The 56,771-nt window shown below is 66.3% G+C and carries 50 protein-coding genes and 1 riboswitch (1 of these 51 running past the window's edge); of the genes, 18 read left to right on the plus strand and 32 right to left on the minus strand.

Features of this window, described 5'->3' with window-relative positions:
* Nucleotides 1-44: 44 nt before the first annotated feature.
* The 5 genes from N7573_RS11595 to N7573_RS11615 all read right to left on the minus strand — a co-directional run bounded on the left by N7573_RS11595 (nucleotide 45) and on the right by N7573_RS11615 (nucleotide 4,727).
* Nucleotides 45-1,469: a sensor histidine kinase gene (locus tag N7573_RS11595; RefSeq protein WP_032128221.1), complete on the minus strand. Its 1,425-nt coding sequence runs from the start codon at nucleotides 1,467-1,469 to the stop codon at nucleotides 45-47.
* Nucleotides 1,470-1,494: 25 nt separating this feature from the next.
* Entirely contained in the window at nucleotides 1,495-2,178 is a 684-nt protein-coding gene (locus N7573_RS11600) for a response regulator transcription factor (RefSeq protein ID WP_004136763.1), read from the minus strand.
* Nucleotides 2,179-2,251: 73 nt separating this feature from the next.
* Nucleotides 2,252-2,626: a hypothetical protein gene (locus N7573_RS11605; RefSeq protein ID WP_049399851.1), complete on the minus strand. Its 375-nt coding sequence runs from the start codon at nucleotides 2,624-2,626 to the stop codon at nucleotides 2,252-2,254.
* A 212-nt stretch (nucleotides 2,627-2,838) separates the two neighbouring features.
* Nucleotides 2,839-3,870, minus strand: a complete 1,032-nt coding sequence (gene dusA, locus N7573_RS11610) for a tRNA dihydrouridine(20/20a) synthase DusA (RefSeq protein WP_071229406.1) — start codon at nucleotides 3,868-3,870, stop codon at nucleotides 2,839-2,841.
* Between the two features lie 206 nt (nucleotides 3,871-4,076).
* Entirely contained in the window at nucleotides 4,077-4,727 is a 651-nt protein-coding gene (locus N7573_RS11615; RefSeq protein WP_032128193.1) for a DUF6338 family protein, read from the minus strand.
* A 280-nt stretch (nucleotides 4,728-5,007) separates the two neighbouring features.
* Here N7573_RS11615 and N7573_RS11620 point away from each other — a divergent pair, with 280 nt between their 5' ends.
* A complete protein-coding gene (locus N7573_RS11620) occupies nucleotides 5,008-5,202 on the plus strand; it encodes a hypothetical protein (protein ID WP_279911977.1) in 195 nt (64 codons plus the stop codon).
* A gap of 373 nt (nucleotides 5,203-5,575) precedes the next feature.
* Nucleotides 5,576-6,145 (plus strand): DUF4304 domain-containing protein, encoded by a 570-nt coding sequence (locus N7573_RS11625; protein ID WP_279911978.1) that lies wholly within the window; start codon nucleotides 5,576-5,578, stop codon nucleotides 6,143-6,145.
* Between the two features lie 40 nt (nucleotides 6,146-6,185).
* Here N7573_RS11625 and N7573_RS11630 read toward each other — a convergent pair whose 3' ends face one another.
* A complete protein-coding gene (locus N7573_RS11630) occupies nucleotides 6,186-7,640 on the minus strand; it encodes a SulP family inorganic anion transporter (RefSeq protein WP_279911979.1) in 1,455 nt (484 codons plus the stop codon).
* Between the two features lie 242 nt (nucleotides 7,641-7,882).
* On the opposite strand from N7573_RS11630, the gene N7573_RS11635 reads away from it, so the two are divergent.
* Nucleotides 7,883-8,839 carry a cation transporter gene (locus tag N7573_RS11635; RefSeq protein WP_049399847.1) on the plus strand — a complete coding sequence of 319 codons (957 nt, stop codon included), beginning with the start codon at nucleotides 7,883-7,885 and terminating at the stop codon, nucleotides 8,837-8,839.
* Nucleotides 8,840-8,950: 111 nt separating this feature from the next.
* Nucleotides 8,951-9,376: an organic hydroperoxide resistance protein gene (locus tag N7573_RS11640; RefSeq protein WP_279911980.1), complete on the plus strand. Its 426-nt coding sequence runs from the start codon at nucleotides 8,951-8,953 to the stop codon at nucleotides 9,374-9,376.
* 75 nt (nucleotides 9,377-9,451) lie between these two features.
* Here N7573_RS11640 and N7573_RS11645 read toward each other — a convergent pair whose 3' ends face one another.
* From N7573_RS11645 to N7573_RS11675, 7 genes are all read right to left on the minus strand, one after another.
* A complete protein-coding gene (locus N7573_RS11645; RefSeq protein ID WP_279943159.1) occupies nucleotides 9,452-9,985 on the minus strand; it encodes a hypothetical protein in 534 nt (177 codons plus the stop codon).
* A 142-nt stretch (nucleotides 9,986-10,127) separates the two neighbouring features.
* Nucleotides 10,128-10,787 (minus strand): hypothetical protein, encoded by a 660-nt coding sequence (locus N7573_RS11650; protein WP_279911981.1) that lies wholly within the window; start codon nucleotides 10,785-10,787, stop codon nucleotides 10,128-10,130.
* An 866-nt stretch (nucleotides 10,788-11,653) separates the two neighbouring features.
* A complete protein-coding gene (mmsB, locus tag N7573_RS11655) occupies nucleotides 11,654-12,544 on the minus strand; it encodes a 3-hydroxyisobutyrate dehydrogenase (RefSeq protein WP_004136647.1) in 891 nt (296 codons plus the stop codon).
* A complete protein-coding gene (locus tag N7573_RS11660; RefSeq protein ID WP_279911982.1) occupies nucleotides 12,541-13,716 on the minus strand; it encodes an enoyl-CoA hydratase/isomerase family protein in 1,176 nt (391 codons plus the stop codon). The genes mmsB and N7573_RS11660 overlap by 4 nt, the downstream gene beginning before the upstream one ends.
* Complete coding sequence (locus N7573_RS11665; RefSeq protein ID WP_279911983.1) at nucleotides 13,713-14,510, minus strand: enoyl-CoA hydratase; 798 nt, start codon at nucleotides 14,508-14,510, stop codon at nucleotides 13,713-13,715. Before N7573_RS11665 ends, N7573_RS11660 begins: the two co-directional genes overlap by 4 nt.
* Nucleotides 14,507-15,673: an acyl-CoA dehydrogenase family protein gene (locus tag N7573_RS11670; RefSeq protein ID WP_121505114.1), complete on the minus strand. Its 1,167-nt coding sequence runs from the start codon at nucleotides 15,671-15,673 to the stop codon at nucleotides 14,507-14,509. The genes N7573_RS11665 and N7573_RS11670 overlap by 4 nt, the downstream gene beginning before the upstream one ends.
* Nucleotides 15,674-15,687: 14 nt before the next feature.
* Nucleotides 15,688-17,193 carry a CoA-acylating methylmalonate-semialdehyde dehydrogenase gene (locus N7573_RS11675; RefSeq protein ID WP_049399840.1) on the minus strand — a complete coding sequence of 502 codons (1,506 nt, stop codon included), beginning with the start codon at nucleotides 17,191-17,193 and terminating at the stop codon, nucleotides 15,688-15,690.
* A 115-nt stretch (nucleotides 17,194-17,308) separates the two neighbouring features.
* On the opposite strand from N7573_RS11675, the gene N7573_RS11680 reads away from it, so the two are divergent.
* Together N7573_RS11680 and N7573_RS11685 are read left to right on the plus strand one after the other, a co-directional pair.
* Nucleotides 17,309-18,676: a short-chain fatty acyl-CoA regulator family protein gene (locus N7573_RS11680; protein WP_182267060.1), complete on the plus strand. Its 1,368-nt coding sequence runs from the start codon at nucleotides 17,309-17,311 to the stop codon at nucleotides 18,674-18,676.
* 492 nt (nucleotides 18,677-19,168) lie between these two features.
* A complete protein-coding gene (locus tag N7573_RS11685) occupies nucleotides 19,169-20,122 on the plus strand; it encodes a DUF1028 domain-containing protein (protein ID WP_049399774.1) in 954 nt (317 codons plus the stop codon).
* Nucleotides 20,123-20,195: 73 nt separating this feature from the next.
* Here the strand turns inward: N7573_RS11685 and N7573_RS11690 are convergent, their stop codons facing one another.
* Entirely contained in the window at nucleotides 20,196-22,070 is a 1,875-nt protein-coding gene (locus N7573_RS11690) for a patatin-like phospholipase family protein (RefSeq protein ID WP_279911984.1), read from the minus strand.
* 127 nt (nucleotides 22,071-22,197) lie between these two features.
* A riboswitch (cobalamin riboswitch) is annotated at nucleotides 22,198-22,413 on the plus strand.
* A gap of 175 nt (nucleotides 22,414-22,588) precedes the next feature.
* Here N7573_RS11690 and N7573_RS11695 point away from each other — a divergent pair.
* On the plus strand, nucleotides 22,589-23,260 hold the full coding sequence (locus N7573_RS11695; RefSeq protein ID WP_008264648.1) for an epoxyqueuosine reductase QueH: 672 nt from the start codon (nucleotides 22,589-22,591) through the stop codon (nucleotides 23,258-23,260).
* Between the two features lie 55 nt (nucleotides 23,261-23,315).
* On the plus strand, nucleotides 23,316-23,942 hold the full coding sequence (pncA, locus tag N7573_RS11700) for a bifunctional nicotinamidase/pyrazinamidase (RefSeq protein ID WP_149909491.1): 627 nt from the start codon (nucleotides 23,316-23,318) through the stop codon (nucleotides 23,940-23,942).
* 27 nt (nucleotides 23,943-23,969) lie between these two features.
* On the opposite strand, the gene purU is transcribed toward pncA, so the two are convergent.
* Nucleotides 23,970-24,821, minus strand: coding sequence for a formyltetrahydrofolate deformylase (purU, locus tag N7573_RS11705; protein ID WP_279911985.1), 852 nt, complete (start codon nucleotides 24,819-24,821; stop codon nucleotides 23,970-23,972).
* 114 nt (nucleotides 24,822-24,935) lie between these two features.
* Between purU and N7573_RS11710 the strand changes: the two genes are divergently transcribed.
* On the plus strand, nucleotides 24,936-25,847 hold the full coding sequence (locus N7573_RS11710) for a LysR family transcriptional regulator (protein ID WP_279911986.1): 912 nt from the start codon (nucleotides 24,936-24,938) through the stop codon (nucleotides 25,845-25,847).
* 3 nt (nucleotides 25,848-25,850) lie between these two features.
* Here the strand turns inward: N7573_RS11710 and N7573_RS11715 are convergent, their stop codons facing one another.
* The 3 genes from N7573_RS11715 to N7573_RS11725 all read right to left on the minus strand — a co-directional run bounded on the left by N7573_RS11715 (nucleotide 25,851) and on the right by N7573_RS11725 (nucleotide 28,328).
* Nucleotides 25,851-26,951, minus strand: a complete 1,101-nt coding sequence (locus N7573_RS11715) for an NADH:flavin oxidoreductase/NADH oxidase (protein ID WP_279911987.1) — start codon at nucleotides 26,949-26,951, stop codon at nucleotides 25,851-25,853.
* 113 nt (nucleotides 26,952-27,064) lie between these two features.
* Entirely contained in the window at nucleotides 27,065-27,871 is an 807-nt protein-coding gene (locus N7573_RS11720) for an NAD-dependent protein deacetylase (protein ID WP_279911988.1), read from the minus strand.
* Between the two features lie 55 nt (nucleotides 27,872-27,926).
* Nucleotides 27,927-28,328 (minus strand): acyl-CoA thioesterase, encoded by a 402-nt coding sequence (locus N7573_RS11725; RefSeq protein WP_004153688.1) that lies wholly within the window; start codon nucleotides 28,326-28,328, stop codon nucleotides 27,927-27,929.
* Nucleotides 28,329-28,482: 154 nt separating this feature from the next.
* Between N7573_RS11725 and N7573_RS11730 the strand changes: the two genes are divergently transcribed.
* Complete coding sequence (locus tag N7573_RS11730; protein WP_279911989.1) at nucleotides 28,483-29,118, plus strand: LysE family translocator; 636 nt, start codon at nucleotides 28,483-28,485, stop codon at nucleotides 29,116-29,118.
* Nucleotides 29,119-29,307: 189 nt separating this feature from the next.
* Here the strand turns inward: N7573_RS11730 and N7573_RS11735 are convergent, their stop codons facing one another.
* The 3 genes from N7573_RS11735 to N7573_RS11745 all read right to left on the minus strand — a co-directional run bounded on the left by N7573_RS11735 (nucleotide 29,308) and on the right by N7573_RS11745 (nucleotide 33,051).
* The gene (locus N7573_RS11735; RefSeq protein WP_008264781.1) at nucleotides 29,308-30,327 is read right to left on the minus strand and encodes a ribonucleotide-diphosphate reductase subunit beta; all 1,020 of its coding nucleotides are present in this window, start codon (nucleotides 30,325-30,327) and stop codon (nucleotides 29,308-29,310) included.
* A gap of 138 nt (nucleotides 30,328-30,465) precedes the next feature.
* Entirely contained in the window at nucleotides 30,466-30,624 is a 159-nt protein-coding gene (locus N7573_RS11740) for a hypothetical protein (RefSeq protein ID WP_185749974.1), read from the minus strand.
* Nucleotides 30,625-30,648: 24 nt separating this feature from the next.
* Entirely contained in the window at nucleotides 30,649-33,051 is a 2,403-nt protein-coding gene (locus tag N7573_RS11745) for a ribonucleoside-diphosphate reductase subunit alpha (protein WP_032128210.1), read from the minus strand.
* 530 nt (nucleotides 33,052-33,581) lie between these two features.
* On the opposite strand from N7573_RS11745, the gene N7573_RS11750 reads away from it, so the two are divergent.
* On the plus strand, nucleotides 33,582-34,418 hold the full coding sequence (locus N7573_RS11750; RefSeq protein WP_279911990.1) for a DUF2884 family protein: 837 nt from the start codon (nucleotides 33,582-33,584) through the stop codon (nucleotides 34,416-34,418).
* 75 nt (nucleotides 34,419-34,493) lie between these two features.
* Here N7573_RS11750 and zapE read toward each other — a convergent pair whose 3' ends face one another.
* Entirely contained in the window at nucleotides 34,494-35,594 is a 1,101-nt protein-coding gene (gene zapE, locus N7573_RS11755; protein ID WP_125895454.1) for a cell division protein ZapE, read from the minus strand.
* Nucleotides 35,591-36,262 (minus strand): CocE/NonD family hydrolase, encoded by a 672-nt coding sequence (locus tag N7573_RS11760; protein ID WP_180844599.1) that lies wholly within the window; start codon nucleotides 36,260-36,262, stop codon nucleotides 35,591-35,593. The genes zapE and N7573_RS11760 overlap by 4 nt, the downstream gene beginning before the upstream one ends.
* A gap of 43 nt (nucleotides 36,263-36,305) precedes the next feature.
* Between N7573_RS11760 and N7573_RS11765 the strand changes: the two genes are divergently transcribed.
* Complete coding sequence (locus N7573_RS11765; protein WP_279911991.1) at nucleotides 36,306-37,163, plus strand: EamA/RhaT family transporter; 858 nt, start codon at nucleotides 36,306-36,308, stop codon at nucleotides 37,161-37,163.
* A gap of 319 nt (nucleotides 37,164-37,482) precedes the next feature.
* Here the strand turns inward: N7573_RS11765 and N7573_RS11770 are convergent, their stop codons facing one another.
* From N7573_RS11770 to N7573_RS11780, 3 genes are all read right to left on the minus strand, one after another.
* Nucleotides 37,483-38,925 carry an ExeM/NucH family extracellular endonuclease gene (locus N7573_RS11770; protein ID WP_279911992.1) on the minus strand — a complete coding sequence of 481 codons (1,443 nt, stop codon included), beginning with the start codon at nucleotides 38,923-38,925 and terminating at the stop codon, nucleotides 37,483-37,485.
* A gap of 172 nt (nucleotides 38,926-39,097) precedes the next feature.
* The gene (locus tag N7573_RS11775) at nucleotides 39,098-39,616 is read right to left on the minus strand and encodes a c-type cytochrome (protein WP_005407662.1); all 519 of its coding nucleotides are present in this window, start codon (nucleotides 39,614-39,616) and stop codon (nucleotides 39,098-39,100) included.
* Between the two features lie 205 nt (nucleotides 39,617-39,821).
* Nucleotides 39,822-40,430, minus strand: coding sequence for a TetR/AcrR family transcriptional regulator (locus N7573_RS11780; protein ID WP_005407661.1), 609 nt, complete (start codon nucleotides 40,428-40,430; stop codon nucleotides 39,822-39,824).
* Between the two features lie 161 nt (nucleotides 40,431-40,591).
* Between N7573_RS11780 and N7573_RS11785 the strand changes: the two genes are divergently transcribed.
* The 3 genes from N7573_RS11785 to N7573_RS11795 are packed head-to-tail and all read left to right on the plus strand — an operon-like array spanning nucleotide 40,592 to nucleotide 45,385.
* Nucleotides 40,592-41,755, plus strand: a complete 1,164-nt coding sequence (locus N7573_RS11785; protein ID WP_014645571.1) for an isovaleryl-CoA dehydrogenase — start codon at nucleotides 40,592-40,594, stop codon at nucleotides 41,753-41,755.
* 10 nt (nucleotides 41,756-41,765) lie between these two features.
* Nucleotides 41,766-43,376, plus strand: a complete 1,611-nt coding sequence (locus tag N7573_RS11790) for a carboxyl transferase domain-containing protein (protein WP_279911993.1) — start codon at nucleotides 41,766-41,768, stop codon at nucleotides 43,374-43,376.
* 26 nt (nucleotides 43,377-43,402) lie between these two features.
* The gene (locus N7573_RS11795; protein ID WP_279911994.1) at nucleotides 43,403-45,385 is read left to right on the plus strand and encodes an acetyl/propionyl/methylcrotonyl-CoA carboxylase subunit alpha; all 1,983 of its coding nucleotides are present in this window, start codon (nucleotides 43,403-43,405) and stop codon (nucleotides 45,383-45,385) included.
* Nucleotides 45,386-45,403: 18 nt separating this feature from the next.
* Here N7573_RS11795 and N7573_RS11800 read toward each other — a convergent pair whose 3' ends face one another.
* Entirely contained in the window at nucleotides 45,404-46,600 is a 1,197-nt protein-coding gene (locus N7573_RS11800) for a putative peptide maturation dehydrogenase (RefSeq protein ID WP_182267048.1), read from the minus strand.
* A 120-nt stretch (nucleotides 46,601-46,720) separates the two neighbouring features.
* Here N7573_RS11800 and N7573_RS11805 point away from each other — a divergent pair, with 120 nt between their 5' ends.
* Nucleotides 46,721-47,008, plus strand: a complete 288-nt coding sequence (locus N7573_RS11805; protein ID WP_049462810.1) for an NHLP-related RiPP peptide — start codon at nucleotides 46,721-46,723, stop codon at nucleotides 47,006-47,008.
* Nucleotides 47,009-47,011: 3 nt separating this feature from the next.
* On the opposite strand, the gene N7573_RS11810 is transcribed toward N7573_RS11805, so the two are convergent.
* The 4 genes from N7573_RS11810 to aceB form a co-directional block, all read right to left on the minus strand.
* The gene (locus tag N7573_RS11810; protein ID WP_279911995.1) at nucleotides 47,012-49,501 is read right to left on the minus strand and encodes a putative peptide modification system cyclase; all 2,490 of its coding nucleotides are present in this window, start codon (nucleotides 49,499-49,501) and stop codon (nucleotides 47,012-47,014) included.
* Nucleotides 49,502-49,543: 42 nt separating this feature from the next.
* Complete coding sequence (locus N7573_RS11815) at nucleotides 49,544-50,587, minus strand: GGDEF domain-containing protein (RefSeq protein WP_121503029.1); 1,044 nt, start codon at nucleotides 50,585-50,587, stop codon at nucleotides 49,544-49,546.
* Nucleotides 50,588-51,007: 420 nt separating this feature from the next.
* Complete coding sequence (gene aceA / locus N7573_RS11820) at nucleotides 51,008-52,309, minus strand: isocitrate lyase (RefSeq protein ID WP_004153647.1); 1,302 nt, start codon at nucleotides 52,307-52,309, stop codon at nucleotides 51,008-51,010.
* A 64-nt stretch (nucleotides 52,310-52,373) separates the two neighbouring features.
* The gene (gene aceB, locus N7573_RS11825; protein ID WP_279911996.1) at nucleotides 52,374-54,011 is read right to left on the minus strand and encodes a malate synthase A; all 1,638 of its coding nucleotides are present in this window, start codon (nucleotides 54,009-54,011) and stop codon (nucleotides 52,374-52,376) included.
* Between the two features lie 110 nt (nucleotides 54,012-54,121).
* On the opposite strand from aceB, the gene N7573_RS11830 reads away from it, so the two are divergent.
* Together N7573_RS11830 and N7573_RS11835 are read left to right on the plus strand one after the other, a co-directional pair.
* Nucleotides 54,122-55,090, plus strand: a complete 969-nt coding sequence (locus N7573_RS11830; RefSeq protein WP_024956234.1) for a LysR family transcriptional regulator — start codon at nucleotides 54,122-54,124, stop codon at nucleotides 55,088-55,090.
* Nucleotides 55,091-55,366: 276 nt separating this feature from the next.
* Entirely contained in the window at nucleotides 55,367-56,275 is a 909-nt protein-coding gene (locus N7573_RS11835) for a LysR family transcriptional regulator (RefSeq protein WP_032956221.1), read from the plus strand.
* Nucleotides 56,276-56,357: 82 nt separating this feature from the next.
* Here the strand turns inward: N7573_RS11835 and N7573_RS11840 are convergent, their stop codons facing one another.
* Nucleotides 56,358-56,771 carry the 3' end of an MFS transporter gene (locus tag N7573_RS11840; protein ID WP_279911997.1) on the minus strand. Its footprint extends 843 nt past the window's final position, so the window shows 414 of its 1,257 coding nt (coding positions 844-1,257); its start codon lies off the right edge, out of view; the stop codon is at nucleotides 56,358-56,360.

Consider the following 56,771-nt stretch of genomic DNA (forward strand, 5'->3'; position numbering starts at 1 on the left):
GCGCTGTTGCGCCAGGCGATGCCCGGCGGGCGGGAACGCACGGATTACGGCCCCGGCGGCAGGCGCACTTCGAAACGGGCACCGCCCAGTTCCTCGGAGCGGCCTACAGCCAGTTCACCGCGATAATCCTTGATCAGGTCCTGCACGATCGACAGGCCGATGCCGTGGCCCTGCACGCGCTCGTCGCCACGCACGCCACGCTGCAGCACCTTGCCGATGTCGTCCGGGGCGATGCCCGGGCCATCGTCGTCCACCGCCAGCAGCAGGCCGGCGCGGCGCGCGTTCGGTGCCGGCAGCGGCTGCGCGGTCAGCAGCACGCGGCGGTTGGCCCACTTGAAGGCATTCTCCAGCAGGTTGCCCAGCAGTTCCTGCAGGTCACCCGGTTCGCCGTGGAAGCGCGCGGCCGGGTCAATATCGAATTCGCACAGCACGCCCTTGGAGGCGTAGACCTTCTCCAGGCCACGCACGATTTCCTCGGCGTTGGATTCGATCGGCAGCGGCGCGGAGAACAGCTTGTGGCCCGACGACGCAGCACGTGCCAGCTGGTAGGAGACCAGGTTGTTCATGCGCTGCAGCTGCACGTCCAGCTCCTCGCGCAGCGCACCATCGCCCGCGCCGCTGTCCATCTGCGTGCGCAGCACCGCAATGGGCGTCTTCAGGCTGTGCGCCAGGTCGGCCAGGGTATTGCGCTGACGCTCGAGGTTCTCGCGCTCGCTTTCAATGAAGGCGTTGATGCTGTCGGTCAGCGGTTCCAGCTCGCGCGGGTGGCGCTCGCTCATGCGCGCGGTCTCGCCACGCTGCACTTTGGTCAGCTCGGTGATCACGCGGCGCAGCGGGCGCAGGCTCCACTGCAGGATGACGGTCTGCAGCAGCAGCAGGATCAAGCCGATGCCACCCAGGTAGAACCACACCCGGCCACGGAACACCCGCAGCTGCGCACCCAGCGCGCGCGAGTCTTCCATCACGTAGATGGTGTACGGGAATTCGGTGGCGGGATCGGCGTCGGCGTCCCACACCAGGCCCAGGCCATAGCGGTACACCGAGCCCTGGCTGCCGTCGATCTGGATCATCGGCAGCGGGCCTTCGAACACTTCCTGGCGCGGCGCCAGCAGGCCACCGCCGACGGTGGGCAGCATCGGGCCTTCGGCGGACATCGAATTGCCCTTGCCGTGCGGCATCACCACCTGCAGGTACAGGCCGCTGCCCGGCACATCGAAGCGCGAATCCGGTGGCTGCTCGCGGATGTACAGCGAGCGGTCGCGGGTGAAGTCGATGCCGGCCGCATAGGCGGTGGCGTAGTTCTTCAGGCGCTCACGCAGGTTCGCCTTCGCCGTATCGGCGAAGGCGGCGTCGAGCGCGTAACCGGCCAGCGCCAGGAACGCGACCAGGCCCACGGACGCGGCGAGCATCTGGCGCGCCTGCAGTGAGCGCGGCCGCCAGCGTCGGAAGAACCACAGACGGCCGGACATCATGGTATCGCCAGGGTGAGCCGGCTCAGCCCTCGTTGCGGGGGATCGCGAAACGGTAGCCGCGACCGCGCACGGTCTCGATCGGCTTCAGCTCGCCATCCGGATCCAGCTTCTTGCGCAGGCGGCCGATGAAGACCTCCAGCACGTTCGAGTCGCGGTCGAAGTCCTGCTGGTAGATGTGCTCGGTGAGATCGGCCTTCGAGACCAGTTCACCGGCATGCATCATCAGGTACTCCAGCACCTTGTACTCGTAGCTGGTGAGGTCGACATTGCTGCCGGCCACGCTGACGGTCTGGGCGGCGAGATCCAGCGCAACCGGGCCGCATTCCAAGGTCGGCTTGCTCCAGCCAGCGGCGCGGCGCAGCAGCGCGTTGACGCGGGCCAGCAGTTCTTCGACGTGGAACGGCTTGACCAGGTAATCGTCGGCGCCCTGCTTCAGGCCCTCGACCTTGTCCTGCCAGCTCGAACGCGCGGTCAGGATCAGGACCGGGAACTTCTTGCCTTCGTCACGCAGGGCCTTGATCAGCTCCATGCCCGACATCTTGGGCAGGCCGAGGTCGATGATGCCGACATCGAACGGAACTTCGCGCCCCATGTAGAGGCCTTCCTCGCCGTCCTGCGCAGCATCGACGGCAAAGCCTTCGCGCTTGAGCCGGGCTGCCAGGGTCTCACGCAGCGGGGCTTCGTCTTCGACCAGAAGGATACGCATGAACTCTCCCTAGTGTCCTGGGTGTGGCCCGGAGGCCTGTGGGGTACGGGTTGATAGCGACAACTATCCCTGTTCAGGGGTTATCGCCGCGTAGTGATGACATATCCGACCGCGGCGTGCGCGGCTGTGAACGCGACGGGGCGGGGTCGTCCATGTAGCGGACCCGGCCCCGATCGTCCATGTACTTCACCCGGTTGATATCACGACCATCGAACGGCACGCGCTCGGCGCCGAGGATGTGGCCGCCGGTGGTGCGCTGCACGCGGCGCACGGCATCGGACAGCGAACGCTCGTCGCCACGGTTGCCGCGCTCGCCCCGCTCCATCATCTCCGCCCGCCCCTGGTCGCCGCGCGGCGGCTGTTGCGCCAGCGCCGAAGACAGCGGCACAGCCGACAGGACCACGCAGGTGGCCAGGGCAATGCGGCGGTGGAAGGGAGCGGAAGACATCGATGCGATCCTAGCCGAGCACGGCGATTCGTTCAAAAGTCGTAAATCCGGCGCCGGGTTCGAAACCCAGCGTTTTACAAATCTTTTGCAAATTCTTGGTTTACAGCGGTGAATCCGGTCTGAACTTTTCCGGCCCTGCGCCCGAGTCGTTCAGCTAAGTGAACATTCGGGACGAATCGCCGTCCCTTGTCAAGTCAGGAATGTGACTGCGGTCACGCTGCGGCGCGATCAGCTTCGCGGTCGGTGACCGCCAAGGCCTGTTCGATCAGGCTCCAGCCGGCGCCGGGGCGGTGTGCGCCCTCGCTCAGCACCTGGCGGAATGCGCGCCCACCGGGCTGGCCGTGGAACAGGCCGAGCAGGTGGCGGGTGATGTGCTTCAGCGCCAGGCCTTCGCCCAGCTGCGCCTCGATGTAGGGGCGCATCGCGCGCAGCAGGTCGCCACGGGCCTGCAGCGGGGCGCCGGTGTGCAGCGCCTCCAGCTGATGCAGCAGGTAGGGGTCGTGGTAGGCCGCGCGGCCCAGCATCACGCCATCGACGTGCGCGGCCTGCGCCTGCACCGCCTCGATGCTGGCCAGGCCGCCGTTGATCACCACCGGCAGTGCCGGGCGCTCTTGCTTCAGGCGGTAGGCCCAGTCGTACTTCAGCGGCGGAACCTCGCGGTTCTCCTTCGGCGACAGGCCCTTCAGCCACGCGTTGCGCGCGTGCACCACCACCATCGCCGCACCGGCGGCGACCTGGCGGTCGACGAAGCTGGCAAACACGTCGTAGTCGTTGTCCTCGTCCACGCCCAGGCGGCACTTCACCGTCACCGGGATATCAACCGCGTCGACCATCGCCGCGACGCATTCGGCCACCAGCGCCGGCTCGCGCATCAGGCAGGCGCCAAAACGCCCGGCCTGCACGCGGTCGGACGGGCAGCCGCAGTTGAGGTTGACCTCGTCATAGCCCCACTCGGCGGCGATGCGCGCGGCCTGCGCCAGCAGCACCGGATCACTGCCACCCAGCTGCAGCGCCAGCGGCTGCTCGCTGCGGTCGAAGCCGAGCAGGCGCTCGCGGTCGCCGTGGATGACCGCGTTGGCGTGCACCATTTCCGTGTACAGGCGCGCGCCCGGCGCCAGCACGCGATGGAACACGCGGCAATGGCGGTCCGTCCAGTCCATCATCGGGGCAACGGACAGGCGCAGGGAATCGGCGTAACGGGCGGTGGCGGACGTCATCGGGGCATTGATCGTGGAGACTGGCATTGCCAGTGAGATCAATAGTTTACACCGGGCGGCTGAATGCGCCCGGTCAGCCGCGCGGCGAGCGCCGGTTCGGCCCGGCTCCGGCTGGCGGCCGGGGCGGACTGGGCGGTGGCGGCGGACGCTTCCTGCCCTCGGGGAGCTTGGGGTTCGCGTTCTCCATGGATACGACCAACTGGTCCAGTGGTGGGTTGGAACCCTTCCTCAACTTAGCCATCGTCTGTCTCCTGGAGAATCTCGACCCACTGCACATCCACTGCGTGAATCAGTATGCCATCGAGCTGCGGAAGCTCGACCACGGCGGGGCTGGCCACGGGATCCGCTGCTGGATCGGCACCTTCATCGGGTGGATCCGCATCCACCAGCCAGGCCGGCATCTGCATGTAGAACTGTCCCGCAGCGGGGCTGATCGGCCACTCCTTGGGATAGCCGGTCAATCGACGGCCATCCTTCAATTGCAGCACCACGAAGGCAGGACGCGTACCGAGCACGCAGTACCACTCGCTCGGGTGGGATGTCCTCGTGGTGAAGCCTGCGCGGCGGAGAACCCTGTGGAGGGAATCCTTGTTCGCAGCGAGGGCCAATCCTGCCCCCAGCAGTGCGGCGAGGACAAAACCCCATAGCAGGCTGCTGGTCTCGGTCCAGGTCCCCAGCACAAAGCAGCGACCAGCCAGCAGGAGCATCAGTTCGGTGAACTTGACCAGCACCTGGACCGCGAAGGTGAATACCAGCGCTTCCACGGTCCGTTCGAACTGCGGCGGCTTGGGATGGGATGTCAGCCCATAGAACACCCAGGCTGCCAGGAAGCCCGGCAGCAGAAAGGTCAGCAGCGTGGTGGCGTTGTTGAAGAGCGAATCCATTCCGGCAGAAGTACTCCGTCGTGAGGATCACAACGGAGCACGATCGCGGCGATTCTTCCACCCGATGTGGGGTTCACAGGCTGAAGATGCAGCAACCGCAACAGCGGCCATGGCGTTGCAATGCTGCAGTCGCAGCCTATAGCGTCAATGTGCGCTATCGAACGGCACCTTCCAATGCCCTGCACCGCGTCGCTCGGGAAAGCTCGACCAAGCTGGTGGTCTGCCATGTGAGGTACAGTCCAACGCGTTGCAGGTTGCAAACGCTTTCCTTGGATTCGCAATGAGCAGGCTGAGGACGATTCCCTTCGATCCCGCAGACTATCTGGATGATGACGTCGCAATCGCCACCTATCTGAGCGCAGCGTTGGCGGTTGGTGATGCAAGCCATTTCCAGGAGGCGCTTGGAACAGTCGTGCGAGCGCGCGGCTCACGCGGCAATGCCGAAGAATCGGGTCTTGGCCGCGACAACCTATAGGTAGGCGCGCATCGTGCCCGCTTCGCTCGCCGGGCATCACTCGGCGCTACCCTCGTAACGCTGCAGGTCTTGCAGGATCGGGCCCCCCGCTAGACCGTCTCATCCACTTCCAATCCAAAGCGATTGGCAATGAAAGAAGCTGCAATTTGCGCGGTGCAACAATCCGTGTTGTATCGCAACGTACGAGCTTGGGCGTAGCGATCACATAACTAGCGTCAAATGCGACATGTTCTGACGCCAGCTCCAATTGCACCTTCCTTTTCAGCCGATAGGCTTTAGTACATCGCACCTGCATACCCGCTATTTCATGCCCCCACCTGCAGTCATCTTCCCGCCCATGCTCGCCTCGTGAGGCCCAATGAAAAGGCAAGCTTTGGACACCGCCTACGCCTCAATAAAGGGCGCAGGATTTGTGCGTAACGGGCCGGCTTTCATGAGAGTGCGCGAGCACTTCATAGATGTTCTTTCACTGCAGACCAGAAGCGACGGCAAAGCACTCGCACTCAATGTCGGTGTGCTTGCCCGCTTCATCGCGGGGCGTTGCACGGATCAGACCACGAATCTCAACGAAGCCGACTGCGACGTGAGATGCAGGGCCGCTCCCCCAGGGAAAAGCGACCATTGGATAAGCATTGAACAGGACGCTGATCTGCTCAAGACCGAGGTGGATGCTCTTTTGACAGAGAATGCCCTTCCCTTTTTTTCACAGTTCCAGGACATCGATTCCATCTGTGGAGCTTTGACGGTCGCGGCCATTCAGGCCGACTCGACGCCGGCACACTTCAGTTCGATCACACGCGTCCGCAGGGCCCTGCTCGCTGCCCTTTCATGGCAGGCAAAGGATGGCACCGAGTCTGCCAAGGTGCTGGCCGCATATGGACTCTCCATCAGTAATGGAGCTACCGCACTGAAAGGCCAATTCAGGAAAATTCTGGAGGCTTAGCCGCCTCCAGAATTGACACGGGCATTGGAGCGCTACCGCCTCAATGCCCCCCGCGCGCGCCGCCCACCTGCTCGATCAACGTCTGGCTGGCCGCATTGAGCCCCACCACCGTCACCTCCGCACCATGCGTGGCCAACTTTTCCTGCGCCCGCTCCAGCGCGGCCACGGCAGTCAGGTCCCACAGGTGCGCATCGCGCAGATCAATCTGCACCTTCGGCGCCACGTGCTGGTAATCGAACGCTGCACCCAGCTGCCCTGCCGAGGCAAAGAACACCTGCCCACGCACGCGGTAGACCTGGGTGTCACCGGCATCGTCGCGCTGCACGCCCAGCATGCGGCCGACCTTGCGTGCGAAGAACAGGGCCGACAGCAGTACACCGCTGAGCACGCCCTTGGCCAGATCGTGGGTAGCCACGGTGACCACCACGGTCAGCAGCATCACGGCGGAGGAACTACGCGGATGCGTGCGCAGGTCGCGCAGCGAGCGCCAGCTGAAGGTGCCGATGCTGACCATGATCATCACCGCCACCAGCGCGGCCATCGGAATCTGCCGCACCAGGTCGCTGCCGTACACCACCAGCACCAGCAGGAACACACCGGCCACCAGGCAGGACAGGCGGCCGCGGCCACCGGAAGTCACGTTGATCACCGACTGTCCGATCATCGCGCAGCCGGCCATGCCGCCGAGGAAGCCGGTGACCGTATTCGCCACGCCCTGGCCGACACATTCGCGGTTGCGCTCGCTGGGCGTCTCAGTGATGTCCTCGACGATCTGCAGGGTCATCATCGATTCAAGCAGGCCGACCACGGCCAGCGTGGCCGATACCGGCAGCAGGATGCGCAGGGTCTCCCAGGTGAGCGGTACGTCAGGCAGCAGGAAATGCGGCAGGCTGTCAGGCAACTGGCCCATGTCGCCGACGCTGCGTACGTCTACACCAAAGCCGATCACCACGGCAGTCAGCACCACAATGGCCACCAGCGGTGATGGCACGGCGCGGGTGAGGCGTGGCAGCAGGTAGATGATCGCCAGCGCGGCGGCGCACAACACGTAGACCGCAGGGCCGCGGCCGATCAGCTCGGGCATCTGTGCCAGGAAGATCAGGATCGCCAGCGCGTTGACGAAGCCGGTGATGACCGAGCGCGAGACGAAACGCATCAACGCGCCGAGCTTGAACACGCCGGCCAGCACCTGCAGCAACCCCGCCAGGATGCTGGCAGCGAACAGGTACTGCAGGCCGTGGTCCTTGACCAGGTCGACCATCACCAGCGCCATTGCACCGGTGGCGGCGGAGATCATGCCGGGGCGGCCGCCAGCGATGGCAGTGATGACGGCAATCGAGAACGCGGCATACAGGCCGACCTTTGGGTCGACGCCGGCGATGAGCGAGAACGCGATGGCCTCGGGAATCAGGGCCAGGGCGACGACGATGCCGGACAGCAGGTCGCCACGGATGTTGCCGAGCCATTGCTGGCGCAGGGGGTAGGACGTTTGCATGGGAAAGCTCCGCGCGCAGGCGGGCGTGGCCGCATGGCGCTGCAGTGGAAAGACACGGGTTCCTGAGCCGGGCGGGCCGGCTGCCGATGTGCGGCAAGGGTCAGGGTGGCGTGATCACTGCAGGCGGGCGTCGGTACGTGGGAGGGGCGCAGTCTACGGGAACCGGCCCCACAGGGGTAGCACAGTTGGCCGGCGAAGGCAGCGAAAAGCAGCGGAGCGTGGCTCCGCTCTACAATTGAACCATGGCCGCCAACCGCCCGCAGTTCTTCGACCCCGCCACCGAACAGGGCGTGCTGCGCCTGTCGATCGCCGCCTCGCTGCTGCTGGCCGCGGCGGCGGTGGTATTCGGCCTGCTGGCCAATTCCTCGCTGATCATCTTCGACGGCATCTACGGCCTGATCGACGTGGTGATGACCTGGCTGTCACTGCTGGTGGCGCGGTTGATCGCGCTGTCCACGCAGACCGACGCCCTGCAGTCGCGGCTCAACCAGCGCTTCACCATGGGCTTCTGGCACCTGGAGCCGATCGTGCTGGGGGTGAGCGGCACACTGATGATCGGTGCGGCGCTGTATGCGCTGGTCAATGCGGTGGACGCGTTGATGTCCGGGGGCCGCCACATCGCCCTCGGCCCGGCCATTGCCTTCGCCGGGCTGTCGATCGTAGGCGAAGCCGCGCTGGCCTGGTTCATCCTGCGCGCCAACCGCCGCATCGGCTCGGAGTTCATCGCGCTGGACGCGAAGAACTGGGTGATCGCGGCCAGCATGTCGGCCTGCTACCTGCTGGCGTTTCTCGGCGGCGTGCTGGTACAGGGCACCTCGTGGGCCTGGGTCGGGCCGTACATCGACCCGGCCATCCTCGCCTTCGTCTGCGTGCTGGTGATGATCGCCCCGCTCGGCACGGTGCGCCGGGCGCTGGCCGGCATCCTGCTGGTCACCCCGCCGGAACTGCAGGCCCATGTGGATGCAGTGGCACGCGGGATCGTGGCCAAGCACGGCTTCGTCGAGCACCGCAGCTACGTGGCCCAGGTGGGGCGTGGCGAGCAGATCGAGCTGTTCTTCGTGGTGCCGGAAAACGACCCGCCGCGGCCCCTGGTGGAATGGGACCAGCTGCGCGACGAGATCGGCGATGCACTGGGCGAGGCCTCGCCGGACCGCTGGCTGACCATCATGTTCACCACCGACCGCGAATGGACGATCTAGGCTGGCAGGACGATCGATCAAATTTTTCGTACGCATTGCAACCCAACGTACGCGGAAACCGGGCAAAGTAGGCTCCATCGCAACACCCACCCACCGACCAGGAGCATCCCGATGTCCATCGAAAAGGTTCTGTACACCGCCCAGGCCACCTCCACCGGCGGCCGTGAAGGCCGTTCCGTCTCCTCCGACAACGTGCTGGATATCCAGCTGTCGACCCCGCGCGAGCTGGGCGGCGCCGGCGGCCCGGGCACCAACCCGGAACAGCTGTTCGCGGCCGGCTACTCGGCTTGCTTCCTAGGCGCGCTGAAGTTCGTGGCCGGCCAGGCCAAGGTCGCGCTGCCGGCCGACGCCACGGTGACCGGCAAGGTCGGCATCGGCCAGATCCCGACCGGTTTCGGCATCGAAGCCGAGCTGACCATCAGCGCTCTTGGCGTGCCGCGCGAGCAGCTGGAAGAACTGGTGCAGAAGGCGCACATCGTGTGCCCGTACTCGAATGCCACGCGCGGCAACATTGACGTGACGCTGGTCGTTGCCTGATTAGGTCAACGCACAAAGCCAAATTCGCCGGATCGGATGCTATTCCGAGCTCCGATCCGGCGACTTGTACGACTTTCAACCAGGAACCGTGTACCAGTTCCCATCTGTCGTGTCGGGCTCTCCGATTCCAGCCCAGGAAAAGATGATGCAACTGGCGTCATCGTCGGATTGAAATGGATCGCCAACCTGAGTGGTTGAACTGTAGCCGTCGGTGGAGATGGCCCATGTCATATCGTCGTTCTGTTCCAGAGTCACTGTTTCTGGCTCCATCCAGCGACGGGGCTTGAAGCAGCGTGTGACTGTTGATCGATCTCCGGGAGCCGGCTTCTCTCCCATCTGAATCAACGTTTCTTCCTTGGTATGGGGACGCGTCAACCAGACCACCCCCCTATCTCTCAGCGAGCCAATTCGACAGTCTCCAGCTACCAGGACGGAGGCGGCCTGACTTCCCTTCTCAGTCAACAAAACTCCGTAGGCAGCCATCGATTGCCTGTACTGATGCCGCAGTTCTGTGTGGACCGACTGCATCATCAGTGACACCTCTGCGCCAACGACTGTGGGTGCCCCATACCATGACTGCAACAACCGGCAGACGAGTTCACGTGCCATCCTTCCTCGGGAAGGCGACGACGTGAATTCATCTACTATGACCGCGATTGCTTGGTTACCAACTATTGATAGCCCACCAGCATCGTGATTCCATTCTCGCTCGAGCCCCCTTCGGCTGGTCCAAACGGGCCTCCTTATCCCATTACTCAACTACCTTCTCCATTCTTGAGTAGATGAGATCACGTACTGCCCGATCACTTGCGGCGCTTTCGACTGCGTACTGCAGACCATCACATGCCAGCAGCGCACCGATTTCAGCCCTGATGAAATCCCGTACATCTTCAGGGGCGTCCGCCACCTCCTGTACGAGCTCCGCTCGGCCTTGAAACAAGGTGATCACGTCCTCGATGTCAGTACTCGACCATACATCGCCATTTCCCCTACCCTTGTACGCGTCCAATTTCGTCGCCAGGAAGTACTCCGGCGTTACAAGGCGAATCTCGGTTTCGCCAACCAGGGCTGGCTGTGCGGCAGCCAGCGCTCGTTCGTACCATTGATTCGAGAATCCAAGAATCTCGGCGTCATACGGCATGAAGTCGACCCTCAGATCGCCGAGGAAGAGGGCGCAGACCGGAGTTTGCTCATGCAGCTTGTCGTGAAATCCCTGCGCCCTCAATTTCTCCTGCAGAAGCTGCCAATCCACTCGTCCGATAACCGGCACTATAAGATCTACATCCTTGGTGTGCCTGATGTTATGCATCGCCAGTGGGTCTGTAAGTTGTAGTCCCGTGGTTGATCCACCGATGAATGCAACTTTTGACCGTAGTTCGCTCCCGAGCGCCCTAGCCACCTTTTCAATCATTTGCCTGTGATCCTGCACCGCATACTGATTCACTGGTTCAAAGCCTCGCCTTTTCGGGTAGATTCATGATTGATGCCAGTTGATCTTCCGCAATTGCCCGTTCTCGGGGTAACCCCACTCTCAATGAATCTGTCAACGCAAGCATCGCGTAGAGCAGGGGATCCGATTTAACAGCATGAGGGACCGTGGGAATAAGCGGTTCGATTGACTGCCCATGACTACTTCCTGTCACGCTCGGCCAGACAAGCAAGTGCTCACCAACTGTCGCCAGATGTTCCGCAAGGACAGGGGCGCTCATTGCGGTTGCGATTCCCCGGGTAATCAGCCCAGGGCGGACGGGGAAAATGAATCTGGAAGCGTGCACCAACACCCCCAGAAGAGCCGGCACATTTGTCTTCAGAAGCTCTGTCCTTCGATCAGGAAAGGCAAGCCCATTGTCGAGGCATCGATTCAGAGCCAAGCCAACTTGGCTCTTGCTAATGCCTGTGTCACCTGCCAACTGCCTAACGGTGAAGAGCCCGCGCCAGTGATTCTCGAATCCGGGTCTACTGTGATCCCAATGCCAGTCCTCATGTTGCGCATGCTCCCACCCCTGCCAGTTCCTGGATCGGAGGTGTAGTTGGCTACCCGCGTCAGCCTTCCAAAGGCTGATGAGCCTTAGAAGCAGAACGACATCTTGACCTTTGATCATGAGCCCACCCCAGAGTGTCCCGCGTCCCGGGACTTGGGACACATAAGATCCTGAACAAAATGGATTGTCAAATAAAAATGGGCGGATGCCGGTCGAAACCGAACATCCGCCCATCCCACCTTCGTTGTCCCGCACGGGGGCATGAGGTTGCCGGCCAGCGGCCGGCACTACCAGGTCACTTCTCGCTCGTAATGAGCTGCACGACGCTGGAGAAATCCAGCTTGCCGCGGCCGGCCTGGTGATTCATCGAGTACAGGTTGCGGGCCACTTCGCCCAGCGGGATCGAGGCGCCGACACTCATCGCCGCTTCCACCGCCAGGCCCATGTCCTTCAGCATCAGATCGCTGCCGAAGCCGCCGCTGTAGCCGCGCGAGGCCGGGGCGTTTTCCAGCACGCCCGGCCACGGATTGCACACTTCGGTGGCCCAGCTGCGGCCGGTGCTGACGGCCATCATCTGCGACAGCACCTTCGGATCCAGCCCGTGCGCCACGCCGAGGGCGATGGCTTCGCCGGTGACCGCCATGATCACGCCCAGCGCCATGTTGTTGCACAGCTTGGCCACTTGGCCGGCACCACTGGCGCCCACATGGAAGATGTTCTTGCCCATCGCCTGCAGCACCGGGCGGGCGCGCTCCAGCGCGTCCTCCTCACCACCGACGATGAAGGTCAGGGTGCCGGCCTGGGCACCGGCGGTGCCGCCGGACACCGGTGCGTCGATCATCTGCAGGCCACGTGCGGCAGCGGCTTCAGAGACCTTGCGGGCGCTGGCCGGTGCGATCGTGCTGCAGTCGATGACCAGTGCGCCGGCCGGAATCGCGGCAAGAATGCCGTCATCGCCCAGGTACACGCCTTCGACGTGGCGGCTGGCCGGCAGCATCGAGATCACCACCTCGGCATCGGCCAGGGTTTCGCGCGCCGATGCGGCCGCGCTGGCGCCGGCATCGACGGCGGCCTGCACCGCGGCCGGGACCAGATCGAACACGCGCACGGTATGGCCGTTCTTGACCAGATTGGCGGCCATCGGGCCACCCATGTTGCCCAACCCGATGAATGCAATGCGGCTCATGCAAGGCTCCTTTCAACAAGGGGAGTGCCCAGGTCGGCCAGCGGATGCGCGGCATCGGCCCAGGGGGAAGCGAAGAAGGTGTCGGCCCACGCGCCGGTGGCCTCGGCCAGGGTGGCCGGGTTCCACTGCGGATTGCGGTCCTTGTCGATCAGCAGCGCGCGGATGCCTTCGGCGAAATCACCGTGGGCGGCGCAATGCAGGGCGACGATGAACTCCAGGCGGTAGATCGCGGCCAGGTCCTGGCCGGCACTGCGACGCTGCAGCTCGTACGACAACCGTGCCGAACCGGGTGCACCGGCGGCGAGGGTCTTTTGTGCGGCCTGCAACCAGGCATCGTCGGTCTGCAGACCGGCGATGCGCGCAATGATGGCCTGCAGGTCATCCCCTTCGCACAACGCATCAACCTGCGCCGCATTGGCCAGCAGCGGGCCGGTGGCAGCATCGCTGGCATGCGACTGCAGCAGATGGCTGAGCCGTTCGTGGTTGTGTGCGGCATCGCTGGACCACGCGACCTGCAGCAGCGCATCGAACACCGCGCTGCGGCGTTCTTCGGCCACGTGCACGTCGGCCAGGCCGGCGTAGATGGCGTCGCCCGGATTGAGCAGCGCACCGGTCAGCGCCAGGAACAGGCCGCCCTTGCCGGGTACACGCGGCAGCAGCCAGCTGCCACCCACATCGGGGAACAGACCGACGGTGATTTCCGGGAAGGCCAGCTTGGAGCGCTCGCTGACCACGCGGTGGCTGGCACCGGACATCAGGCCGATGCCACCGCCCATCACGATGCCATGGCCCCAGCACAGGATCGGCTTGGCATAGGTGTGGATGAGGTAATCGACGCGGTATTCGACGTCGAAGAACTCCGCCGCGTAATCGTTCTCGCGGATGTCGCTGCGGCCGGCCTCGCGGAAGGCGACCATGCTCTTGTACAGGCTGTGCAGGTCGCCGCCGGCGCAGAACGCCTTTTCGCCTGCGCCCTGCAGCACCACCATGGCGATGCCATCGTCGTCGGCCCAGGCATTCAACTGCTTCAGCAGCAGGTGTGCCATCGGCAGCGAGAAACCGTTGAGCGTACGCGGCGCATTGAGCGTGGCGATGCCGATGCGCGTGCCGTTGCCGGCCACGCGCTCTTCGAACAGCACCGGTGCGTCGTCGGCAGCGGTGTCGGTGCTCATGCGTTCTTCCACTGCGCAGCGCGCTTTTCCAGGAACGCGGTCACGCCCTCGACCTGGTCGGCGGTGTCGAACAGGTCGACGAAGGCTTCGCGTTCGGCCACCAGCGCCGAAGCGTGGGTGCCGGTGCGGGTGGCCTGCACCAGGGTCTTGCAGGCGGCGATGCTGGTCGGGCTCTGCTTGCCGGCCTTCTTCGCCCATTCCAGCGCCAGCGCCTTGGCTTCGCCCTTGCCGACCTTTTCTTCGGCCAGGCCAATGCGCAGCGCGGTGTCGGCATTGATGCGCTCGCCCAGCAGGATCATGCGCTTGGCCCAGCCCTCGCCGACCAGGCGCGGCAGGTTCTGGGTGCCACCGGCGCACGGCAGCAGGCCGACAGTGGCCTCTGGCAGCGCAACCTGGGCATGGTCTTCAATGATGCGCAGGTCGCAGGCCAGCGCGCATTCCAGGCCACCACCCATGGCGTAGCCGTTGATCGCGGCGATCGACACGCCACGGAAACCAGACAGCGCTTCGAAGGCTTCACCGAAGCGGCGCGCGGCTTCACGTGCAGCGGCCTTGTCGCCGGAGGCGAACTGGTTGAGATCGGCACCGGCAGAGAAGAACTTCTCGCCGTCACCGATGATCACCAGCGCGTAGATGTCGCGGTCTGCGTTGAGCGCGCCGACCAGATCACGCAGCGCCGACAGGCTGTGCACGGTCCAGGTATGCGCCGGCGGGTTGTTCAGGGTGACCACGGCGGTGTGGCCATCCACCTCCACCTTCAGGCCCACGTGCTCCTGGGTACGCCAATCCTTCATCGCAGTTCCTCTTCGGTGTTGAGCAGGTGACGGGCAACGATCACCCGCATGATCTCGTTGGTGCCTTCCAGGATCTGGTGCACGCGGCAGTCGCGCAGCAGGCGCTCGATCGGGTATTCGCGGATGTAGCCGTAGCCGCCGTGGATCTGCAGTGCTTCGTTGCAGACGTTGAAACCGGCATCGGTAGCGAAGCGCTTGGCCATCGCGCACCAGACGTTGGCATCGCTGGCACCGGCATCGAGCTTGCGCGCGGCGGTGTGCACCATCTGCCGGGCGGCCACCAGCTGGGTGACCATGTCGGCCAGCTTGAACTGCAGGGCCTGGAACTCGGCCAGTGCCTTGCCGAACTGGCGGCGCTCGCCCATGTAGCGGCGTGCAGCGTCCAGCGCACCCTGCGCGGCGCCCAGCGAGCAGGCGGCGATGTTGATGCGGCCGCCATCGAGCCCCTTCATCGCCAACTTGAAGCCGCCGCCTTCCTCTCCCAGAAGGTGGCTGACCGGTACGCGGACGTTTTCGAAGGTGATGCCACGGGTGGGCTGGCTGTTCCAGCCCATCTTCTCTTCCTTGCGGCCGAAGCTGATGCCCGGCAGGTCGGCCGGCACCGCAATGGCGCTGACACCGCCGGCACCGGCACCACCGGTACGCGCCATCACCACCAGCAGCTCGGTGGCACCGGCGCCGGAAATGAAGGCCTTCGAGCCGTTCAGCACATAGAAGTCGCCATCGCGCACGGCGGTGGTCTTCAACGACGCCGCGTCGGAACCTGCACCGGGTTCGGTCAGGCAGTACGAGGCCAGCTTGCTGCCCGAGGACAGGTCGGTTCCCCACGCATCGCGCAGCGCCGGCTGGCCCCACTTGGACACCATCCACGAGGCCATGTTGTGGATGCTGATGTACGCCGCGGTCGACGGATCGACGTTGGCGAGCTCCTCGATGACGACGGCGGCGTCCAGTCGGCTCAGGCCGCTGCCGCCCACTTCCGGGTCCATGTACAGGCCGCAGAAGCCCAGTTCACCGGCCTTGGCGATCGCCTCGCGCGGAAAGATGCCCTCCGCATCCCATCGCGCGGCGTGCGGCGCCAGTTCGGCCTGTGCGAAGTCGCGCGCCGCCTCGCGGTACGCCTGCTGCGCTTCTTCCAGTTCCGTCGTCATCGAGTGGCTCATGGCTGCTCCTGCCGTTACTTCAGGCTGATCGTGGTGTTGACGCCGTGGCTGAGCGTCTCGTCATCGAACCAGCGCGCGGTGACCGTCTTGGTCTGGGTGTAGAACAACACCACCTGCTTGCCATACGGACCCAGGTCGCCCAGCTTGGAGGCGCGCGAACCGGTGAACGAGAACAGCGGCACCGGCACCGGGATCGGCACGTTGATGCCGACCTGGCCGACGTCGATGTCTTCCTGGAACTTGCGCGCGGCGGCGCCGGACTGGGTGAACAGTGCGGTGCCGTTGCCGTTCGGGTTGCTGTTGACCATCGCGATGGCTTCTTCCAGCGTCTCTGCTTCGAGGATGACCAGCACCGGCCCGAAGATTTCTTCCTGGTAGATGCGCATGTCGGTGGTGACACCGGCAAAGATGGTCGGGCCGACAAAGTTGCCCTTTTCGAAACCATCGACCTGCGGCTTGCGGCCATCGAGCACCAGCTTGGCGCCCTGCTCCACACCCGACGCGATCAGGCCTTCCACGCGCTCGCGGGCGCTGCAGGAAATGACCGGACCGACGTCGGTGCCGGCGACGGTGCCGCCGCTGACCTTCAGGGTCTTGGCCTTGGTGACCAGGTCCTGCACCCAGTTGCGTGCTTCACCGACCAGCACCAGGGTGGAGGCGGCCATGCAGCGCTGGCCCGCAGCACCGAAGGCGGCGCCGACCATCGCGTTGAGGGTCTGTTCCTTGTTGGCGTCCGGCAGCACCACGGCGTGGTTCTTGGCGCCCATCATGCACTGCACGCGCTTGCCGGCCAGCGAGGCACGGTTGTAGACGTGGGTGCCGACGCGGGTGGAACCGACGAATGACACGGCCTTGATGTCCGGGTGGTCGCAGATCGCGTTGACCACTTCCTCGCCGCCGTGGACGACGTTCAGCACGCCCTTCGGAATGCCTGCTTCCAGGGCAAGCTCGACCAGGCGCATGGTGACCATCGGGTCCTGCTCGGACGGCTTGAGGATGAAGGTGTTGCCCGTTGCAATCGCCATCGGGAACATCCACAGCGGGATCATCGCCGGGAAGTTGAACGGGGTGATGCCGGCGCACACGCCCAGCGGCTGCATGATCGTGTAGGTGTCCACGCCATTGGCCACGTTGTTGGCCAGCTCGCCCAGCTGCAGGTTGCCGATGGCGGCGGCGTGCTCGACCACTTCCAGGCCGCGGAACACATCGCCTTCGGCGTCCGGCAGGGTCTTGCCCTGTTCGGCGGTGAGGATGTGGGCCAGCTCGCTCATGTTCTCGCGGATCAGCTGCTGGTACTTCAGGAAGATGCGCGCACGGGTGCCGATCGGGGTCTTGCGCCAGGTCTTGAAGGCTTCCTTGGCGGCGGCGACGGCGGCGTCCACTTCGCCGGTGGTGGCGAACGGCACCTTGGCCAGCACGTCCTGGGTGGCCGGATTGATCACGTCCTGCCAGTGGGAGGTGGCCGATTCAACGAACTGGCCATCGATCAGCATGCGGATACGGGGCGCTGCAACAGTCATGACGACAATCCCACAGGGTGCGAAAGATGCTTGGCATTATTCACAGCACCCACCTCGATTTCCGGGCTGAATCCGCTTAATCTGGCCAACACACCAGACGATTCATGTTAATTCTGTGAATTATTCAGCCCCCCAGCGACAACTTGGCCTGCGCCTGCTGCGGCTGCGCGAGCAGCGCGGCTACAGCCAGGCGGATCTGGCACGGGCGCTGGGGCTGTCGGCCAGCTACCTGAACCAGATCGAGCGCAACAAGCGCCCACTGACCCCGGCTGTGCAGAAGAAGCTGGGCGAGGTATTGGGCGACGTTTCCGCACTGTTCGACGAGGATGAGCCCGCCGCCCTGCAGGAAGCGCTGGGCGAGACCCTGCGCGATCTGGGCCTGGCCGAGGTCAGCGCCACCGAACTGCGCGCGCTGGCCGGCAACCTGCCGCAGGTCAGCCGCGCCCTGCTGGACCTGCACCGCCGCCACCTGGCGCTGCGCGAGCATGCCGCGGCGCTGGAATTCCAGCTGGGCGAGCCCGGTGCCGGCAGCACCCTGCCCGCTGGCGACCAGGTACGCGAATTCTTCAACCGCATGCACAACCACATTCCCGAGCTGGACGAGCTGGCCGAGCAGCTGTTCGCCGAGTGGGGGCTGTCGCCCGGGCACGTGGCACCGCGGCTGCGCCAGCTGCTGGCCGACCGCCATGGCGTGCTGGTGGAAGTGGCCGCACTGCAGGCCGGGCGCGAGAAGCGGCAATACGATGCCGGTGCGCGGCGGCTGTGGCTGCCCGATTACCTGGAGCCCGGCCAGCAGGCGTTCCAGATGGCGGCCGAGCTGGCACTGCACGGCTACCTGCCGCAGATCGATGCGGTGGTGGCGCGCGCCGGGTTCACCGATGACGCGCGCATCGCGCAGGCACGGATCGGTCTTTCCAACTATTTCGCCGGCGCGCTGGTGATGCCGTACATGCGCTTCCTGCGTGCGGCCGAAGCCAGCAGCTACGACATCGAACTGCTGGCGCATCAGTTCGGCGTCGGCTTCGAAGCGGTCTGCCACCGGCTGAGCACGCTGGCGCGGCGCAGTGCGCCCGGGCTGCCGTTCTTCTTCATCCGCGTGGATCGCGCCGGCAATGTGTCCAAGCGTCATTCGGCCACCGATTTCCATTTCTCGCAGGTGGGCGGCTCGTGCCCGCTGTGGATCGTCTACGAGGCGTTCAACCAGCCCGGGCGGATCCTGACGCAGACCGCGCGCATGCCCGATGGGCGGCGCCACTTCTGGCTGGCGCGGCAGGTCAGCAGCGGGCCGGTGGGGCATGGCCAACCGCGGAAGACGTTCGCGGTGGCGCTGGGCTGCGATCTGCAGCATGCCGAGCGGCTGGTGTATTCATTGGGGCTGGATGTGCAGAGTCCGGGTAATTCGGTGTCGATCGGACCGGGGTGCCGGGTGTGCCCGCGCGAGGACTGCATGCAGCGCGCGTTCGCGCAGTTGCCGGGGCGGTAGGGTTGGTTCGGCAGGGCTGCGCCCTGCACCTGCTTCAATCCAAGGCAACAGCAAAAGCAACAGCGGGCTTTCCGTGGGATGGCGGGGTGGATCCGGTTGCGGGGGACGCTGCAAGTCCCCCTCCGGGGCCCGGCGCAGCCGCTGGCGGCTGTGCGTTCGGGCGCTTGCGAAGCAATGCTTCGCAAGCAAAGCGCCCTCACCCATGTAAGCTCGGTCGCCGCATCCATGCGGCTCACGCCCCCGCAACCGGACCCACCCCGCCTTCGACAGTTTCCCGCTGCTGTTGGTGGGTGCTGACCGTTGGTCGGCACGCTGCTGTTGGTGGGTGTCGACCTTGGTCGACACGGTAGATCCACGCCATGCGTGGATGCGCTTCGATGAAGTTTCGAAATATTCGATCTCGATCGGATTCCATCCACGCATGGCGTGGATCTACTAGACCTTTCGTGCGTAGGCTGCATCCCATTGCAATGCCCGCCCATGGAGACACCTATGTCCCTGTTGCGCTCTTGCCTGGCCCTGCTGCTCACTGCCACCGCCGCGCCGGCGTGGGCGACCTTTTCCATTGCCGCCTGCAACGAGGCCGGCGACTGCGGGGTGGCGGTGGCCACGCACAACCTGGCGGTCGGGGGCGTGGGTGTGCCGTGGGCACAGGCCAAAGTGGGCGCGGTCGCCAGCCAGTTCGAGACCAACCCGACCTATGGGTCGAAAGGCCTTGAACTACTGGCCAAAGGTCGCACGCCTTCGCAGGTGCTGAAGCAGCTGTTGGATGAAGACGGCAACTTCGATGGCACCACCCTCGCCGAGCGCCAGGTGGGGCTGGTCAGTGCGCGCGGCGGCAATGCGCAGTACACCGGCGCCACCGCGCAGCAGGCCAGCTGGGCCGGTGCGCACGGCGACGGCATGTTGAGCGTGCAGGGCAATGGCCTGGCCGGACCGGACGTGCTGGCGGCAATGCAACGTACCTTTACGGCTTCGCACGGAGCGCTGGCCACACGCCTGCTGGCGGCGCTGGAAGCCGGCCAGGCCGCGGGCGGCCAGCGCAGTGGGCAGTGGTCGGCCGCGCTGCTGGTGCGCACGCCAGGAGGCGACTGGCAGGACACCGACCTGCGCGTGGACGCCGACCCGCGTGCGGTCGCGAGGCTGCGCGAGCTGTACGACATGCGCCTGTCCAACGAGGCGATCATCCAGGCCGAGCAGCGTTGGGAGAACGGCGATGTGGCAGGTGCGCGCGCTGCGCTGGCGTCCTCGTTGTCACTGGCCCACGGCTGGGACCGTACCTGGGCGCGCGCTGCGCGCCTGGCCATGCGGCAAGGTGATTTCGCGCTGGCCCGCGAATACCTGGCCGGCCTGCGTGCGCTCAATCCGGGCTGGGTGAAGCAGGAGCTGGCGCTGCCGTTGTATGCACCCTTGCAGGGTGATGCGGTGGTTGCACCCTGGCGATGAAGCACCGCAGGGAGCAGATCGTGCCGACCAAGGTCGGCACCCACCAGAACAGTTCAATCGGCCGCGGCGGAGATCAGTAGATCGGCGTCACCTTCATCTGCGGCAGCGGGCGCGGTGCGCCGTCGGTGAGGTCCGGGCCGAGGTCCTCCCAGGTACGTCCCTGCTCGACCATCAGCCCCCACAACTGCTGCGATGCCAGCCGCTTGTCTTCCGAGCCCAGCTTGTACGACGGCGGCGTCGGCTGGCCACTGGCAACCATCGCGTACGCCGCGCGGTAGGCCAGTACCTGCTGCGCCGGGTCGTCGGTGCGCGCCACTTCCAGCGTGTAGCGCTGGTAGGCCGAGGCCAGGTTGCGCCAGCGGATCCAATAGTGGTTCTCGAACGAAAACGAACAGAAGCGCGCACCGGCCAGGCTGCCCTTGTCGGCGATGCGGGTCAGCACGTCCTGCGGCATGTCCAGGTTCATGCCGCCCTCGTCGCCCTGCAGGCTGACGTGCACGATGCGGTCGCGGTAGCCCGGTGCACGCGCCTGCAGCAGGTCGCGCCAGTTCTGCATGGTCGCCACCACCGCGAACAGGAAACGGCCCAGCTCCGCAGCGGCCAGCGGAGTGGCGATCGACTGATAGGTACGCTGCCAGCCATGACGGTTTTCGGTGGGCAGGAACACGGCGTGTTCCAGCGCCTGACGGCCACTGCTGCCGTGGCTCACGTCTTCGGCGTGCTGCGGGTAGACCAGATTGATGGCGAAGGTTGGCCAGCGCGGCAACGCGGCATCGAACAGGTGGATCGGGAAGTTGCTGCTGATGCCACCATCGGAGAACCAGCAGATGCGGAACGCGGTGATCACCGGTCCGCAGGTCTGCCCGGCACTGGTCAGCCCTTCCATGCTGTCGGCCACGTTGTGCTCCTGGTCGGCCGCAGGTGCGGTCGGTTCGCAGCGACGCTCGCGGCGCGAGGGCTCATGCAACGGCACCGCGCTGATCAGCAGCGGGAAGCTCAGGCTCATGCGCGTGGCCACCAGCACCGGCAGCTTCGGGCCCTGCGGCAGGTGGTAGTACCGGCGCCCTTCCACCTCCAGTGGCGGGCCGGCCTGCGTCACCAGCCACTGCACCACGCTGGCCGGAAACAGCTGCTCGAACTCCTCGCGCAGGAACCAGAACTGCGCGCCGCCCAGCGGCAGCGTGCGCGGCTCGTTGTGCGACACACAGGTGGTGATCATCTGCAGGCTGATCGCATGCGGGCTGTCCGGCTCGCCGGCATAGCGCGGCGCATCGTGCAGATCGGCGAACGTGAGCGGTGCATCCAGCGGCTTGCCGGACAGCTGCTGCAGGCACTCGTGCAACCATTCGGTCAATGCCGGCGTGCGTGCATCGCGGCCGAGGCCGCTGCACAGGCCCAGCAGGTTACGGCGCGCCACCCGCGCTACCCGCAGCGCGGCACCGGCCACGCCGGCACCGTACGCGCACAGCAGTGATGGCAGCAGCGTGGCGGCCACGCCGCTCCAACCGCCGCCCCACCAGCCCAGGCCGAGCAGCAGCGCCAGCGACACCAGCACCTCCAGTGGCGCAATCTCGAACACCGCGATGGCCAGGCACAGCAGCTTGTGTGGCAGGCGGGCATTGCCGGTCAGCACCACCAGCAACCGGTAGGCGGCGCGCGCGCCCCGTGCCGGCTGGAACAGGCTGTAGATGAAGCCGCGCCGCGACAGCTGCGCCGACACCGCCGACAGCCCGCCGTAGCCGGCATCGCCGGGCAGGTGTTCACCCGCCTGCTGGCGACGATCACCGCACGCCGCCGCGGCCGCCACCGCCGCGGCGATGGCGCCGGCCGAGGTGCCGCCGATGCTCTTGAATCGATACTCGCGCGCCAGCGCCAGTACCGCATTGGGGTACACGATGCCGCTGGTGATGCCGCCTTTCATGACCAGATCGCAGTACTTCGCCGCCACGAGCCACCTCCCGTCTGTCGGTGGCCAGTATGGCAAGAGGCGCTCTCACAGCCTGAGAAGCGAGCCACAGCCCTGCGCTTTCATTGGCCCTTGACCATTGCCCTCGACGCGTCCACCGTGGGCACGCCGAAGGTATCCCTGCCGTGGCATTGATGGCGGCAGGGATTTAAACGGGAATCCGGTGAAGGCGCCTCGCGCGCCCATTCCGGAGCTGCCCCGCAGCGGTGAATGGAAACGAATCCTGCCAACAGCACTGGGCTCACGCCTGGGAAGCGGTGGGTAGTAGGTGGGCTGCGGCCCGTGTCCATCAGCCCGAATACCGGCCCCGGCCGGGGGACACGACCGTCCCCTGACTCGACCTGGAATCTCCGCGGGGAGGTTGCCGGGGCCGTCGTCGTCCTGCGCATGCGGGCCGCGCGGCCGCGCGCGTCCTGTTCACGGTATCCGGCCAGACCTGTTCACCCACGCGCTGATGCATGGGCCACCGCCGTTGCCGGCGGTCCATGCGGTACCTGACGATGACCGAGCTCCAACGCCCTACCCTGACCCTGCCCGCCGACGGCAAGCGCCTGCTGCTGCATTCATGCTGCGCGCCCTGCTCCGGCGAAGTGATGGAGGCGATCACCGCCTCCGGGATCGACTACGCGATCTTCTTCTACAACCCCAACATTCATCCGGTGAAGGAGTACGAGCTGCGCAAGCAGGAGAACATCCGCTTCGCCGAACAGCACGACATCCCGTTCATCGACTGCGACTACGACACCGACAACTGGTTCAGCCGTGCACGCGGCATGGAGAACGAGCCCGAACGCGGCATCCGCTGCACGATGTGCTTCGACATGCGCTTCGAGCGCACTGCGCTGTACGCGCACGAGCACGGCTACGACACCATCAGTTCGTCGCTGGGCATCTCGCGCTGGAAGAACATGGCGCAGATCAACGACTGCGGCATCCGTGCCGCGTCGCGCTATGAAGGCCTGCAGTACTGGGACTACAACTGGCGCAAGGGCGGCGGTGCCAGCCGCATGATCGAGATCAGCAAGCGCGAGCAGTTCTACCAGCAGGAATACTGCGGCTGCGTGTACTCGCTGCGCGATGCCAACCGTCACCGCCGCGAGAATGGCCGCGAACGGATCAAGATCGGCCTGCTGTACTACGGGCAGGACGCTGAGACGCCGCAGGGCGATTGACGTGTGGGCATGGGGCGGCCACGCTGGTCGCCCCTTCTGCTGTACCGGAACTGCCATGACCGCCCTGCCCGCCGATGTCGCCCTGCTGGTGATCGACCTGCAGCCGGACTTCATGCCCGGTGGCGCGCTGGCCTGCGACCAAGGCGATGCGCTGGTGGCACCGATCGCCGATCTGCTGGCACAGCGCCGCTACCGCACCGTGGTGGCAACACAGGACTGGCACCCGGCCGACCATGCCTCGTTCGCCAGCCAGCACCCCGGCCAACGCCCCTTCGAGACCATCCTGCTGCACGCGCAGCCGCAGACCCTGTGGCCGGACCACTGCGTGCAGGGCAGCGCCGGTGCCGCGCTGCATCCGGGCGTGGACTGGACCGTGGCCGACCTGATCCTGCGCAAGGGCACGCGCCAACAGGTGGATTCGTACAGCGCCTTCCGCGAGAACCATGGCCCCGATGGCGAGCGCCCGGCCACCGGCCTGGCCGGCTGGCTGCACGAGCGCCGCATCCGCGAAGTGCACGTGTGCGGCCTGGCTCGCGACTACTGCGTGCTGTGGAGCGCGCAGGACGCGGTGAAGTCCGGCTTCCGGGTGAAATTCCTGTGGGAGCTGACCAAGCCGGTGACCGACGCCAACGACGCGATGGTGCGTGAAGCGCTGGGCAAGGCGGGGATCGCGATCGCCTGAGCCACCACCGCCAGGCACGGCCCGGTGCTACCGGAACACCACCGTGCGATGCCCGTTGAGCAGGATGCGGTGCTCCACATGGCGGCGCACGGCGCGGGCCAGCACCAGCGATTCGGTATCGCTGCCCAGCCGCACCAGCTCGCGCGGCGCCATCGCGTGGTCCACGCGGGCCACGTCCTGTTCGATGATCGGGCCTTCGTCCAGATCCTCCGTGACGTAGTGCGCGGTGGCGCCGATGATCTTGACCCCGCGCGCGTGTGCCTGGTGGTACGGCTGCGCGCCCTTGAAGCTGGGCAGGAAGCTGTGGTGGATGTTGATCGCACGGCCGGCCAGCGCGCGGCACAGCGTGGGTGACAGGATCTGCATGTAGCGCGCCAGCACCACCAGATCGATGCGTTCGCGCTCGACCAGGTCGATGATCTGCTGTTCCTGCACCGCGCGCGTATCAGCGGTCACCGGCAGGTGGTGGAACGGCACCTGGTAGGACGCCGCCAACGGCGCGAAGTCGGCGTGGTTGGACGCTACTGCGGCAATGTCCACCTTCAGCTGGCCGCTGTGGGCACGGAACAGCAGGTCGTTGAGGCAGTGCCCCTGCTTGCTGACCAGCACCAGCAGGCGTGCACGGCGGCGGCCATCATGCAGCTGCCAGTCCATGCCGAAGCCGGCGGCGAGCGTAGCCATGGCGGCGCGCACGGTCTCCAGCGGCAGGCCGGCATCGCGATCGAAATGCACGCGCAGGAAGAAGCGGCCGCTCTCCTCGTCGCCGAACTGCTGGGCGTCGAGAATGTTGCAGCCGTGGTCGAACAGCAGGCCGGAAACGCGGTAGACGATGCCGGTACGGTCGGGGCAGGACAGGGTGAGGATGGAATCGGGGCGCATCGCCCGAGTGTAGGGCAGCGACCTGCCCTCGGGATCGATGGTCACCGATGCAACCGACCTGCTTGGTTCAGTCCCAAGCGATACTTGGGTTTCTCCATGGCAAGCTGGTCGGTCATGAACCTGTTGCAACTGATCCGCAGCTTCACCCGCACCGCAGAGACCGGCAGCATTGCCGCCGCGGCCCGCATCCTTGGCATCAGCGCCACCGCAGTCGGCCAGAACATCAACCGGCTGGAGGCGCATCTGGGCGTACGGTTGCTGAACCGAAGTACGCGCCAGCTGGCGCTCAGCGAGGCCGGCGCGCTGTACCTGGCGCAGGTGCGCCACATCGAAGCCGACCTGGCGCGTGCACAGGCGATGGTCACCTCTGGTGACATCGAACCGGCCGGGCCACTGCGCATCGCCAGCAGCAGCGCCTTTGGTCGCCACGTGCTTGCCCCCTTGCTGCCGTCGCTGCAGCAGCGCTACCCGCAACTGCAGCTGGAGCTGCGCCTGACCGATCGCGCCGTGCAACACGGCCCGGAAGCGGTGGATGCCAGCATCCGCATCGGTGCGCAGCTGGAGGACGGTGTCGTCGCACGGCAGCTGGCGCGCGTGCCGTTCGTGTTCTGTGCCTCGCCGGCCTATCTGAAGGCACACGGCACCCCGCAGCAACCCTCCGAGCTGAGCGGCCATCGCGGGCTGCTGCACCGCTTCCCCACCGATGGCCGGCCGCTGCGCTGGGGCCTGCTGAAGGATGGCCAGCGCGTGGACGCCGCACTGCCGCCGAGCATGGTCTGCGATGACATCGATGCGCTGGCGACGCTGGCCGCAGCCGGTGCCGGCATCACCCGGCTGGCCGCATTCGTGGCCGAGCCGTACCTGCGCGATGGCCGCCTGCAGGCAGTGTTCGGCGCCGGCACTGCATGGCGCCCGGAGCCGATGGAGGTCTATTTCTGCGTCAGCGACCGCCGCGATTTCACTGCCAAGATCCGCGCGCTGTTCGAGCACCTGCAGGCCGGCATGGCGCCGGCCTGGCGGGTGTGAGCCTCAGCGCGTCTTGAACACGCCGCGCGCATCGCGCGGCTCGCAGCGCAGGTACTGCGGCGCCGGTTCCACGCTGTCGCGCAATGCGGCGGCAGCATGCCACGGCCAGCGCGGGTCGTAGAGGATGCCGCGCGCCAGGGCTACCGCATCGGCGTGGCGATGGCGCAGGATCGATTCGGCCTGCTCCGGTTCGGTGATCATGCCCACGGCGATGACCGGCATGCGCACCTTGGCCTTGATCGCCGCCGCGAACGGCACCTGATAGCCCGGGCCGACGGTGATCTTCTGGCGCTCGTCCAGGCCACCGCTGGAGACATGCAGGAAGTTGCAGCCGCGCGCGTCCATCACCTGCGCCAGCGCTTCGCTCTGCACCAGATCCCAGCCGCCATCGACCCAGTCGCTGGCGGAGATGCGCACGCCCACCGCGACCTTGTCGGACACTGCCGCACGCACAGCATCGAACACCTCCACCAGCAGGCGCAGGCGGTTCGGCAGCGAGCCACCGTAGCCATCGGTGCGGCGGTTGCTCAGCGGCGACAGGAACTGGTGCAGCAGATAACCGTGCGCGGCATGCAGCTCGATCAGCTCGAAGCCCAGGCGCTCGGCGCGCACCGCACTGGCGGCGAAGGCGGCGATGACCTCGGCGATGCCGGCCTCGTCCAGTTCCTGCGGTACCGGATCGGCGGCATGGAACGGCAGCGGCGACGGCGCCACGGTGGCCCAGCCACGCGCATCGTCGGCCGGCAACTGGCCACCACCGTCCCACGGACGCCTCACCGAGGCCTTGCGGCCGGCATGGCCCAGCTGGACGCCCAGCGGCATCGGCGACCAGCGGCGGACGCTGGCCAGCACCTGCGCCAGTGCGGCCTCGGTGCCGTCATCCCACAGGCCCAGGTCGGCCCAGCTGATGCGGCCGCGCGGTTCGACCGCGGTGGCTTCCAGGATCAGCAGGCCGGCACCGGACTGCGCCAGGTTGCCCAGATGCATGGCGTGCCAGTCGCTGGCGCGGCCATCTTCGGCGGAGTACTGGCACATCGGCGCGATGACGATGCGGTTGGACAGGGTCAGGGGGCCGAACGAGATCGGCGAAAACAGCTGGCTCAAGACGGTGATGAACGACGTAGGGGGTGCGTATTGCACCGCCGCACGGCCTGCGAATCAACCGTCTGGATGGATCGCTGTTTCGCGGTGGGCGTGCAGCCGAGCGCGTGCTCGGCTCAGGACGAAGCCCACGCGGCCAGCGCCTCGGCGCAGTCCCGTTCATCCTTGAACTGCAGCAGGTCGTCGGCGCGGGTGCGGCCACGGTTCAACGCCGCCACCGGCAGCCCTGCCCTGGCCGCCGCCTGCACGAAGCGGAAGCCGGAATAGACCATCAGCGATGAACCCACCACCAGCACGGCGTCGGCCTGCTGCAGGTGCTCCTGCACCGCCTGCACGCGCTCCCGCGGCACGTTTTCGCCGAAGAACACCACATCCGGCTTCAACAGGCCGCCGCAATACGGGCACTCGGGCACCGCGAACGCGGAGAAATCGGTCTCCAGATCGGCATCACCATCGGGCGCGATGCCTGCCTCCAGCGCGTCCCAGCCGGGATTGGCGTCCAGCAGGCGCTGCTGGAAGCCTTCACGATCGCTGCGACGCTCACAGCCCATGCAGCGCACCAGATCCAAGCGGCCATGCAGGTCGATCACGTTGTGGCTGCCGGCACGCTGGTGCAGGCCGTCCACGTTCTGGGTCAGCAGCACCTGCAGCTTGCCGCGGCTTTCCAGCGCGGCCAGGGCCTGGTGGGTGCCGTTGGGCCGGGCCAGGCCGAAGCGCGGCCAGCCGAGCAGGCTGCGCGCCCAGTAGCGCTGGCGGGTGGCCGCCTCGCCCATGAAGGCCTGGTAGGTCACCGGCGGCGTGCGTTTCCACTGGCCGTCGGCATCCCGGTAATCGGGAATGCCCGAGGCGGTGCTGCAGCCGGCGCCGGTCAGCACGAACAGGCGCTGGGCACGGTCGATGAAGTCGGTCAGTGGCAGGGTCATGGCTGCCAGATGGGGGCGCCGTGGCGCCCCCGCAAGCACCGGTCCGTTGGCCGGGTCAGGCCGCCGGCAGCGGCGGTACCGCGATCGGGTGGCCTTCCTCGTCCAGCGCGATCATCACGAAGTGGCCGCGGGTGCACAGCTTGCGCTCGCCGCTGTGCAGGTCCTCGGCGACCAGTTCCACCTCCACCTTCATCGAGCTGCGGCCGACTTCGACGATGCGGCCGATGGTTTCCACCATCTGGCCGATGCGGATCGGCAGCTTGAAGTCGACCTGGTCGCTGCGCGCGGTCACCACGGTGCGGCGCGAGTAACGGGCGGCGGCCAGGAAGGCGGCCTTGTCCATCCACGCCAGCGCCTGGCCACCGAACAGGGTGCCAAGGTGGTTGGTGTGGTTGGGAAAGACGATTTCGGCCATGCGCACTTCGGTGGGCGGCACGGTCTCGGGGATGGGGGTCATGGGGGGGGGCTTCGGTGTGGGGTGCTGCGGATTCTAAGCGACCGGAGTGATGGCCATCGGAATGCACGTGCAACGGTCACCCGGCAGCGGTGCCTGCGCAGGCCGCGCCTGCGGCAGGCGTTACACTGCGCCACGCCCACTGCCAGGACCGCCCATGCCCGCCACTTCCGACCTGCTGGCCTTCGCGCTGGTTTCACTGGCCATGGTGCTCACGCCCGGGCCGAACATGATCTACCTGATCTCACGCTCGATCTGCCAGGGGCCGATGGCAGGCCTGATCTCGCTGGGCGGGGTGGCGCTGGGCTTCGTGTTCTACATGCTGTGTGCGGCACTGGGCATCACCGCCCTGCTGATGATCGTGCCGTTCGCCTACGACGCGCTGCGCATCGGCGGCGCGCTGTACCTGCTGTACCTTGCCTGGCAGGCGCTCAAGCCCGGTGGCCGCTCACCGTTCGCGGTGCGCGAACTGCCGCAGGACAGCCCGCGCAAGCTGTTCACGATGGGCTTCCTGACCAACCTGCTGAACCCGAAAGTGGCGGTGATGTACCTGTCGCTGCTGCCGCAGTTCCTGCATCCGGACGGCGAGGGCAGTGTGCTGATGCAGTCGATCGTGCTGGGCTCCACCCAGATCGCGGTGAGTGTGACCGTGAACGGCATGATTGCGCTGACCGCTGGCAGCATCGCCGGTTTCCTGGCCGCGCGCCCGACCTGGCAGGTGGTGCAGCGCTGGCTGATGGGCACGGTGCTGGCCGGGCTGGCGGTACGCATGGCGGTGGAAGGGCGACGCTGATTGTAGAGTCGAGCTTGCTCGACCGCTTTGCGCGAACGGCAGTCGAGCCAGCTCGACTCTACAAAGGCCCGCGTGCAGCATGACGGCCGGTAGCACCAGGCAGGCTCCGCCGGACATGGCCCGGCGCTACCAACAAGAAACCCCGGCGCTGGCCGGGGTTTCTCGTTGCGACAGGCCTGACCGGTTCGATCAGAAGTTCATGTCGAAGGCGACTTCGCCCTGCACGCCGACCTGGTAGGCCGAGACGCGGCGTTCGAAGAAGTTGGTCAGCTCCTGCACGTCCTGCAATTCCATGAACGGCAGCGGGTTGCGCACGTTGTACTTCTTTTCCATGCCCAGCTTGGCAAAGTGCTGGTCGGCACAGTGCTGCAGGTACTGGCGCATGTCGCGGGTCGAGATGCCGGCCACGCCACCGGACAGCACGTCCTCGGCGAACTGCACTTCGCATTCGATGGCTTCGGCCAGCATGTCGTAGACCTGCTGCTTCATCTCGTCGTCGAACAGGTCCGGTTCTTCCTCACGCACCACGCGCACCGACTCGAACGCGAACTCCATGTGCGCGCTCTCGTCGCGGAACACCCAGTTGGTGCCCGAGGCCAGGCCCGGCAGCAGGCCGCGCGAACGGAAGTAGTACACGTAGGCGAAGGCAGCAAAGAAGAACAGGCCTTCGATGCACGCAGCGAAGCAGATCTGGTTGAGCAGGAACTGGCGGCGCTCGGCACGGGTCTCGATGCGCTTCAGGTCCTGGATCGAGTCGATCCACTTGAAGCAGAAATCGGCCTTCTTCTTGATCGAGTCGATGTTCTCCACCGCGGCGAAGGCTTTGACGCGCTCTTCCGGATCCGGCAGGTAGTTGTCGAGCAGGGTCAGGTAGAACTGCACGTGCAGCGCTTCTTCATACAGCTGGCGCGACAGGTACATGCGCGCTTCCGGCGCATTCAAGTGCTGGTACAGGTTCAGCACCAGGTTGTTGGAGACGATCGAGTCGCCGGTGGCGAAGAACGCGACCAGGCGGTGGATCAGGTGGCGCTCACCCGGCGACATCTTGCTGTGCAGGTCGGTGATGTCGATCTGGAAGTTGATCTCTTCCACCGTCCAGGTGTTCTTGATCGCATTCCGGTACATGTCATAGAACTGCGGGTAGCGCATCGGGCGCAGGGTCAGTTCAAAACCGGGATCGAGCAGCATCTGCTTGGGCTTGTCGGCCATGGGTGTTTCCTTTACTCAGATTTGCACTCAGATCGTTAGACAATAAGTACTAAACGATTTTCGTGAAGAATTCTCAACGAGATCACAAAGGCACATCCTTGTGCCAAAGCTCTCAACAAGTCTCCACCACTCCAACTCTCACTTATCTGGCTTCCAGTAATAGGTATAACCAAGTGGAGCAATCGGCTTGATCGGCCTCAGTGGTTGGATCGCCTTGATGGGCTTGATCGGTTTGATTGGTTGAATCGGACGGATCTTCTTAACGCCAGTGGGCTTCTTTCTAAGATTCCACGACATGATCGAACCTCCAAATCAGATTGATTACTGGCAGGCCTCGCAGGCTTCCGGGTTTTCCAGCGAGCAGGCGATGGCTTCGTCCGGGCTGAACACCTTGGCCGGGGCTGCGCTGCTCACCGTGGTCTTGGCGATCTTGGTGGCCGGGCGCGAACGCAGGTAGTAGGTGGTCTTGATGCCCTGCTTCCAGGCATACATGTACATGGAAGACATCGCGCCGATGTTCGGGCTTTCCATGAACAGGTTGAGCGAGGCCGACTGGTCGATGAAGGCACCACGCTCGGCGGCCATGTCGATCAGCGAACGCATCGGCAGTTCCCACGCGGTGCGGTAGACCTCGCGCAGCGTTTCCGGAATCTGCGCCACGCCGGCGATGGAGCCTTCGGCCAGCTTGATGGCATCGCGCATGTCGGCGGTCCACAGGCCCAGCTTCTTCAGCTCGTTCACCAGGTAGCGGTTGACCTGCAGGAAGTCACCGGACAGGGTCTCGCGCTTGAACAGGTTGGACACCTGCGGCTCGACGCACTCGTAGCAGCCGGCGATCGAGGCGATGGTGGCGGTCGGTGCAATCGCGATCATCAGCGAGTTGCGCAGGCCATGCTCCTTGATGCGGGCACGCAGGGCATCCCAGCGCGCGGTGTCTTCCGGCACCACGTTCCAGGCGTCGAACTGCAGTTCGCCACCGGCGGCGCGGGTGTCGTTGAACGACGGGTGCTTGCCGCGTTCCTGGGCCAGCTCGCAGGAGGTTTCCAGCGCGTGGAAGTAGATCGCTTCGGCGATCTTCTTCGACAGGGCGCGGGCTTCGGCGCTGTCGAACGGCAGGCGCTTGCGGAAGAACACGTCCTGCAGGCCCATGCAGCCCAGGCCGACCGGACGCCAGCGCAGGTTGGCGCGGCGGGCGGTTTCGATCGGGTAGAAGTTCAGGTCGATGACGCGGTCGAGCTGGCGCACGGCCAGGCGCACGGTCTCGGCCAGCTTCTCGAAGTCGAACTCGTTGTGCTCGTCGAAGTGGTTGCCCAGGTTGATCGAACCCAGGTTGCACACCGCGGTTTCATCGTTGGAGGTGACTTCCAGGATTTCGGTGCACAGGTTCGACAGGTGGATCACGTTGCCCGGACGCAGGGTCTGGTTGCTGGCGCGGTTGCACTTGTCCTTGAAGGTCATCCAGCCGTTGCCGGTCTCGGCCAGCGTACGCATCATGCGGGCGTACAGCTTGCGCGCGGAGATGGTGCGGTTGGCCTTGCCCTGGGCTTCGGCCTGCAGGTAGGCCTGCTCGAAGGCTTCGCCGAACAGGTCGGTGAACTCCGGCACGACGCGCGGATCGAACAGCGACCATTCCTGGTCGGCCTCGACGCGCTTCATGAACAGGTCCGGCACCCAGTTGGCCAGGTTCAGGTTGTGCGCACGGCGGGCTTCGTCACCGGTGTTGTCACGCAGCTCGAGGAAGTCCTCGACGTCGGCGTGCCAGGTTTCCAGGTAGACGCAGGCTGCGCCCTTGCGCTTGCCGCCCTGGTTCACCGCGGCCACGGACGAATCCATGGTCTTCAGCCACGGCACGATGCCGTTGGAGTGGCCGTTGGTCGACTTGATCAGCGAACCACGCGAACGCACGCGGGTGTAGCTGACGCCGATGCCGCCGGAGAACTTCGACAGCTGGGCGATGTCGCCGTACTTGGAATAGATCGACTCCAGCGAGTCCTGCGGCGAATCCAGCAGGAAGCACGAGGACAGCTGCTCGTGGGTGGTGCCGGAATTGAACAGGGTCGGGCTGGACGGCAGGTAGTCCAGGTTGCCCATGCGCTTGTACAGCGCCAGGGTCTCGGACACATCCTCGCTCAGCGCGCTGGCAATGCGCAGGAAGAACTGCTGCGGGGTCTCGATCACCTTGCGGGTGTGCGGATGGCGCAGCAGGTAACGGTCGTACAGGGTACGCAGGCCGAAGTAATCGAAGTTCAGGTCCAGCGAGATGTCGATGGCATCGTTGAGCTTGCGCGCGTTGGTCTGCACGAAGTTCAGCAGGCGGTCGTTGATCAGGCCGACTTCATGGCCACGGCTGACCGACTGCGAGAAGGCGTAGATTTCCTGGCCCGAGACTTCCTTGGCGATGTAGTTGGCCAGCAGGCGCGCAGCGAGGCGGCCGTACTCGGGCTCTTCACCGATCAGCAGGGCGGCGGTGCGGATGGACAGTTCGTCCAGCTCGCGGGTGGTGGCGCCGTTGTACAGGCCGGAAATGGTGCGGGTGGCCACGCGCATCGGATCGACGGCGTGCAGGCCTTCGGAGGAACGCTGCACCGCGCGCACGATCTTGTTCAGGTCCACCAGTTCGGTCGTGCCATTGCGCTTGGTCACACTCATCGCGTTGGCCGTCGGCGGCGACGTCAACAGGAATTCGCTTTCCTTCTCGATGGTGGCGCTGGATTCGGTGGTCACGGCGTGTGTCCTCTTGGCGTGATTGGTGGGTGCTCGATGCATCGGGTGACGCAGCCCGGGACATGACAGCCCAGGATGGCAGGACGGCGTCGCAGGGGATGAGACCCTGCGCCTGCCACTACCGTTGACGATCGCGGATGGGTACCCCGGGCACCCCCTTGAATTGGGGTTGCTGCGACCGACGGCCACAAGATAGTGGGGGTAATGGGGTCCGTCAACGCCAAATGTAGTGAAATTCGGCAATCCCTTGCGCCGCAAGGATCGTGCCATCGGCGCCCGGATCAGACGCTTCAGACCTGCCGGAACGGGCTGCGCAGTCAAGCCCGAAAGGCGTCATCGCGGTGGTACAACGCACCGCGAAAACGGAACAATGACAGCTTCACATGACAGTGATGAAACTGGCTAGGGACAACCCTGTGGATAGCTGGTGGGCAGCCGGTGGGAATCCGGTGGACGGGTGACTTCCGGCCGGTGACGCCCGCGCGCTGGCAGCGGATGCTGGCCGCTCGCTCCCGGAAAAGGATGCTCCGATGCACCTGCGGTTGCCCGCGCTGGCCCTGCTGCCTGCCCTGTTCATTGCCCCGGCGCTGGCCGCCGAAGGGCCGGACCTGCGTTCGGACCAGTGCGGCATCCATACCGACTACGACGTGCTGGTGGACAGCGGCGGCATCTGGCTGCGGCATGGCCCGCAGGCGCCGCATGAAGTGGTGTTCCACGATGGCGTGCTGAGCCTGGACGACACGATCGTGCCGGTCAGCGAGGCCGACGCCGCCCGCCTGCGGCAGATGGAGGCCGGGGCGCGGCAGCTGATGCCGGCGGCCACCGCGCTGGCCCATGAAGTGAGTGGGCTGAGCTTCGACGTGCTCGACGGGGTCTATGAGAGCCTCACCGGCACCGCCAACAGCCGCAAGGTCCGGCGCCTGCGCCGGCAGGCCGATGACTGGATCGGCGGCACGCTGGGCAAGGGTTACTGGGAACAGGCAGTGTTCGGGCCGGGCTTCGAGGCCAAGGTGCAGGACATGGCCGAGTCGCTGTCCGCGTCCATCGCCCGCAGCGTGCTGTGGCAGGTGTTCACCGGCCGCAGCGATGCGATGGAAGAACGCGCCGACCGCCTGGACGCGCAGATGGAACAGCAGCTGGAAGGCCGCGCCGAGCGCATCGAGGCCCGCGCGCAGGCGCTGTGCCCGCTGGTGCAGTCGCTGGCCGACACCCACGACGCGCTGGAAGTGCGCTACCAAGGCCAACCGCTGCGGCTGCTGGAGCGCGGCGAGAGCGTGCGGGTGGAGCACGGCGATGGCTCGGGCCTGCATGTGTCGGCCGGGCCGGATGAGCGGCCGCGTGGGAATGCGGTGGTGCCGACCCGGTAACCGCGCGGCGGATGCCGGCCAGCGGCCGGTACTACCGGAACCCTGGCCGGCAACGCATTTACCTGGGTGGCGCCCTCACGCCCGGTGCGGGGTACCCAGGTACTCGGCGCTCTGCATCTCGATCAGGCGCGAGGCGGTGCGCTCGAACGCGCCCTGCAGGCGCTGGCCGGTGTACAGCTCGATCGGCGAGGTACTGGCGGTGCAGACCAGGTTGACGTGGCGGTCGTACAGCTCGTCGATCAGGTTGACGAAGCGGCGCGCGGCATCTTCGTTCAGGCGATCGAAGGCAGGAATGCCGCCCAGCAGCACGGTGTTGAACTCGTGGGCGATCTCGATGTAGTCCGACGGGCCACGCGGGCCTTCGCACAACGCGGCGAAATCGAACCAGGCAATGCTCTTGCCACGGCCGCGCACCGGGATCTTGCGGCCTTCGATCTCGATGTTGCCGGGCTTGGCCGGCTGGCCGCCGCTCAGTTCGTTCCAGCGCGTGGCCAGCCACTCATCACTGTCGGCGGCCAACGGTGCGCGGTACACCGGCGAGCGGGTCAGCGCACGCATCCGGTAATCCTCGGTGCCCTCGGCGTACAGCTCGACGCAGAAGCGCTGCAGCAGGCCGATGGCCGGCATGAAGCTCTCACGCTGCAGACCGTTGAGGTACAGGTTCTCCACCGCCGTGTTGGAGGTGGTCACCAGGGTAACGCCTTCGGCGAACAGGCGCTCCAGCAGGCGTGCCAGCAGCATCGCATCGCCGATGTCGGTGACGAAGAACTCGTCCAGCACCAGCACGCGCAGGTTGCTGCGCCACTCTTGGGCGATCTTCGCCAGCGGGTCGCTCTGCCCCTGGTGCTCGCGCAGGCGCTCGTGGACACTGCGCATGAAGCGATGGAAGTGGGTGCGGTACTTCTGTTTGATCGGCAGGCCGTCGTAGAACAGGTCGACCAGGAACGTCTTGCCACGGCCGACGCCGCCCCAGAAGTACAGACCCTTCACCGGCTCGGGCTTCTTCCAGAACGAGGACAGGCGGTCCAGCCAGCCGTCTTCGGCGCTGTCGACCAGGCCCAGGTGGATGCGGTCCAGTTCGGCCAGCGCTGCGTGCTGGGCCGGGTCGTTCTGCCAGTCGCCACGGGCAACCCCTTCCGCGTACCGCTGCGACGGGGTCAGCTCGGTTGCACTCATGCCGCTGCGCCCAGCCAGTGCTTGACGCCGTGGGTCAGCGCGCCGCGCAGGTCGATCAGCTTGCGGTGGAAGAAATGGCTGGTCTCGGGCATGCGCACCAGCTCATGCGGGACGTCCAGCGTGTCCAGCCACTGGTAGACGGCCTGCGGGTCGACGATCTCGTCCTGCTCGCCCTGGATCACCAGCCAGCGGGCCGGCGGCGCGATGCCATCGAAATCCCAGCGGCCGGCCGGCGGTGCGATCGAGATCAGCGCTTCCGGCTGCAGCGCGGCAGCAGCCTTCAGCGACACGAACGCGCCGAAGCTGAAACCGGCCAGCCACAGGCGGTCGTCGGGCCGCTGGCTGCGCACCCAGGCGGCGACGGCTTTCAGGTCATCCTGCTCGCCCACGCCATGGTCGAACTCACCGGCCGACGCGCCGACGCTGCGGAAGTTGAAGCGTACCGTGGCGATGCCAAGCTCGCGCAGGGTGGTGGCGGTCATGGTGACCACCTTGTTGTGCAGGGTGCCGCCTTCGGTGGACAGCGGATGGCAGATGATGGCCACGATCGGCTGCGCCGGCACATCGGCCTTGGGCAGGTCGACGACCACTTCCAGCGGGCCGGCCGGGCCGGCCAGTTCGAGGCAGGCGGTTTCGCCGGGGGCGACGGGGAACGAAGGCTTGTGCATGGCACCATGATACCGTCCCCTGCCCCTGCCCTGTGCCCGCCCCATGCTCTACCTGTCCTTGGCCGTGATCTGCAGCGTGCTGGTTTCGGTGTTGTTGAAGGTGGCCGGACGCCGCCAGCTGGATGTTTCGCAGATGGTCACCTGGAACTATCTGGTGGCGGCAACGCTCACCGCCGTGGTGCTGCAGCCGCCGCTGGACGCACTGCGCGCGCCACATGCCCCGTGGCTGTCGCTGCTGGCACTGGCGGTGGTGCTGCCATCGATCTTCCTGGTGCTGGGCCGCGCGGTGGCGGTGGCCGGCATCGTCCGCAGCGACGTGGCGCAGCGCTTGTCGTTGCTGCTGTCTTTGGCCGCCGCCTTCCTGTTCTTCGGCCAGACTGCGACGCCGTGGAAGCTCGCCGGTCTCGGCCTGGGCCTGCTGGCGATGGTGGCGATCAGCCTGCGCCCGCGCGGCCCGGCGGTGGCGTCCTCACCCGGCGGCTGGGGCTGGCTGCTGGGCGTCTGGGCCGGGTTCGCGGTGGTCGACGTGCTGCTCAAGCAGGTGGCGCTGTCCGGCACGCCGTCGATGGCGGCGGTGCTGGCCAGCTTCAGCGTGGCCTTCGTGCTGATGCTGGCACTTCAGCTGTGGCGGCACGCCAGTGGCCGCAGCCGATTGGCCTGGCGCAACCTCGGTGCGGGCGCGCTGCTGGGCCTGCTCAACGGCGGCAACATTCTTTTCTATGTGCACGCGCATCAGTCCATGCCGGAGAGCCCGGCCACCGTGTTCGCCGGCATGAACATCGGCGTGGTGGTGCTGGGCGCGCTGGTCGGCGTGTTCGCGTTCGGCGAGGCCACCACCCGGTGGAACCGCGCCGGGCTGGCGCTGGCGGTGCTGGCGATCGGGTTGATTGCCTGGGGCTGAGCATTTGATTGCGACGGACCATTTCCGGCAAATCGTTTCCGCAACTCCGGAGAGGTGTCACTTTCTTTGCGCGCAAAGAAAGTAACCAAAGAAACGCTCCGCCAGCCGCGAGCCGGTGCTGTGCACCGGTACCCTGCGCTTCTCGGTGAACCAGGGGACGGCGCCGAACTCGCTACGCTCAGACATCGGCGCCTCTTCGCCCCTGATTCACCTGCGATCCTCGGCTCGCTTGAAGGCGGACTGAAAGGTCAAAAGCAACAGCAGGATCAGTGCCGCCCCATGTACGCGCCTACACCCAAGCGGATGCTCAACCGCTGGGTTATTTATCGAAACCCAGCAACAGCGGGTCGTGGTCGGAGCTGCGCCACGGGCCCTGCACATTGCGGCCCTGATAGCCGCTGGCGTCCTGCTCGTCGGCGTTGCTGTGCCATTCGGCGGCACCGCGCAGGCGCTGGGCCATGCCCGGGCTCAGCAGCGCATGGTCGAGGCGGCCGGTATAGCCGTTGTAGACGTAGCTGTAAGGATGCTCGACCTGGGCGACCTTGAATGCGTCCTGCCAGCCCAGGTCATGCAGGGTGCGGATCGGGTCTTCCATCGCGTAGGCGTTGAAATCGCCCAGCAGCACCACGTCCTTCACCTTCAGGCGGCCAGCTTCGGCCTGCACCCACTGGTTCAACTGCTTTGCCGATTCCACCCGGGTGGCATTCCAGCAACCCTGGCCATCGTTGCGGTCGGCATCGCCGCCGCTGGCATCACGGCAGCCCTTGGACTTGAAATGGTTGGCGACCACCATGAACGGTGCGCCCTTGCCCTGGAAGGCCTGCGCCAGCGGTGCGCGGCTGTGTTCGGCGAACGGACCGTCGGTTCTGGTCAACGGCTTGCCCAGCGGCTTGAACGCGCTCCTGCGATAGATGATGCCAACCCGGATCGGGTTGCTGCCCGGCCCCTCGCCGGCATCGACGAAGGCCCACTGCTTGTCGGCGGCAAGACCGGCGTTGAGGGCGCTGACCAGTTCGGCGATGGCCGACTGCGGGCCATAGCCATCGTTTTCCAGTTCCATCAACGCGGCGATGTCGGCACCGAGCGCGTTGACCGTGGCCACCAGCTTGCCGACCTGCGCCTTGTGCTCTTCCAGCGTGCGCGCGCCGCGCAGGGTCGGGAAGCCACCGCCCTGGCCATCGCCATTGAAGAAGTTCTCCAGGTTGAATGCAGCGATATGCAGGCTGCCCGGCACCGTCGGCACCGCCGGACGCTTCAGCTCGGGCAACGTGAGTGCACCCTCGACCTGCAGGCGCGGACGGCCCTGTGCGTCCACGTGCACGACACCTTCCACATTGCGCAGCTGCATGCCGGTGCGCAGCACCGGGTTGGCTGGCAAGTAGGCCACGCTGGCCGGGTCGCGGGCTTCGCTGCCGTCGTCCAGCAGCAGGCGGCGGCGCTGGTTGTCGGCCATCACCTGCTCATAGCCGGCAGTACCCGGCGCGGCCACTTCGGTCGGCTGCCAGAGGCGGCCATCGAAGGCCACGGTGAGCTGGCCGAAGCGTTCCAGGCCATCGGTACCGGCCAGGGTGAGCGGTGCGGCGATGCGCACGCGCTGGCCATCCAGCGCGCGCCAGTCGGCCGGCGCGGCGGTCAGCACCACGGTGGCGCTGCTGCGCGCGGCGGACGGCGACGCGACCGGTGCGGCCTGCGGCTGGGCCTGGGCAAAGGCGCCGGCCGGCAGCAGCAGGGACAGGGCAAGGGCGAGGGAACGGCGGCGCATCGACGGGCGACTCCATGGAAGAGGCGCACAGACTAACCCTGAAATGCGAAACCCCGCCTGCGGGCAGGGTTTTGACCTTGGTGGGCAAAGCCTGGGTCGTGCCGGCCGCGGGCCGGCAACCTCATGACCTTCGTGCGATGCGTGGTTGCCGGCCAGCGGCCGGCACTACCGGTTACTTCAGGTTGCCCAGCATCCAGTCCACGGTGGCGTGGATCTGTTCCTCGGTCAGCGCCGGGTTGCCGCCCTTGGGCGGCATGATGCCGCCATCCGGACCGGTATAGCCCTCGATGGCGTGCTTGTAGAGAGTGTCCTTGCCCTGTGCGATGCGCTTGTCCCAGTGCGAATGGTCCAGCGTCGGCGCCATGCCCACGCCGGTGGTGTGGCAGGCGGTGCACAGGTTGTCGAAGATGACCTTGCCGTCCTTGGTGCCGCCGTAGGCCACCTGCGAGGCGGCCTTGGCCAGCGCGGCGGCCTTGGCCGCAGCCTGCGCGGCGGCGCCGGTGCTGCCGGCATAGACCGCGCCGGTGGGCGAGATGCGCTGTTCGGTGCGCTTGGCCGCGGTCGGCGACACCTCGGGCGGAATCCGGGTGTGGATGTAAGCGGCAAGGAGGATGAGGCCGAGGGTGATGGTCGCCAGCAGCGCGATCACCATGGAGAAGCGTTTCAGGAACTCCAGATCGTAATTCCGCACTCTTCGTTACCCCTGGCTGATAGTCGTTGGACCACGGCTGAGCGACTGCGTGATGGACCGAGTATAGAACGCGCTTTGCGTGCGACAACAGGCGTCACTGCTGGTGCGGCGCAGCATTCGGACCCGGTAGTGCCGGCCGCTGCCCGGCATCGCCAGCCCGCCGGATGGATCGTGCAGAAGCCGGCCAGCGGCCGGCTCTACCGGATTACCGGGCGCCGATCGCGCGCAGGCAGAAGCTGCAGATCGCATCCACCAGTGCGTCTTCGTCGCGGTGTGCTTCGCGGCTGGGCGCGGTCGGGCCGACCATCGCCTCGGTGAAGGCGCCGACCAGGCAGGCGGCGGCCACATGCGCGTCCTGCGCTGGCAGCTCACCGGCGGCCACGCCCTCCTCCACCAGCCGCAGGAACACGTCGCCGAAGGCACGACGACCACGCATGCGCTCGGCTTCCACGTCCGGGTCGACCGGTTCGACGATGAAGGCATGCGCCAGCCCCGGCCCGGCCAGGGCGCGGCGGACGAAGGCGGTGATCGCCAACCGCAGGCGCTCGCTGGCCACCTCCGGGCCGCTGGCGATGCGCTCCATGATCGCGACCTCGTGGGCCACCGCGGCGTTGAGCACCTCCACGAACAGCTCGGCCTTGGACGGGAAGTGCCGGTAGATCAGGCCGGTGGACACCCCCGCCTGGGTCGCCACGGCGGTCACCGGGGCATTGCGCCAGCCGCCGGTGGCGACCAGCTCACGGGTGGCCAGCAGGATCCGTTCACGGGCCCCGGCCAGGCGTTCTTCCATCAGTGCAGAGCGTTTGTAGGCCATGTTTTGATTCTAGTTTCAATTTTTGAATTTGTATTCACTTCTTACCCGAACCCCGCTACGCTGGGGTCCAATCGCCCGTGCGGGCAGCGGTCCTGCAGACCGCCGCCCGCTCCCCCGCCGGGTGCGTCCATTTCCTGCCATCCCGCCGTGGAGCCACCACAATGCACGTGCCATCCCTGAACTTCGACCTTGGCGAAGACATCGACCTGCTGCGCCAGAGCGTGGCCCATTTTGCCGCCGCCGAGGTCGCACCGCTGGCCGCCGAGGCCGATGCCAGCAACCAGTTCCCGCTGGCCCTGTGGCCGAAGCTGGGCGAACAGGGCCTGCTCGGCCTCACCGTGGAAGAAGAATACGGCGGCACCGGCATGGGTTACCTGGCCCATGTGGTGGCGATGGAAGAAATCTCGCGTGCCTCCGGCGGCATCGGCCTGTCCTATGGCGCGCACTCCAACCTGTGCGTGAACCAGCTGCGCAAGAACGGCAACGAAGAACAGAAGCAGCGCTTCCTGCCCGGCCTGTGCAACGGCAGCCTGGTCGGCGCGCTGGCGATGAGCGAGCCGGGTGCCGGTTCGGACGTGGTGTCGATGAAGCTGCGCGCCGACAAGCGCGGTGACCGCTACGTGCTCAACGGCAACAAGATGTGGATCACCAACGGTCCGGACGCCGACGTGCTGGTGGTCTATGCCAAGACCGACATGGAAGCGGGTGCCAAGGGCATCACCGCGTTCCTGGTCGAGAAGGGCATGAAGGGCTTCTCCACCGCGCAGAAGCTGGACAAGCTGGGCATGCGCTCCTCGCCCACCTGCGAGCTGGTGTTCCAGGACTGCGAGATTCCCGAAGAAAACGTGCTGGGCCAGGTCGGTGGTGGCGTGCGCGTGTTGATGTCCGGCCTGGATTACGAGCGCGTGGTGCTGTCCGGTGGCCCGCTGGGCCTGATGGCCGCGGCCATGGACGTGGTCATGCCCTATGTGCACGAGCGCCACCAGTTCGGCGAACCGATCGGCAGCTTCCAGCTGATCCAGGCCAAGATCGCCGACATGTACGTGGGCCTGGGCGCGTGCCGCGCCTACGTCTATGCCGTCGCGCGCGCCTGCGACCAGGGCCGCACCACCCGCCAGGATGCCGCCGGTGCCATTCTGTACGCCGCCGAGAAGGCCACCTGGCTGACCGGCCAGGCGATCCAGATCCTGGGCGGCAACGGCTACATCAACGAATATCCGACCGGCCGCTTGTGGCGCGACGCCAAGCTGTATGAAATCGGCGCCGGCACGTCGGAGATCCGCCGCATGCTGATCGGCCGCGAACTGTTCCAGCGCACCCTGTAAGGCCAACGCGATGACCGTCCTGAACAGCCAGCTGCAACCGGGCAGCGAAACGTTTGAATGCAACCGCGCCGCCATGCAGGCCGTGGTCGACGACCTGCATGCCACCCTCGCCCGCACCGCGCTGGGCGGCAGCGAAGCCGCGCGCGCCAAGCACACCGCACGCGGCAAGCTGCTGGTGCGCGACCGCATCGACGCCCTGCTCGATCCCGGCAGCGCCTTCCTGGAAATCGCGCCGCTGGCCGCGCACGGCATGTACGAAGACGCCGTGCCCGCCGCGGGCGTGGTGGCCGGCATCGGCCGCGTCAGCGGCGTGGAATGCGTGATCGTGGCCAACGACGCCACGGTGAAGGGCGGCACCTACTACCCGATGACGGTGAAGAAGCACCTGCGCGCGCAGGAGATCGCCGAGCAGAACCACCTGCCCTGCATCTACCTGGTCGATTCCGGTGGCGCCTTCCTGCCGCTGCAGGACGAGGTGTTCCCCGACCGCGATCATTTCGGCCGCATCTTCTACAACCAAGCCAACCTGTCCGCGCAGGGCATCCCGCAGATTGCCTGCGTGATGGGTAGCTGCACCGCCGGCGGCGCCTATGTGCCGGCGATGAGCGATGAGACGGTGATCGTGCGCGAGCAGGGCACGATCTTCCTCGGCGGCCCACCGCTGGTGAAGGCGGCCACCGGTGAAGTGGTGACGGCCGAGGAACTCGGCGGTGCCGATGTGCACACGCGCATTTCCGGCGTGGCCGACCACATGGCCGACAACGACCTGCAGGCACTGGCGCGGGTGCGCGCGATCATCGCGCAGTTGAACTGGCGCAAGCCGGAGCCGGCGATGGCGGTGCAGGCCAACGAGGAACCACTGTTGCCGGCACACGACCTGTACGGGGTGATCCCGGCCGATACGCGCAAGCCCTACGACGTGCGCGAAGTGATCGCGCGCCTGGTCGATGGTTCGCGTTTCGATGAATTCAAGCCGCGCTACGGCGCAACGCTGGTGACCGGCTTTGCGCATCTGAACGGCTACCCGATCGGCATCATCGCCAACAACGGCATCCTGTTCTCCGAGTCGGCACTGAAGGGCGCACACTTCATCGAGCTGTGCACCCAGCGCAACATCCCGCTGGTGTTCCTGCAGAACATCACCGGCTTCATGGTCGGCCGCAAGTACGAACAGGGCGGCATCGCCAAGGACGGCGCCAAGCTGGTGATGGCCGTGGCCTGCGCCAAGGTGCCCAAGTTCACCGTGGTCATCGGTGGTTCGTTCGGTGCCGGCAACTACGGCATGTGCGGCCGCGCATACTCGCCGAACTTCCTGTGGATGTGGCCGAACGCGCGCATCGGCGTGATGGGCGGCGAACAGGCCGCCAGCGTGCTGGCCACGGTCAAGCGCGATGGCATCGAAGCCAAGGGCGGCCAGTGGCCGGCGGCGGAAGAGGATGCGTTCAAGGCACCGATCCGCGAGCAGTTCGAACAGCAGGGCCATCCGTACTACGCCAGCGCGCGCCTGTGGGATGACGGCGTGATCGATCCGGCCGACACCCGCCGGGTGCTCGCCCTGGCGCTGTCGGCCAGCCTCAACGCCGCCCCGCAGCAGACGCGCTTCGGCGTGTTCCGCATGTAACCCGTGCCATGACCGAGTCTGTTGCCATGTTCACCAAAGTCCTGATCGCCAACCGTGGCGAAATCGCCTGTCGCGTCATCGCCACCTGCCGCCGCCTCGGCATCGCCACCGTGGCGGTGTATTCCGATGCCGACCGCAACGCCCGCCACGTGCGCTTGGCCGACGAAGCCATCCACATTGGTCCTGCCGCCGCACGTGAGAGCTACCTGCGCGGTGATGCCCTGCTCGATGCCGCACGCCTGACCGGCGCGCAGGCGATCCACCCCGGTTACGGCTTCCTGTCCGAGAATGCCGACTTCGCCGATGCCTGCGCGGCGGCCGGCATCACCTTCATCGGGCCGCCGGCCAGCGCCATCCGCGCGATGGGCGACAAGAGCGCGGCCAAGGCGCTGATGGCCAAGGCCGGTGTGCCGCTGACCCCCGGCTATCACGGCGACCAGCAGGCGCCGGACTTCCTGCGCGCACAGGCCGACGGCATCGGCTACCCGGTGCTGATCAAGGCCAGCGCCGGCGGCGGTGGCAAGGGCATGCGCAAGGTCGAGCGCAGCGAGGACTTCGTCGATGCACTGGCCAGCTGCCAGCGCGAGGCGGCCTCGGCGTTCGGCAACGACCATGTGCTGGTCGAGAAGTACGTCGAGCGCCCACGCCATATCGAGATCCAGGTGTTCGGCGACAGCCACGGTGAGGCGGTCTACCTGTTCGAGCGCGACTGCTCGGTGCAGCGCCGCCACCAGAAGGTGCTGGAAGAGGCGCCGGCGCCGGGCATGAGCGCAGAACGTCGTGCTGCAATGGGCAAGGCGGCAGTCGATGCCGCGCGCGCGGTGGGCTACGTCGGTGCCGGCACGGTGGAGTTCATCGCCGGCCCGGACGGCGATTTCTACTTCATGGAAATGAACACCCGCCTGCAGGTCGAGCACCCGGTGACCGAGTACATCACCGGTACCGACCTGGTGGAGTGGCAGCTGCGCGTGGCCTCGGGCCAGCCGCTGCCGCTGCGCCAGGAACAGCTGGCGATCCACGGCCACGCCATCGAAGCGCGCTTGTATGCCGAAGATGCCGACCGGGGCTTCCTGCCCTCCACCGGCACCCTGCGCCGCCTGCGCCTGCCGACCCCGTCGGCCCATGTGCGCGTGGATACCGGCGTGGAGGAAGGCGACAGCATCACCCCGTACTACGACCCGATGATCGCCAAGCTGATCGTCTGGGACGTGGACCGCGATGCCGCACTGCGCCGCATGAGCCAGGCGCTGGCCGATTGCCAGGTGGTGGGCGTGACCACCAATTCCGGTTTCCTGCGTCGCCTGGTCAACACCGATTCGTTCGCGCACGCCAAGCTGGACACCGCGCTGATCGAGCGCGAGCAGGCGGCATTGAGTGCAGTGGGCGACACGGATGATGCCCTGTGGCTGCTGGCCGCTGTGGCTGCGGTTGCAAGCACGGGCGGCGCCAGCACCGACGCGCGCGATCCGCATTCGCCGTGGCAGGCTCAGGACGGCTGGCGCCTCGGCGCATCGGCACCGCGCGTGCTGCCGCTGCAGCAGGGCGAACGCAAGCAAACACTGAAGGTGTGGGCGCAGGCCGATGGTTGGCGCGTGCAGCGCGATGACGCCGCGCCGGTGCAGGTGCTTGGCACGGCCGATGCACAGCATCTGACCGTGCAGCTGGGCGAGCGCCGCTGGTCGTTGCAGCTACTGCGCGAAGGCGACCAGCTGTATCTGTTCGGCGCCGATGGCCAGCACCGCTTCACCCTGCACGATCAGGTGGGCGAATCGGACCACGCCGTGGCCGATGCCGGCAGCCTGCTGGCGCCGATGCCGGGCAAGATCGTCGCGACACTGGTCGCGGCCGGCACCGAGGTCAAGCGCGGCACGCCGCTGGTGGTGCTGGAAGCGATGAAGATGGAGCACACCCTGCAGGCACCGGCAGACGGCACGGTGAAGGGCTACCGCGCCAAGGCCGGCGATCAGGTGGGTGACGGTGCGGTGCTGGTGGACTTCGAAGCGGCGTGAACGATGACGCGCCGGGCCCTAGGGCCCGGCTGCATCGGCATTCCCTGCGCGTGGGTCCGCCCGCGGCCACACGTGGCCATCCGGGTCCAGCTCCGCGGTGATCTTTGTGCCACTGCGCCAGCCCAGCCCGCAGATCGCCAACGCACCTTCGGCCATCGGCTGCAGGCCAAGCGCACGCCCTGCCTCGGATTCATTGATGGCCGCTGTAACAAAAGCGCCCAGGCCCAGTGCGGTGGCCGACGCATACAGTGCCTGTGAAACATGGCCTGCATCCAGCGTGACAGCGCGGTAGGCCTTGGCATGGTTCCGATACTTCCAGAAGTTGCGCTCGAAGCGGCACACCAGCACCAGCAGCACGTGTGCATCGGCGAACCAATGCTGCCCGGCCAGCAAGCGCTGGCACAGCGACTCCAGGTCCTGTGGCTGTGCCGGCAGCCGGCCCAGCTCGTGCGCCACCGCATGGTAGTGATACAGCCCCGGGGCCATTCCCTCCACGTTGCGTACCAGCAAGTAGGCCTCCAGCGGATGCAGGCTGCCGGCTGAAGGCACGTTCTTCTTCAGGAACCGCACACCTGGATCGGTTTCCACCTCGGCCTGTGCCATCAGCACCTGCTGCAGCACGCGCGCCAGCAGTGGCAACGGCAGCGCACGCGCGCTATCGAAGTTGCGGCAGGTAGCCCGTGCCTGCAGCTGCGACTGCATCGGATCATCCTCGTAGCACGGCAGTGCCTGCGCGCCATGTATACGCGGAGGTGCCTCGGGTGGCGGACTGCCGTAGCTGCGCACCAGATCGCGTGCGGTCACCAGCTGGTGCTGCTCCATGTCCTGCACGCTGTCCACCTCGTCCCAGCACGACTGCTGGTAGTGCACCGCCGACAGCGGCCACCAGTGACTATCGCGCAGGCGCTGCTCGGCAGCGCAGGCCTTGGCGTGGGCCGGATCATCGCTGACCAGCAGGCCCTGCTGCAGCAATGACAGCACCCGACCGCGCGCGTCCGCTGCTTCCGGCAACGGCTGCCACTGTTCGGCACTGCAGGCCAGCAACCAGGCACAGCTTTCCGCGTCGATCACCTGCACCGACGGCAGGTGCGCCGCACGCACCTGCAGGACCGGCTGCAGCTGCACGCCGGTACCACCAGCCAGCAGTTCCTGCAGGTTGAAGGACGGGCGTTCGACCGGCTCGACGAACAAGGTCCGGCAACGACGGAATCTCATCGCAATGGCATCCGAGGGCTGTTCGGGGCGCCGATCATAGCGTGGCGGGTGCACGTACCCATCAACTTCGCGGCGCCACCGCCGATAATTCCATTTTCCCATTCTGCCGGTGCTGATCCCATGTCTGCTTCCCCCCTTTCCGCCGACGTTGTCCAGCAGCTGCTGGAGCGCCTGGCCAGCGATGATGCCTTCCGGTCCGAGTTTGCCAAGGATCCCGGCCTGGCCCTGCTCGCACTAGGTGCGGACGAAGACACCGTGCGTGCCTGCCGTGCATCACTGGCGTCCCTGGGCAGCAAGATGGAGTTCGCCCAGGCCGCATCACGCATGCGGACCCTGCTTGGGACACGCGCCGCCTTCAATGTGCCGTTCCTGTTCGAGGATGGCTTGCCTGGTCTCCAGCAGGAGTAAAGATCAGGGTGCCGCTGCGTCCGGGCTGCTGTGAGAGGCCACGGGACTCTCCATCAATGCCAGCCGCTGCACGTCGTTCACGTTCAACGGCAGCAGTGCGTAGTCGCCGATGTTCTCTGCAAAGGCCAGACCGGCATGGTGTTGAAGCCAGCGCTGCTGACGCTGCGCTGCATCGTGCTGACCCTGGGATCGCAGCAGATCCAACTGCAGCACGCGCCACTGGAACAAACTTGCCTGGGGCTGCTGCGCCAACAACTGCTGTGTACGCAGCGTTTCTCCAGCGTCCAGGGCCATGCGTGCCTGCAGCAGGTTCCACAGTTCGCGCAGGCGCGGATCGTCGTCGCGTTCGGGCAGCGCCTGCAGCGCGTCCCTTCGCTGCATGACCACCGTTGCCTGGCCGGCGCGCAGCGCATGGTAGGCAGCGGCAAGAGCGATGAATGCGTTGCGCCGTGCCGGTGCAGGTTGGTCACGATCGATCGCCGCGAGCGCGCGATCGAGCACCTGCTGGTACTCCTGCCCCGGCACGGAAACGCCTTGCCGTGCGCGCCAGGCCAGCGCCTGCAAAGCGAGGATGTCACACATCCCACCTGCGCTGGGGCACTGCGACGCAGCCTGCTGCATGTCGCCCGCAGCTTCAGCGCTGCGACCCTGCATGGTCAGCACAGCAGCCCGCTCCATGCGTGTCCCGGGGCCCAGTGGCCCCATCGCGGTGAACCCGGCGTTGGCCGCGTCGAAATCGCCAGCCAATGCGGCAATCACCGGCTCCATGCCATCGCCGTTCCAACCCGGGTGCAGCCGCGCACCGCGCAGGGCTGCTTCCGCTGCGGAGGCTTCGCCACGGGCCAATTGGATGCGTGCAACAAACGCCAGCACCAATGCACGGCGCGAATGCTGGCGTCCCAGCAGCGGCTGCGTCGCGGCCAGTGCGCCATCGTAGTCACCCTGCGCGAACTGCACCATCGAGTAGTTCATCCAGCCGGCCGGGTCGTCCGGGTACAACTCGGTCAGCATGCGCCATTTGTCAGCGATGCGTGCAGGCGGTGCCCCTTCGAAATCGGCCGCCCAGGCATCGAGATAGAGCTGGTCGCGCGCGGTCAGGTGCGTACGTTGGCTGACCGCCTTGCGGTACAGCGCCGCGGCCTGCTCCAGATTGCCCTTTGCGTGCTGGATGTTCATCTGCCCGACGTAGGCGAAGGCAAAGGCAGGATCCAGTCGGGTCGCCTGCTCGAAGAACATCAACGCATCGTCATAGCGCGCGGCAGCCGTTGCATCGACGCCCTTGGCATAGGCATGCAGTGCGTCCAGATTGGCGGTAGCCACGGTTGGCAGCGGCCGCTGGTCTGCGCCGACGTCACGAAGCGCTTCGCCAAGGTCCGTACGCAGCGCCGCAACCACGTGATCCGTCGAGGCGAGGATCGAATCCAGCCCGCGACCGTCGGCAAAGCGTGTGTAAACGGTCTGTCCGCTACGCGGATCCACGACTTCGACACTGACCCGTACTTTGCCATTGAGCTCCAGCACACTGGGGATCAGTACCGCACGAACTCCGTCACGCAGCGCGACCTCGATGGCCAGCCTGCGGTCCAGCCGCGCCTGCGGAGGCCGCTGCATCAGTTGCAGGGTGTCACGCACCTTCAGCTCGCTGAGGATGTTGACGAAACGCGACTGCCCCAGGCTGATGTACAGCGCCTGCTCCAGGCTGCTGTCCAACTGGGGATATGCCGTGGCGTTGTGCACCGCCGCCACGATCACCCAGTCGCGTTCGGCGAAGGCGATGGCCGGTGCCGGCCGAAACAGCGTCCACAGCACTCCGCATAGCGCCAGCATGAGTGCCGCCTCGGTCACCAGCGCCGCTGGGCGACGCCACAGCGGCAGATCCCGCCACGCTTTTTCACCCGAGCGCGGGCGACGTAGCGGGGCGCTGCCACGCAACCCCACTTCGAATACTTCCTGGCGTTCGCCGATGCCCTTGAAGCGCCAGCAGCCGTGATCCTTCCAGCGCAGCTCGTCAGCCGCCCAGGGCAGTTCGCTGGCTGCCCGACGCGTCATCTGTTCGGCGGCCGCGGACAGCAGGACCTGTCCAGGCCACGCCAGCTGCATCAGGCGCGCAGCCATGGGCTTGGCCAGGCCCTCCACCTCCACCGGTTTTGCGCCGTGGGCAACGGCCTCGGCACTGTTGTTCCACAGCAGCACGTCACCCACGTGCAGGCCGGCGCGTGCACGCAGAACAACGCCACGTTCGCGCCCCAGTGCATCAACGGCGTTCTGGTAGGACAGAGCAAAGCCGATGCCATCGATGGGACGTTCGAACAGGATGAACAATCCGTCAGACCGATCGATCAGCTGGCCGTTCCAGCGCTGCTGCAGGCCAAGCACCAGGCGGTCATGCTGCTGGAACAGCTCAGCGGCGGCAATGTCACCGATCCGCTCGACCAGCTGCAGCGAATCGCACAGATCGGTGAACAGCAGAGTCCGCACCTGCGAACTCTGCATCGGGAGAAAATCCGGAATGCCGTCCATTGCCACCTCTGCTGCTCATTGTCCGCTTTCGGAGTCGCCGCCCCAGCGCAGGCAGTTGCCACCATCGCGCTTGGCCTGATACAGCGCGCGGTCCGCGTTGGCGTACCACTCGCTCCAGCCCGCCTCCGGCGCCAGCAGGCTGGCACCGATGCTGACCAGGCTGACGTGCGGCGTGCCATGACTGCGTTCGAGCAGGCCATGCACCGCGCTGAGGATGAACTCGGCCGCGTGCTGCACGATCTCATGGTTGCCACGGCGCAGGATCAGGCAGAACTCATCGCCGCCGAGGCGGCAGGCCAGGTCCTGTTCGCCGGCCATCGAGCGCAGGATGTTGCCCATGCTCTGCAGTACACGGTCGCCGGCCTGGTGGCCGTGGCGATCATTGATCTGCTTGAAGCGGTCGCAGTCGATCAGCAGCAGTGCCTGCGGCAACCCTTCGCCATCGGCGCGGCATTCCTGCAGGTACAGGGTGAGGCCACGACGGTTGTGCAGCCCGGTCAGTTCATCGGTACGTACCAGTTCACGGGTGTGGGTCAACTGGTGGGTGGTGATGTACAGGTTGTCCAGCGCGGTTTCCAGATCGTGGTTGCGCCGACGCAGCTGGCTGATCAGCGCCTGCTCGTTGGTCAGCACGCGCATGATCGTACGGCGCAGGAAGTAGGCGACCAGGCCGGGATCGGATTCCACCAGGCGATGGAAGTCGGCCGGGCCCAGCTCCAGTACTTCACAGTCGGCCAGCGCGCGTGCACTGGCGCTGCGCAGGTGATCGCCGACCAGCAGGCCAAGCTCACCGAAGAACTCATGCTGGCCGAGCGTCTTGATCACCAGGTCCTCGCCGAAGTCCAGTTCGATCTGGCCTTGGAGGATCACATACATCCGTTCGCCGCGATGGCCACGCTGGAACAACCACTGTCCGGCATGAAGCTTGCATGGACGGGCATATCTGGCGAACAATGCGACCTCGGCAGCGGACAGCAGCGCGTGCACGATCTCGGCCATCGCCACCCGGGCGATACCTGACGTCACATCACTGTTCTCGGCCGCACCCCTGCCGGTCATTCCCTGCACCCGCCGCCAGCGTCCCCTGGTGAGCCGCGGAGCATAGCACCGCTTTAAAGTGTGCGCCCTATCTCATTTTGACCCGTCTGCCGATCTTGATTGATGTGAAGATCGGTGGTGGCCCGTTCTGGTCACGGGTGTCCGGGCAAAACCCCTGCTGGATCAATCCGATGCTGGGTTTCACAGGCTTTCGGCCAAGTTGCCGGCACGCGGGGGTGCGCCTGATTGACGCTGGCTGCGCGCTGCTCCCTTGCATCGATACAACAACGCCGGCAGGTCCCCCGACCGGCCGGCGTTGTCTGGCCCTTCCCTGGCCACCCTGATCGGATTTCGAGGCTTCGGTAGCGCCGGCCGCTGGCCGGCTTCCCTGTGGTGCCCGAAGGATCACGTGGTTGCCGGCCAGCGGCCGGCACTTCCGCATCACGCCGCGCGTTCGCTGCGCCCGCCGTGGAACTGCTCTTCCTCGGTCGAACCGGTCAATGCGGTGGTCGACGACTGGCCCTGCTGGATCGCCTGGGTCACCGCATCGAAGTAGCCGGTGCCAACCTCACGCTGATGCTTGACCGCAGTGAAGCCACGCTCGGCCGCTTCAAACTCGGCTTCCTGCAGTTCCACGAACGCGCTCATCTGTCGACGTGCATAGCCGTGGGCCAGATTGAACATGCCGTAGTTCAATGCATGGAAGCCGGCCAGGGTGATGAACTGGAACTTGTAGCCGTAGCTGCCCAGCTCGCGCTGGAACTTGGCAATGGTGGCGTCGTCCAGGTTCTTCTTCCAGTTGAAGCTGGGCGAGCAGTTGTAGGCCAGCAGCTTGCCCGGGAACTTCGCATGGATCGCCTCGGCGAACTTGCGCGCGAACTCCAGGTCCGGCTTGCCGGTCTCGCACCACACCAGGTCGGCGTAGGGCGCATAGGCCAGGCCACGGCTGATCGCCTGGTCCAGGCCGTTGCGGGTCTTGTAGAAGCCCTCAACGGTACGCTCGCCGGTGGCGAATGGCTTGTCGTTGCCATCGATGTCGCTGGTCAGCAGATCCGCGGCTTCGGCATCGGTACGTGCCACCAGCAGGGTCGGCACGCCCAGCACGTCGGCGGCCAGGCGCGCAGCGTTGAGCTTCTCGATGGCCTCGCGGGTCGGCACCAGCACCTTGCCGCCCATGTGGCCACACTTCTTCACCGAGGCCAGCTGGTCTTCGAAATGCACGCCAGCGGCACCGGCCTCGATCATCGCCTTCATCAGTTCGAACGCATTGAGCACGCCGCCGAAACCGGCTTCCGCATCGGCCACGATCGGCTGCAGGAAGTCGATGTCGTCCTTGCCTTCGGCGTGGTGCAGCTGGTCGGCGCGCAGCAGCGTGTTGTTGATGCGCTTGACCACCGCCGGCACCGAATCGGCCGGGTACAGCGACTGGTCCGGGTACATCTGCCCGGCCAGGTTGGCGTCGGCCGCCACCTGCCAGCCAGACAGGTAGATCGCCTTCAGCCCGGCCTTGACCTGCTGCATGGCCTGGTTGCCGGTCAGCGCACCCAGCGCGTTGACGAACTCGCGCTCATGCAGCGATGCCCATAGCTTCTCTGCACCCAGGCGGGCCAGCGAATGCTCGATGTGGACGGTGCCGCGCAGGCGCACCACGTCGGCGGCGCTGTAATTGCGCTGGATGCCTTCCCAACGCGGGTTGGTATCCCAGTCGTGCTGGATCTGTTCGGCAGTGGGCAGCTTGCTCATGTCTTTCTCCAGTTCGGTTCGTGCGTGCAGCGGGGAGGGAAACGGCGGGATTGCGGGCAGTCGGTCAGTCGATGCGCGCGTAGGCCGGCAGGGTCAGGAAATCGGTGAGCTCTTCGCCGCGGCTCAGTTCGCCGAGCAGGGCGATGGCCTCGCCGATGCGTGTGCCACCGGGCAGCGCGGCGGTATCGCCCAGCCGTGCCGGCAGCTGCGACAGGGTGGAATCCAGCAGCGCCAGATCGATCGCAGTGCCATCGTCCAGCTGCTGGCCCGGCGTATGCAGCCACTGCCACAGCTGGCTGCGGCTGATCTCGGCGGTGGCCGCGTCCTCCATCAGGTGGTGGATCGGCACGCAGCCGTTGCCATCCAGCCACGCCGCCAGGTAGCGCACGCAGACTTCCACGTTGCCCTCAAAGCCGGCACGGGTGATGGTGCCCTGCGGCCGCGCGATCAGTTCGTCGCGGCCGACGCGCACATCCTGGCGCAGCACGCTGTGCTGGTTTGCACCGGGCATGTGTTCGTCGAAGATCGCCATCGCCACCGGAATCAGCGCCGGGTGTGCCACCCAGGTACCGTCGTGGCCGGCAGTGACCTCGCGCAGCTTGTCGGCGCGCACACGGGCCATCGCCTGCTCGTTGGCAGCGGCATCGTTGTTGATGGGAATCTGCGCGGCCATGCCGCCCATCGCATGCGCACCACGGCGATGGCAGGTCTGGATCAGCAGCTCCGAATACGCCTTCAGGAACGGCTGGGTCATGGTCACCTGGCCGCGCTCGGGCAGCACGCGGTCGGCGTGGCGGCGGAAGGTCTTCAGGTACGAGAAGATGTAGTCCCAGCGCCCGCAGTTCAGGCCGACGATGCGGTCACGCAGCGCGTGCAGGATCTCGTCCATCTCGAACACCGCCGGCAGCGTTTCGATCAGCACGGTCACCTTGATCTGGCCGTGCGGCAGGCCGAGCATGCCTTCGATGTGCGACAGCGCGGTCTCCCACAGCGCCGCCTCTTCCATGCTCTGCAGCTTGGGCAGGTAGAAGTACGGGCCGCGGTCCTTCGCCTGCAGGGTGCGGGCGTTGTGGAAGGCGAACACCGCCGCGTCGAACAGGCCACCAGCGATGAACTGGCCATCGATGCGCACGTGCTTCTCGTCCAGGTGCCAGCCACGCGGGCGCACGATCAGCACCGCCTGTTCGTCGAACGGGCGCAAGGTGTAGTGCTTGCCGGCCTTCCCGTTGGATGCCGGTGCGGTGTACTCGAGATCGCCACGCACCGCGGCGGCCAGCGACTGCTGCCCGGCCAGCAGGTTGCGCCAGGTCGGCGAGGTCGAATCCTCGAAGTCGGCCATGAACACCTTGGCGCCGGAGTTCAGCGCGTTGATGACCATCTTCGGGTCGGTCGGGCCGGTGATCTCAACGCGGCGGTCCTGCAGCGCGGCCGGCAGCGGGGCAACACGCCAGTCGCCGCTGCGGATCGCGGCGGTGTCCTCGCGGAAGTCCGGCAGGCCGCCCTGGTCGAAGAACGCCTGGCGCACGCGGCGTGCCTGCAGCCGTGCCTGCCGGCCCGGTTCCACCGCACGGTGCAGCGACACCAGCAGGGCCAGCAGCGGCGCCGGCAGCAGGGTGTCCTGGCCGGCCACGCGGGTCGCCAGGGCGATGCCGGGGGTGGCCTTGGCGGCGGGGGTGGGAACAGCGGAAGCGACGGCGGACATGGGGCGACTCCAGCGGTGGGGGAACGTCTCCACGGTGCCGCCGGGATCGAGTATTTGGCAAAACAGTTTTTGCAATGCTCTACATAAATTGTGCTAATACTTGTGACGCCATGACCACGCGCCCTTCGCCAAGCCCTCGTTTTTCCTACAAATCCGACCGGTTGAAACCGCTGCGCGCGTTCTGCCAGACCGTGCGCCTGGGCTCGGTCTCACGGGCGGCTGAGGCGCTTTTCGTCAGCCAGCCGGCCATCAGCCTGCAGTTGCAGGCCTTGGAGCGAGAGCTGGGGGTGCCGTTGTTCGAGCGCAGCGGGCGCCGCCTGGTGCCCAGCCGCGAGGGCCAGCTGCTCTACGAGATGGCACAGCCGCTGGTGGAGAACCTGGATGGGCTGGAGGCGCGTTTCCGCGACAAGGTGCGCGGCCTGGACGCGGGCGAGCTGAACATCGCCGCCAACAGTTCAACCATCCTGTACTTGCTGCCGAAGATCGTCGAACGCTTCCGCCTGCACCATCCGGACGTGCGCCTGACCCTGCACAACGCGATCAGCGCCGACGGCACCGACCTGCTGCGCGAGGATGCCGCCGACCTGGCGATCGGCTCGATGACTGATGTGCCGGCCGATCTCAGCTACGCACCGGCATACCGTTTCGAGCAGGTGCTGATCGCGCCGCACGACCATCCGCTGGCCAGCGGTGGCGAGCTGGAGCTGGCCGACATTGCGCGCTATCCGCTGGTGCTGCCGCCGAAGCGGCAGATCACCTACCGGCTGGTCGACCAGGTGTTCCAGCGCCACCGCATCGCCTACACCGTGGCGCTGGAAGTGGGCGGCTGGGAGGTGATCAAGCAGTACGTGGCGATGGGCATGGGCATTTCCATCGTGCCGGCGCTGTGCCTGAACGAGGCCGACCGCGAGCGGCTGGCGGCGCGGTCGATGAAGCGCTGGTTCCCGGAACGCAGTTACGGGGTGATCGTGCGGCGTGGCAAGGCGTTGTCGGCGCAGGCGCGGGCGTTCATCGAGCTGATCCAGCCGGAGTTGTTCAGTCCGCGCGATTACGACCAGAGCGGGCATTCCGAGCGGTGAGGGGTGTTCGGCAGGGCTGCGCCCTGCACCCGTAGAGGCCGAAGCAACGGCAACGTCAAAAGCGGGCTATCCGTGGATGGCGGGACGGTGTGGGTGGTCAGGACACGCCGTAAACCCATCCATGGGGGCTCGATGGCGCCATCCATGGCGCCAACGGTCCTGCCCACCCACACCGCCCCGCCTCTGACAGATTCCCGCGATCTGTCGGGGTCGGATCCCGTTGCTGCGCAACGGGCTCTGACCCCATTTCCGGCTGGCGATGAATAAACTGGCCCCATGTCCATCGAACTCCGCCATCTGCGTTACTTCCTTGCCGTTGCCGATACGCTGCACTTCGGACAGGCGGCGGAGCGGTTGGGTATGTCGCAGCCGCCGCTCAGCCAGCAGATCCGCCAGCTGGAAGATCTGATCGGTGCGCGCCTGTTCGTGCGCAGCCATCGTCGTGTGCAGCTGACGCCTGCCGGTGAGCTGCTGCAGGAACGTGCACGCGCCATCGTGCAGCAGGTGGAAACGGCGGTGGACGAGGTGCAGCGCGCGCAGCGCGGCGAGCAGGGTGAGCTGCGTATCGGGCTGACCCGCGCCACGCCGCTGTCGCCGCAGATTCCGCGTTCGATCCTGCGCTACCGCCAGCAGTACCCGCAGGTGCGGCTGCAGCTGAGCGAGATGAACACCCTGCAGCAGATCGATGCGCTGCTCGATGGCAGCCTGGACGTGGGCATCATCCGCAAGCGCGCGTTGCCGCCGGAACTGGTGGCGCACAGCCTGTTCGTCGATCCGCTGGCGTTGATCGTGCATGCCGATCACCCTGCCCTGCGCAGGCTCTCGAAACAGGGCACGCTGTCGCTGCGCGACTTCGCGCAGGAGCCGTTCGTAGCATTCCGGCGCAGTGCCGGTGCGGGCATCCATGACCACATGATCGCGTTGTGTGCGGCGGCGGGCTTCACCCCGCGTATCGTGCAGGAGGCCGGTGAGGCGTCAACGCTGATCAGTCTGGCCGCTGCTGGCCTGGGTGCGGCGATCCTGCCGTCGTCCTGCGATCACATCCGGGTGGAAGGCGCGCGCTTCGTAGCGCTGGCCGATGCCGGTGCGCATTCGGAAGTGCAGCTGGCGTGGCATCGCGAGGGTGTGACGCCGCTGATCCGCAATTTTGCTGGTCTGCTGCGCGAGGCGTTCGCGGAAGGGTGAGGTGCAACCCACCCGGTAGCGGCCAACCTTGGTTGGCCCACGGCCACGGCGCCGACCAAGGTCGGCATCTACCAGAGCAGGTTCACGCCGTCACCGGCTGAGGGGCGCGCTGCTGCAGCGCCCAGACGATGCCACCGCCGATCAGGGTCAGCACGGCGGCGAACAGGCACACGCCCAGCCAATCCCACGCTGCATAGGCCAGGCCGCCTACACCACCGAGCACGCTCGAACCCAGGTAGTAGGCGAACAGGTACAGCGCCGAGGCTTCGGCGCGCATCGCGCCAGCGCGGCTGCCGACCCAGCTGCTGGCCACCGAGTGACCGCCGAAGAAGCCGAACGTCACCAGCGCGATACCGAGTGCCATCGTGCTCAGCCACGGCATCGCCAACAGCACGATGCCGGCACCAATCAGTGCGAACGAGATCGACAGGATGCGACCGCGCCCGTAGCGCGTGGCCTGCTGGCCCATCCACGCCGAACTGAAGGTACCAACCAG

This window comes from Stenotrophomonas sp. GD04054 (assembly GCF_029836955.1).
Classification (GTDB): Bacteria; Pseudomonadota; Gammaproteobacteria; order Xanthomonadales; family Xanthomonadaceae; genus Stenotrophomonas; species Stenotrophomonas maltophilia_A.

Coding starts and splice junctions, on each gene's coding strand:
- aceA (WP_004153647.1), bottom strand. CDS start 52,309: ATGAGCAAGCTGCCCACTGCCGAACAGATCCAGCACGACTGGGATACC.
- N7573_RS11605 (WP_049399851.1), bottom strand. CDS start 2,626: ATGTCTTCCGCTCCCTTCCACCGCCGCATTGCCCTGGCCACCTGCGTG.
- N7573_RS11660 (WP_279911982.1), bottom strand. CDS start 13,716: ATGAGCACCGACACCGCTGCCGACGACGCACCGGTGCTGTTCGAAGAG.
- N7573_RS11620 (WP_279911977.1), top strand. CDS start 5,008: ATGAGCAGGCTGAGGACGATTCCCTTCGATCCCGCAGACTATCTGGAT.
- N7573_RS11670 (WP_121505114.1), bottom strand. CDS start 15,673: ATGAGCCACTCGATGACGACGGAACTGGAAGAAGCGCAGCAGGCGTAC.
- N7573_RS11810 (WP_279911995.1), bottom strand. CDS start 49,501: ATGCAGAGTTCGCAGGTGCGGACTCTGCTGTTCACCGATCTGTGCGAT.
- pncA (WP_149909491.1), top strand. CDS start 23,316: ATGACCGCCCTGCCCGCCGATGTCGCCCTGCTGGTGATCGACCTGCAG.
- N7573_RS11830 (WP_024956234.1), top strand. CDS start 54,122: ATGACCACGCGCCCTTCGCCAAGCCCTCGTTTTTCCTACAAATCCGAC.
- N7573_RS11835 (WP_032956221.1), top strand. CDS start 55,367: ATGTCCATCGAACTCCGCCATCTGCGTTACTTCCTTGCCGTTGCCGAT.
- N7573_RS11800 (WP_182267048.1), bottom strand. CDS start 46,600: ATGAGATTCCGTCGTTGCCGGACCTTGTTCGTCGAGCCGGTCGAACGC.
- N7573_RS11815 (WP_121503029.1), bottom strand. CDS start 50,587: ATGACCGGCAGGGGTGCGGCCGAGAACAGTGATGTGACGTCAGGTATC.
- N7573_RS11685 (WP_049399774.1), top strand. CDS start 19,169: ATGTCCCTGTTGCGCTCTTGCCTGGCCCTGCTGCTCACTGCCACCGCC.
- N7573_RS11600 (WP_004136763.1), bottom strand. CDS start 2,178: ATGCGTATCCTTCTGGTCGAAGACGAAGCCCCGCTGCGTGAGACCCTG.
- N7573_RS11735 (WP_008264781.1), bottom strand. CDS start 30,327: ATGGCCGACAAGCCCAAGCAGATGCTGCTCGATCCCGGTTTTGAACTG.
- zapE (WP_125895454.1), bottom strand. CDS start 35,594: ATGAGTGCAACCGAGCTGACCCCGTCGCAGCGGTACGCGGAAGGGGTT.
- N7573_RS11785 (WP_014645571.1), top strand. CDS start 40,592: ATGCACGTGCCATCCCTGAACTTCGACCTTGGCGAAGACATCGACCTG.
- mmsB (WP_004136647.1), bottom strand. CDS start 12,544: ATGAGCCGCATTGCATTCATCGGGTTGGGCAACATGGGTGGCCCGATG.
- N7573_RS11635 (WP_049399847.1), top strand. CDS start 7,883: ATGGCCGCCAACCGCCCGCAGTTCTTCGACCCCGCCACCGAACAGGGC.
- N7573_RS11765 (WP_279911991.1), top strand. CDS start 36,306: ATGCTCTACCTGTCCTTGGCCGTGATCTGCAGCGTGCTGGTTTCGGTG.
- N7573_RS11740 (WP_185749974.1), bottom strand. CDS start 30,624: ATGTCGTGGAATCTTAGAAAGAAGCCCACTGGCGTTAAGAAGATCCGT.
- N7573_RS11770 (WP_279911992.1), bottom strand. CDS start 38,925: ATGCGCCGCCGTTCCCTCGCCCTTGCCCTGTCCCTGCTGCTGCCGGCC.
- N7573_RS11615 (WP_032128193.1), bottom strand. CDS start 4,727: ATGGATTCGCTCTTCAACAACGCCACCACGCTGCTGACCTTTCTGCTG.
- N7573_RS11725 (WP_004153688.1), bottom strand. CDS start 28,328: ATGACCCCCATCCCCGAGACCGTGCCGCCCACCGAAGTGCGCATGGCC.
- N7573_RS11790 (WP_279911993.1), top strand. CDS start 41,766: ATGACCGTCCTGAACAGCCAGCTGCAACCGGGCAGCGAAACGTTTGAA.
- N7573_RS11640 (WP_279911980.1), top strand. CDS start 8,951: ATGTCCATCGAAAAGGTTCTGTACACCGCCCAGGCCACCTCCACCGGC.
- N7573_RS11630 (WP_279911979.1), bottom strand. CDS start 7,640: ATGCAAACGTCCTACCCCCTGCGCCAGCAATGGCTCGGCAACATCCGT.
- N7573_RS11675 (WP_049399840.1), bottom strand. CDS start 17,193: ATGACTGTTGCAGCGCCCCGTATCCGCATGCTGATCGATGGCCAGTTC.
- N7573_RS11805 (WP_049462810.1), top strand. CDS start 46,721: ATGTCTGCTTCCCCCCTTTCCGCCGACGTTGTCCAGCAGCTGCTGGAG.
- N7573_RS11750 (WP_279911990.1), top strand. CDS start 33,582: ATGCACCTGCGGTTGCCCGCGCTGGCCCTGCTGCCTGCCCTGTTCATT.
- N7573_RS11595 (WP_032128221.1), bottom strand. CDS start 1,469: ATGTCCGGCCGTCTGTGGTTCTTCCGACGCTGGCGGCCGCGCTCACTG.
- N7573_RS11780 (WP_005407661.1), bottom strand. CDS start 40,430: ATGGCCTACAAACGCTCTGCACTGATGGAAGAACGCCTGGCCGGGGCC.
- dusA (WP_071229406.1), bottom strand. CDS start 3,870: ATGCCAGTCTCCACGATCAATGCCCCGATGACGTCCGCCACCGCCCGT.
- N7573_RS11730 (WP_279911989.1), top strand. CDS start 28,483: ATGCCCGCCACTTCCGACCTGCTGGCCTTCGCGCTGGTTTCACTGGCC.
- aceB (WP_279911996.1), bottom strand. CDS start 54,011: ATGTCCGCCGTCGCTTCCGCTGTTCCCACCCCCGCCGCCAAGGCCACC.
- N7573_RS11720 (WP_279911988.1), bottom strand. CDS start 27,871: ATGACCCTGCCACTGACCGACTTCATCGACCGTGCCCAGCGCCTGTTC.
- N7573_RS11650 (WP_279911981.1), bottom strand. CDS start 10,787: ATGATTGAAAAGGTGGCTAGGGCGCTCGGGAGCGAACTACGGTCAAAA.
- N7573_RS11795 (WP_279911994.1), top strand. CDS start 43,403: ATGTTCACCAAAGTCCTGATCGCCAACCGTGGCGAAATCGCCTGTCGC.
- N7573_RS11645 (WP_279943159.1), bottom strand. CDS start 9,985: ATGGCACGTGAACTCGTCTGCCGGTTGTTGCAGTCATGGTATGGGGCA.
- N7573_RS11710 (WP_279911986.1), top strand. CDS start 24,936: ATGAACCTGTTGCAACTGATCCGCAGCTTCACCCGCACCGCAGAGACC.
- N7573_RS11695 (WP_008264648.1), top strand. CDS start 22,589: ATGACCGAGCTCCAACGCCCTACCCTGACCCTGCCCGCCGACGGCAAG.
- N7573_RS11760 (WP_180844599.1), bottom strand. CDS start 36,262: ATGCACAAGCCTTCGTTCCCCGTCGCCCCCGGCGAAACCGCCTGCCTC.
- N7573_RS11665 (WP_279911983.1), bottom strand. CDS start 14,510: ATGAAGGATTGGCGTACCCAGGAGCACGTGGGCCTGAAGGTGGAGGTG.
- purU (WP_279911985.1), bottom strand. CDS start 24,821: ATGCGCCCCGATTCCATCCTCACCCTGTCCTGCCCCGACCGTACCGGC.